We start from the raw sequence: 57,671 nt of genomic DNA on the forward strand, positions 1-57,671 counted from the left end.
AATGAGAGCAGGTGCAAGCTTCCGCATCAGGACGTAGATTGGAAAGTTCCATGGAACGATGCAGGCTACGACACCGAGAGGCTCTTTATAAATTAAAATGCGTTCATTGCTTGAGTCGGCATCCACAATAGTGCCTTCAATTCTGCGGGCCCATTGGGAATGGTATTCAGCAAGGCCTGCAGCGCCTGCCACTTCGCCTTTTGCAGCAGAAAGCGGCTTGCCCATCTCCTGAGAGATCGCCCGGCCGATTTTTTCCTGATTTTCTTCTTCATTTAATAGAGCTGCGAGCTTTTGAACATATTGGCTCCGTTCAACGGAAGGCAGCTTCTTCCAGTCTTTATAAGCTGCTGCAGCTGCATCCACAGCGTTTTCTACATCTTTTTCCGTACAGGAAGGGAACTCGGCAAATACTTCGTCAGATGCCGGGGTTCTCGCTTCCATCGTTTCGCCGTTTGAACTGTCAACAAATTGTCCATCTATAAATGCTTGATATGTTTTCATCGGGAACCGTCCTCCTTTAGCTTTCTTTTTCGCCAACGTAGAAGTAATTGATTTCGTATTTTTTCAGCGCTTCTTCATCAAGGTCAAAGCCGAGTCCAGGCTTGCCGGAAGCTCTGAGATAGCCTTCGCTGTCAATATTGAGCATCGTTTCAGGCGTTTGAACATAATCGCGGCGCTCAATGGACCATGCCGGCGGATCGTATGGGAATTCAATAAACGGACTGTTGCTGACGCCAAGAACGATATGAAGGTTGGCGATTACTCCAATGCCGTTTGTCCAAGTATGCGGGCTGTATACACTGCCGTTGGCCTGCACGTAATCCGCAATTTTTTTGCCGTATGTGATGCCTCCGCAAAGAGCGACGTCAGGCTGATACACATCAAGCGCTCCTTTATTGGACAGGTCGCGGAATTCGTGGAAACGGCGGTTCATTTCTCCGCCTGCGATTCGGACCTTCGTCATTTGGCGAAGCCTTGCCATGTTTTTTGCATCATCATGCGGAAGCGGCTCTTCCAGCCAGAAAACGTTGTACTGTTCAAGCTCTTTTGCGACATTGGCAGCCGTTTTTAAATCCCATGTCCGCTCTGTGTCCCAGGGCATTTTCCATCCTTGATTGGCATCAACCATGATTTCCATCTTGTCTCCGATAGCTTTTCGGACTTCTTCAACAACAGCTATATCATCTTTCGGATTGCTGTGATGAAAGCGGATTTTCATCGCTTTAAATCCTTTTTCGGCAAGGCCAAGTGCGCGCTCTGCCCGTTCTTCCTTAGTGACAAGCTCTCCTGTTGAGGCATAGGCAAGCACTTTGTCCTGCTTCGCTCCAAGGAGCTTGTACACCGGCTGGCCTGATGCTTTTCCAATAATGTCCCAAAGAGCGAGATCAAGCGGCCAAGGGCGTCCGTAGTGAAAATCGATATTGTCCAGCACTTTGGCATGCCTTTCTACATCAAAAGGATCCTGTCCGATAAACAAGTGCTCATGTCCTTCAAAGCCTGTCATCAAATCTCCGGAACCGACTCCTGTGATGCCTTCATCTGTGTGGACGTAAACAAGCGTTGAAGCGAACTGCTTCCGGGGAGCGGGATCCCAGGCTGCTTTAAATGGGGGGTCCAGCGGGAGCAAATATTGTTTGATCTCAATTCCTGTTATTTTCATAGTAATTCCTCCGTATGCAAGTTATTGAACAGCTTCTTTTACAGCCGGCGTTTGTTCAGCAGCTGTTTTTCTATTCATTTTTATAAATACCAGGCTAAGGATGAAACCGATAAACGCGATGCCGCCAAGAAAGGCAAAGATATAAAGATAGCCTGTTCTGCCGGGATGGGCATCAAGGAAATTTCCGAAAAGCATTGGAACAAAAACATCCGGAATATAGCCGATGCAGGAAGCAAAGCCTGTAACAGCACCAGTCAGATGCATGGGAACCTCTGCTTCATCCACTGCGGCAAAATAGATTCCCCTGATCGCGAAAATGATCGTGACCAGCAAAAGCATTGTGATTAAGACTGCGATTAGATAGGCAGGGCTATCCGGCAGCAATAGCAGGATGACAAGCAATGCCGAAAGGAGAAGAAATCCCCATTTCATGACTCTTGTAACAGAGCCTGCTTTGTCTGAAATAAACCCGCCGATCGGACCGCCGGCCATCTGAAGCACATAGGTTCTGACGATCGCCAGTATGCCGGCCAAAGCGGCACTCATACCATATATGCTTTGCATGTACGGTGTGAAATATGTGATTCCGGCATAGGCTGTGTACGCACAGAAAATCATCAATGCAATCAGCCACACCTTTGGCCTCGTCAGGATTTTTTGGACATCTTTGATGACAGACTCGTTTGACCTCTTAAAAGGTGTTTTTCTCAGCAGCAGCCAGGATACAGGGGCCATTGCAAGACAGCCAATTGAGTAAAAGAGAATAACAGCTGTCAGCCCTGCTGCCTCGTGTACAGCAAGTCCGAACATCCAGAGAGCAAGCGCCCCGATAATGGTTGAGCTGATTCCGCGGAAGCTTTCAAGGAAGCCGTAAAGCCTTCCCTGTTCCTCAGAGGCGCCAAGAGAGCGGACCACTTTCAGCAAAGCAGACCAAAACGTCAGAATGCTCGATATTCCCCAGAAGATGTGAACGAGCAGTGTTCCGGTAAAGCCGGGGAAAGTGGCAAAATACAGCCCTGACAGCCCTGTTAACAGAAAAGAGACGAACAGCAAATACTTCGGATTGAACCGATCCGCGACCCAGCCTCCGGGAAAATAGCAGATCATCGCTGTAATGCCGTACGCGCTCATCGTGAGGCCGAAATTCGTATTATTCAGGTGGAGTGCTTCCCTCATCGGTTCATAGTAGATTTGCCGCAAATAAGGAAGCATCAAAACAAAGGTGGTCCCAAGCGAAAGCGTGAACAAAGTAAACCATTTTTTCAAAAACTTTACCCCCTCACTAAAACATAGAATATACTTAATTTCAAATAATACGAAAATGCCAAAAATATTATTAAGCGCTTACAAATAAGTGTTAAAATAATGATAAGGCTTACATGACCTTATCTTGTGTTTTATTTTAAAACGGTTAAGGTAAAATAGACATACATGAATGAATCTTATATATATACTTTATTTCAATAAAGGAGTTTTTCTATGAAGCTGTTTGACCGGGTTGTGATCCATCAGCATACCTATTGGGACCATCTTGGAAAATTCTTGCTTGAGCAGGATACCTATCCTTATTGGAGTGTCTTTTGCATTGAAAGCGGAGAGCTTGCATATGAAGTGCTGAATGAAAAAGGAACGTGCCAAAAGGGGGATTTGGTTTTTTGCCCGCCCGGCATCCCGATGAAACGGCAAGCCCTTTCTGTGCTGAATTTTCATTTTTTCCAGTTTGAGCTTCCGCAGGAAGAACATCTTGAAGCAGGAAAGGTGTCGCTGAAGGATTTGGAAAGGGTTATGTCTGATTATTTGTATTTAAAGAGGTATGCATTTGAACAGAATGAGGAATCCAAAAAGATTAAAGAGCATCTTCTTCTCGATTTGTTTCATCTGTATGCCATAGAAGGCGAGCGGGCGTTTTTTGAATTGGAATCGATGCGCCATCAGGACCAGCTCATTAATAAAGCAGTGCTTTATATAAGAAAGCATGCCTTTCAGCAGATTCAGCTGAATGAATTAGCAGAGTCGCTGAGCCTGAGCTCTGTGCAGTTTACGAGAAGGTTCACACGGAGCATCGGAATGGCTCCGAGCGACTATTTAACATCAATCAGAATCCGGCAGGCCAGGCAGCAGCTGCTTGAGACAGATAAAACAATCGATGTCATTGCGAAAGAATGCGGATTCAACAACGGATTTTATCTAAGCAGAGTTTTTAAAAAGCGGATGAAAATGTCTCCTGCCCACTATCGCAAAACCCATTGGATTTAACCATTGCAGAGAAGGGAATAGTTTCTAAAAGAAAGCGGAGGGATTTTCATGCTTGATCAAGTGGATTTGTCTTTAAAAATAGAAGATGACAAGGAGTACTCCAAAAAGCTGAAAAAACTGCAGCTGCGTCTTCTTGGACTGCAAAGAGCGCTGCTGGATCACAAAATCGGCTGTGTTTTTGTTTTCGAAGGCTGGGATGCAGGCGGTAAGGGCGGAGCAATCAAAAGAGTCACTGAAAGCCTTGATCCCAGAGGCTTTGAGGTTCATCCGACTGCCGCTCCGACCGGTGAAGAAAAAGCGCATCATTACCTGCACCGCTTTTGGGTAAACATCCCAAAATACGGGAAAATCGGGCTGTTTGACCGCTCATGGTATGGAAGGGTGCTTGTGGAAAGAGTAGAAAATTTCGCATCTGAAAAAGAATGGAAAAGAGCGTATGAAGAAATCAGCAGCTTTGAAAAGATTCTCGCGCAGGAAAACTATATTGTCGAGAAATTCTGGTTTCATATTTCGAAGGAAGAGCAGCTGAAACGGTTTAAAGAGAGGGAAAAGGATCCTCTTAAAAAGTGGAAAATCACGGATGAAGACTGGCGCAACAGGGAAAAGTGGGACCAATACAAAGAGGCTGTAGAGGATATGATACAGCATACGGATCACAAAAGAGCCCCTTGGAACATCATTGAGGGCGAGGATAAAAAGTATGCCAGAGTTAAAACGCTCCATTTAATCGTAAAGTCGATTGAAAACAAGTTTGAGAAAAAAGGAATTGATTTGGACTCTTACTTTAACTAAATAACATCCAGATTATGCCGGATGCAAGTTCGCCAGAGCGGCTATCTGAAAAAATAGAAGCCTTGACAGAAGCTTTTAGGAAAAGCTTCTGTCTTTTTTAGGTTAATGCTAGCGATAAAATGTGCTGCTCCCCAAGCGGCCCCATTTTGATTTTCCCCTCATCAATAAAGCCGGCTTTTAAATACAGCTGATAAGCTCTGATATTCCTTTTGTTTACGCCAAGGACAATTGCTGTGCACTCCGGAAAATGAGCAGCCATAAACGAAGGCAATAGCAGCAGCCCCTTTTTGGCATACCCTTTTCCCTGATGCTGATAGTTGACCGAAAAAGCGGCGAGAAGCATGGAAAAAGGATTGCTGGAGTAGTCAAAAATCCGTGCGCTTGATTCTAATAAAAAAAATCCAACAGGCATTTCTCCTGCAGTCAGAACAACTGGTGTTTTGCTCTGATCTTTTCTGGAATTTTCCAGCATATCAGAGGGCATACCGGTGAACTGAGCCTGGTCATCCGGGAGCAGGAAGCTTGAAAGCTCTTCTTCAAATTCAGGCTTATAAAAGGATAATGCGATTTGCAGTCCGGCGGTTCCTTCCACTTTAAACCCTCCTTGCAGGATTTTCTATGCTTTTTGCTTCTCTGTTCAGCAGCGTGCTGAACAGAGGCTTATAACAAAGACATTATACTTGATAGCATAACTCTATGTCCTGTATTATTCCATTTTAGAGATGTTTTGTAAGCGCATTAGAGGCATTGCCGGGGACAAAACAGCCTTGCATTAAAGCATTTGGCGATAACAGGCCGTTGAAATGGCAAAAGCAGGGTATAATTTTTTTATTGGTTATTTTAAAGAGGAATGATGATTTTGAACACCTGTTGATCTACGTTCCAGGCGGGAGACTCCTGCGGGAGTGCAAGTGACGGGAGACCCCGCAAGAGCGCAGCGATGAGGAGGCTCCCGCACTGCCCGCGGAAAGCGGACGCCTGAAACGGAAATCAACAGCCTAATTTACCAGAGCCTTTTTACTTAAAGCCTGAATGCGAAGCAAATATCCGTACTTAAAAAATACCCGTCTAAGGAGCAAGGAAGACATGATCCAATTTCAAAATGACTTTGTTACCGTATTTCAAAGTGCTTTATATCAAACTACTTCGACGGTTATTAAAACTTCTGACCTTGTGCTGGTTGCTGATCCATGCTGGCTTCCTTCAGAGATAAAAGAAATACAGGATCACGTAAAGGATATTCAGGATGATCTGCCGGTCTATCTTTTATTCACGCATGGCGACTTTGATCATATTATCGGATGCAAAGCATTTCCCGGAGCAAAAATAATCGGAAGCCGGGGATTTGCCGACCATCCTGAAAAGCAAAAAAAGCTTGAGATGATCATTTCCTTTGATCAAAACCATTACATAAGAAGAGATTATCCGATTGTATTTCCTGAAGCGGATATTATTGCCGAAAAAGATGGCCAGACATTGACAGAAGGCAGCACAACGCTCCATTTTTATTTGGCTCCAGGCCATTCAAAGGATGGACTGATAACGGTTGTGGAACCAATGGGAATCTGGATTGCAGGTGATTACCTGTCTGATTTCGAGCTGCCGTTTATTTACGACAGTACGCAGTCATATATTGAGACCATTGCAAAGGCTAGGAAGCTGATGGATGTGCATCATATGAATCTATTAATCCCTGGACACGGTCATCCCACTTCATTAATGGAAGAGGCCGAAACAAGAATCAAAATGGCAGAGGAATATTTAGAAGCGCTTGTTCAGGCAGTTGCACAAGAAGATGAAAGGCTTTTAGAAGTTCTGGAAAACAGAATGGCTTTCCCGTCTTCTTTTACAAAACACTGCCACGAGACGAATGTTGAAATCACAAAGAAAGAAGTGAAAAAAGGAATCTTTGCTTGATGGGGCCGGCTGCCGGTCCTTTTTTTATTGCTGTCAATAGCGATACATCCATATCGCCTCCCGATACGATGTTCTGTAAAAAGGTGTTTGCAGTATTCATATGGATAGGGAGGCGGAAAACAGGGTAAGGTCTAATAAACAGGAATTTTCATCATTAGACAAATTTCCTGGGAAATTTGAAGAAATGAAGTGAATAAGGAGGAACTCCATCATGAAACAGCCAGCTTTAATAAGAGGCTTCCTGGCAATCGGGTTTATTACGATGATTGTCTGTTCGATTATTTCCTCGCAGACAGGACAGATTGATTCTGAGCCAAAACAGGCTGAACCTCTTTTTACCCCGCATCCTTTTGCTTTTTCCATATGGTTTTTAATTTACTTAGGCTTATTCTTGCTCATTATCCGTTCATTTTCCAAACAGAAAAAGAATGATAAGGACGCAACAGATGGAATCGGAGGGTGGCTCGCCCTGGCCATGATTTTTTCAGGAGTATCAATTGTGATCCCGGAGCAAGCATCAATCTTCTTTATCGCCGGAGCACTTTTGATGCTGATGGGTGCTTATACGAGAATGAAGAATGAACATGAGCCGTCTCTTTATGTTACATGGCCGGTTTCCATGTTTATCGCCTGGATTTCAGTTGCGACGATCGTGGATGCTTTTGTGGTGATGAGGAGCATTGGGGCAGAGAGCCTATTAGGTCTAAATGAAGGAGGATGGACCTTTATTATGCTTGCTGTGTCCATTCTGCTCGCTACTCTTTTTATGCATAAACAAAATGACCTGATTTTCGGCGGAGTGTTTGTCTGGGCCTATATTATGCTGATCTTTGAGCACCCATCCGTCTGGATTGTGACTGTGCCATCAGCAGTTGGAGTGGTTGCCGTTCTGATTACGGCAGCAGCCGTTATACGAAGAAGGAGAGCAAACAGCGTTTACTCTCCTGCATGAATTCTTGCAAAGGCGCGCACTTTTTCCATAAAAGCTGCGGCTGCATTAGCTGTTCCGGCCTGCTTTCTTTTTACAAAGGAAAATGGCCGGATCTGCTGATAGTCTTTCATTTGAATAGCCTTCAATTCTCCTGCTTCCAGCTCTTTTTTAACCGTCAGGCCAGATAGCTGGGAAATGCCGAGACCAGAAATAACCGCTGCTTTTACCCCTTGAGTGCTGCTGAAGGTAAAGCTTTTGGAAACAGCCAAACCAAGCTGCTTTATCAGCTCATCGCTGTATGTTCGGGTTCCTGAACCATGCTCCCGAAAAATCCAGGTTTGGTTTTGAAGCGCTTCCTGATCTGCGGTCCTTGTCTGTGAAAGAGGATGCTTCGCGGGCACAACCAAAATCAGCTGGTCCTCCATAAACGGTTCAATGTTCAGATCCTTTTCGCTTGCATGGCCTTCAATCAGTCCGATATCAAAGAGATTTGTCTGAACCCCTTTTTTGACCTCATCTGTATTGGAAATCGTCACTTCTATATCGACCTTCGGATATTGCCTCGCATAGTCTGCGAGAATTTCCGGCAGCAAGTATTCTCCGATTGTAAAGCTTGACCCGATATGAAGCGCCCCTGTTACTGTATGAGACAGCTCATCCATTTCCTGCCTTGCGATCTCATATTCCCTGAGAATCTGCTTGGCATGTTTATAGAGAATTTCCCCTGAACGGGTCAGTCTCACCATCTTGGATGAACGCTCCACAAGCTTCACTCCAAATTCCTTTTCAAGACTGCGGATTTTCATGCTGACAGCAGGCTGTGATAAATGAAGCAGCTCAGCCGCTTTTGAAAAATGACGCTGTTCTGCGACTGCTACAAACACGGAAAATGAATCAAGAATACTGGTCCCTCCTCTCAAGATAAGAATTTTTTATTTTAAGTATACCAAACATCGTTGCAGCTTATTTTTGGTAAAGAAAAAGTGCAATAAAAGTTAATTGCTTTATCTAATTTGGCTGTTGATTTCCGCTGCAGGCGTCCGCTTTCCGCGGGGCGGGCGGTGAGCCTCCTCTGCGCTTAAGCGCATGCGGGGTCTCACCTGTCCCGCTGCTCCCGCAGGAGTCTCCCGCCTGCCGCTCCAATCAACAGGTGTATTAAATCAGCATTCTTTTTTAACATAGCCAAGTTAATAAAAGGCCGGTTTTAAACTGCCGGAGAGCAGATCGCTGATATATTCTGAAGGGTCGCCGATATCCAGAGAAAAGTGCTCGATATAAAGCAGCGATCCGCCGATATCCGTTACCAATCAGCCGATATCAGCTCGCCATCCGCTGATATCAAACCACCATCCGCCGATATAGGCAGGCTATTTTATTGGAAAGCGTTGATAATAATGAAATGAGTGGCTTTAAATAAAAGAACCAGCCCAAAAAACCGGCTGTTAGTTAGTAAGAAGCCGGTTTTAAACTGCCGGGGAGCAGGTCGCCGATATAATCTGAAGTTCGCCGATATCCAGAGGAAAGTGCTCGATATAAAGGAGTAATCCGCCGATATCCGGCACCAATCCGCCGATATCCAATCGCAATCCGCTGATATCTGCCCGCCATCCGCCGATATAGGCAGGCTATTTGTTGTACAGCGGCGATATTAATGAAATGAGCGGCTTTAAATAAAAGAACCAGCCCAAAAAACCGGCTCTTAGTTAATAAGAAGCCGGTTTTAAACTGCCTAAGAGCAGCGCGCCGATATAAGGTGAAGTTCGCTGATATTCAGAGGAAAGTGCCCGATATAAAGGAGCAATCCGCCGATATCCAATCGTCATCCGCCGATATCCCCCTATTTCTTAAACCTTTCATGGATGTTATTCCGCTTATACGTCCCAGCTTCACTGAATTCATACAGTTCAAGGGATAAAGCGAGGTACCTATTGGCAAAAAGTTCTTCGAAGTGCTCGCTTATGACGGCAAACAGTTCATCACAGACAGTTTTTTTATCAGCTTCCGATCGTCCGGCGCCTAATTTCAAAGTTGAGTGCACAAAAGCATCATCTTCCTGGCCGTCTGCTATTCTGTAATCCTTTAGTTCAATGGCCCGCGAGCGGATGCCGCCGACAGGGAACAGCGGGGATTTTGAGATGAGAACCCCGTTTATCTTTTCTAAAAGGTGCGGGATGTCCGCTTCCTTTTTGATATTGCCTGTGTACTCAACAATGATGTGCGGCATAGTTTATCCCTCCCTGACAACCGTGCTGACGAGCCTGCCGATGCCTTCAATTTCTGTAACAACTTCCGCTCCAACAGGAGTATCAACAGAGCCTTTCGGCGTTCCCGTTAGGATCATATCGCCTTTATTTAAAGTCATGAAGCTGCTCAAATATTGTATTAGAGCCGGGATGTCAAAAATCATGTCCTTCGTTGAGCCTTCCTGTGTCAGCTCACCGTTTACATAAGTCCTCAAAACAAGGTTCATGGGATCTGGAATGTCTTCCGCCGGAACGAGCCAAGGCCCGACAGGTGTGGAGGCGTCCCTGTTTTTTACAATAAGGTTCGGCCTGTAGTAGTTTTCCAGAAGATCCCGGAAAGCATAGTCGTTGGCTACGGTATAGCCCAGTACATAATCATACGCCTCTTCGCGCGGAATGTTTTTGCCCTGCTTGCCGATGACGACTGCAAGCTCGCATTCGTAATGCATATAAGTGACCCCTTCAGGCCTTGGTGTTTTACCAAGGTGTCCTGTAAAAGTGCTGCGTCCTTTCAGAAAAACGAGAGGTTCAGAAGGAGCCTGAAAATCGAGCTCTTTTGCATGGTCAGCGTAGTTCAGACCAAGGGCAAAAACAGTCCCGGGTTCAACAGGGGGGAGCCAGATAACCTCGTCTTCTTTGACTGCCGAACCATCCTCAAGCAGCAGCAGGCCGTTTTTTTCTGCTGCTGCAATAACTTTTCCATTGTACTGCACACGTGCCGTCTTCATAGCCTTCCCTCCTTTAGCGAAACAGTCTCAGGAACAAATGCATGCTCCAGAGAGCCAATGCCTTCAATTTCAATTCTGACCCTGTCATGGATCCCTGCAAGAGGCGGGTTTTCCGCAATACCTGCCAAAAGCACATCTCCTTCAGAAAGGGTCATGAACCGGCTGACATCTGACAGCAGCACAGAGACCGGCCGGATTAGGTCAGATGTTTTGTTCGTCTGCCGCAGCTCCTCATTTACAAAAACCGAGATTCTTAAGTCGTCTGGATCCTCCAGAGACGGCACGATCCATGGACCGATTGGACAGAATCCGTCTCTTGCTTTCTCTTTTACTGCCGGCCTGAAGAAGCTTGAGTGGGGAAGGCTGATATCACTGGCGATGGTATAGCCAGCGATAAAGGCGGCAGCCTCCTCAGGCTTTATATTTTTTGCATCTTTCCCGATTACAATAGCAAGCGCTGCACCGATTTGAAGCTTCTCGGCGTCCTTTGGAAAAGGAACAAAAGCTTCAGGACCAGCAAGCGTATTCCGCGGTTTTATGTATAGTACAGGCGATTCCGGCGGTTTTTTGTACGGCGGCTGATAAAGCTTGTCTGCCAATGCTTCAAGCTCGCCTTTAAAGTTTAATAGAGTGCCGTAGACAGTACCTTGAACGGGCGCCCCGATGTCAAAGAGGGATACTTCTTTTCCTTTATAAAATAGTTTGTGATCAATGGCCCCGGCTTCGGTCAGTGTTCCTCTTATTCTAGCTAAAACCTTTTTCATGCTTAGCCTCCTTAAAAATCAAACGTTTGTTTAAACTTTGAGAGATAGCGTGTTTTGAAAGATGTCAATCAGGCGGCGGGCGCCTTTAGATAAGTAGCGGTCCTTCAGCCAGATGAGAGCAGATTCTGAGATGAGAGGTTCTCCTTCGATTTCAAGAGCAGCCATGTGGGTCATTTGCAGCGACTGGAGAGTGGATTTTGGAACGATGGTGGCTCCGACTCCATTGGCGGCAAGGGAGAGGAGCATAGATGGATCAGGGCATTCGCACACAATTTCAGGAGAAAGCCCGCGTTTTTTAAATTCATTCATAATTAGTTCAAACTGGCCCGCACCGTTAATTCTATGGAGCAGAAGGAGCGGAAAGCGTGCCATCTCTTCTAAGGTAATGGATGGACCAGGAGCATGATGCCATTCCTTTGGGAGGACAAAAACGTAAGGCTCAGCAGGCAGCATCAGCATGGAATATTCTTCACCTGGAAGCGGAAGCCGGACAATGCCGATTTCGATTTCCCTTTGCTTTAAAAGCTCGCTGATGGCAAAGGTATCGCCTTCTCTGAGCTTGAAGGATGTGAAAGGATAGGCTTCGCGAAAAATCCGGATTTTTTCTGCAAGCTGGGCAAAGCAGGATTTATTAGCCCCGGCAGATAAAACGCCTTTCACGCCTTCAGCAGTTTCTTTCACTTCTTCCGCAGCATCAGCCGCCTGTGCGAGAAGATCCTTTGCCCTTTTATAAAGGATACGGCCTGGCCCTGTCAATTCAAGTGAACGGCCGTTCCGTTCAAACAGCTTGACGCCGAATTCTTCCTCAAGCTGCCTCAGCTGCTGGCTCAAAGGGGGCTGTGCCATATGCAGCTTTTTGGCAGCTCTTGTAATCTGGCCTTCTTCCACGATGGTGCAGAAGTAATGCAGCTGTTTCATCTCCATCGGCAATGCCCCTTCTATACGTTTTTTGTATGGAAAACCAATGAAATACATATTTTTCATATAGGATACCACATGGTACAGTCTTTTTGAAAGGGCTTTCATTAGAGCGGGGAGTGAAAAATAATGAATTCATATCAAGAAGCAAAACAAAGATTGAGAGGCTCCATTGCCCCTGTTGTGACACCGTTTTATGAAGATGAAAGTATTGACTATGATTCTTTCAAAGCATTGATCAATTGGCATATTGAGAGCGGAACACACGGCATTTCTGTTACGGGAACAACAGGTGAGCCGAGCTCGCTTACGGCAGATGAGCGGGTTCAATTAATGGAAGCAGCGCATCAGGCGGTGAAGGGAAGAGTCCCCTTTGTGACGGGGACAGGTTCTGTCAATCATCAGGAAACCCTGTATTTAACAAAAAAAGCGCAGGAAATTGGAGCAGATGCGGCGATGGTCATCGTGCCTTACTATAACAAGCCATCACAGCATGCTCTTTACAAGCATTTCAAGGCTGTTGCGGATTCTGTGGATCTTCCGGTGATCATTTATAACATTCCGGGAAGAACGGGCGTCAACCTTCACGTTAAAACACTCGCGCGGATTAAGGAAGACTGCCCGAACGTCATCGGCATTAAGGAGTCAAACAAAGATTTCGAGCATGTGAATAGGGTGCTGTTAACGTGCGGCCGCGACTTTCTTCTTTACTCCGGAATTGAGCTTTTATGCTATCCGATGCTGGCAATAGGCGGAGCTGGGCATATTAGCGCCACAGCTAATATCCTGCCTGACAAAGTGGCGCAGATTTATGATGCCTGGGTGGAAAAAGATTTAGATACCGCCCTGAATCTGCATTATGAACTGATGGAGCTGAATGATGTTCTTTTTAAGGATACAAATCCTGCTCCCTTGAAAGCAGCACTCGGCATGATGGGCAAAATTAAGCCTGTGCTCAGGCTGCCGATGGATCTGCCATCAGCGGAGCTGCAAAAAGAAGTGAGAGAGGTACTAAGCAAATACGTCGCATTGTCAGATACAGTGGCGCCTTAAAGGGGAGGGAACACGATGGCTTTAAAGGTTTCTGAAAAACTGATCAGTGAAGTTACCGCAAATGTGGAAGATATACAGCTTTATATAAACGGAGAATTTTTTCCTGCTGAAAGCGGCGCAGCCTTTGACAACATCAACCCTTATACAAATGAAAAGATTAATAGGACGGCTGAAGGGCGAGCGGAAGATATCAAAAAAGCAGTGGCTGCTGCAAAGGCAGCTTTTGAGAACGGACCATGGGGCTCCATGAAAATTTCTGAGCGAATGAAGTATATCAACCGCATTGCTGATGTGATTGATGAGGAAATTGAAAAAATCGCGATACTGGAAGCTTATGATACAGGCCTTCCCGTCAGCCAGACGAGAAACATGACGGCAAGATCGGCTGAAAACTTTCGCTTTTACGCGCGCATGGTAGAAGCAAGACTTCACGGGGATGCGTACCAATCAGACAGCGAATTTTTAAATTACACGATCCATAAGCCCCTCGGTCCTGTCGGGCTTATCACTCCATGGAATGCGCCATTTATGCTTGAAACGTGGAAGGTGGCTCCTGCACTGGCAACAGGGAATACGGTCGTGCTGAAGCCGGCTGAGCTTTCACCGGTGAGCGCCAATATTTTGGCTCAGGTTATCGATAAAGCAGGGCTGCCAGATGGTGTGTTCAATGTGGTGCACGGATACGGAGAAACAGCCGGCGCAGCACTCGTGGCCCATCCTGATGTAAAAGCGATTTCGTTTACAGGAGAAACGTCAACAGGCTCACTTATTATTAAAAATGCTGCTGACAGCCTGAAAAAGACCTCAATGGAGCTTGGCGGCAAATCACCGCTCATTATCTTTGATGACGCAGACTTTGAGAGGGCGCTGGATGCAGCCGTCTGGGGAATCTTTTCCTTCAACGGTGAGCGCTGTACAGCGAACTCCCGCGTCCTTGTGCATAAAAGCATAAAGGATGCTTTTACAAAAGCGTTAAAAAAGCGGATTGATCATATTAAAATCGGCGACCCGATGGATCCGTCAACAGAGCTCGGCCCTCTCATTGAGAAGGAACACTGCAACAAGGTGAATTCCTATATCGAGCTTGCCGGAGAAGAAGGGTGCGAGGTTTACCAGGGAAAAGTGCCGGAAGACATAAAAGCGGGAAATTTCGTGCCGCCGACTGTTTTTCTGAATGCGGATAACAGCATGAGGGTCTGTCAGGAAGAGATTTTTGGGCCTGTACTTTCCATTATTGAATTTGAAAAGGAAGAAGAGGCAATTCAGGCAGCCAATGACGTGAAGTACGGGCTTGCCGGCTATGTATGGACAAACGATCTGAAGCGGGGCCACAGGGTTGCGCAGGCTGTTGAGGCAGGAATGATCTGGATTAACTCGCAGAATGTGCGCGATTTAAAAATTCCGTTTGGCGGCATGAAAGCAAGCGGCATCGGAAGAGAAGGCGGGCATTATGCCTTTGATTTTTATACAGAGCCGAAGGTCATTCATGTGGCGCTCGGAAATCACCACATCCCGCAATTTGGAAAGGGGGAATAACCATGCCCGCAAAAACAGGCCAGGAATATATCAGCCGCTTAAAGGCGGCGAACAACAATATATACATTCACGGCGAAAGAGTGAAGGACGTAACAGAGCACTCCGCATTTAAGGGAGTGATCAAGTCAATGGCAAGACTGTACGATCTGCAGCATGAAAAGGCTGATAAAATGCTTTACACGTCACCGCTGACAGGGAATCCGGCAGGAATGACCTTCCTGCAGCCGAAAACGATTGATGATCTGATCAAAAGGCGTGAAGCAACACAGGAATGGGCGATGACATCAGGCGGCATGATGGGGCGCTCGCCGGACTATTTGAACGCAGAGGTTATGGCAATGGGCGCTTCCTCAAGTTTTTTTGAAGAAGCCGGACAGCAATTTGCTGATAATGTGAAAAATTACTATGAATATGCCCGCGAAAATGACATCAGCCTTACCCATACTTTAATACATCCGCAGGTTAACAGAGCAAAGGCTCAGTTTGAGCAGAAGGATGCGAACGTGGCGCTTCACCTTGTGGAGAAAAACGAGAAAGGCATCATTGTAGACGGGATAAGGCTTTTAGCCACACAGGGGGGAATTACAGACGAAATACTCGTATTCCCGTCAACGGTGAAACAGGCAGGCGAACTGGATGATCCTTACTCTCTTGCCTTCGCCATCCCTAACAACACAGAAGGACTGAAATTCATTTCGCGCGAAAGCTTTGACACTGGCCGGAATGAATGGGACCACCCGCTTTCCTCCCGCTTCGAAGAAGGAGATGCCATCGTTTCTTTTGAAAATGTTTTTGTGCCATGGGACCGCGTCTTTGTGTGCGGCAATTCCTCCATCTGCAACAGAACGTTTCGCGAAACAAATGCTGTTGTGCACATGGCGCATCAAGTCGTTGCGAAAAACGTGATCAAAACAGAATTCCTGCTGGGGATTGCGCTTTCTGTGATGGATGCAATCGGCATTGATGGTTTTCAGCATGTAAAAGACAAGGGCACTGAAATCATGCTGACGCTTGAAGCGATGAAATCCCATCTTTACAGAGCGGAACATAATGCTAAGCCTGATCAATGGGGCACAATGACACCCGACTATGCGGCGCTTGATGCGGCAAGAAACTGGTTTCCAAGGATTTATCCAAGCCTGACTGAAATCATCCGGGTGCTCGGGGCATCAGGATTAATGGGCATTCCAACGCAGGCAGACTTTGAAAATGATGAAATCGGCCAGCTGATCCATCGCGGCCTGCAAGGGAAAAATTTGGAGGGCTATGAGCGGGTGCAGCTGTTCCGCCTTGCCTGGGATGTGACAATGAGTGCCTTCGGAAGCAGGCAGACTCATTATGAATACTACTTTTTCGGCGATCCCGTCCGCATGGGGATGACGTACTTTGATCAATACGAGAAAGAGATATTCAAAGACAGAATCAAAGACTTCCTCGGCCGCTCAGGATCAACAAAGCCGCTGTCCACGTCAGTATAAGGGGGGGAAAACAGGGTGAACTTTAACATTCTCCGGGCGGCAAGGGCCGTCCTGCATGTAACAGACCTTGACGCTTCACGCGAGTTTTATGTAAAGGGTCTCGGCTTTGCGGTGACAGAGTCAGACAGCAGCCATCTTTATTTGAGAGGGCTTGAAGAACACTGTCATCACAGCCTGCTGCTGAAAAAAGCCCAGCAGCCATTTGTCGAAGCGATCAGCTACAAAGTATCAGAGGATGCAGATCTTGATAAACTGCAGGCTCTGTTCGAACAAAAGGGCATGAAAACAAAATGGCTTGCAGAAGGCGAGCAGCACGCTCTCGGCCGCGCCCTTCGCGTACAGGACAGCAACGGCATGCCGCTTGAATTTTATGCAAAAATGGACCGGGCAGAAAGACTGCTGCAGCGTTATGACCTTTACCAGGGAGCAAAGGTTCAGCGCATCGACCACTTCAACTGCATGGTCACAGATGTGGAGAAAGCCTATCAATTTTACATCGGTGAGCTCGGATTCAGGTGCTCTGAATACACGGCAGCTGAAGATGACCGCATCTGGGCAGCATGGCTGTTCCGAAAGCCCGGTGTTCATGATACAGCTTTTATGAACGGACCAGGACCGCGCCTTCACCATGTCGCTTTCTGGCTGAGCGACCCAATGGCCTTGATCCAGGGCTGCGATGTGCTGGCTTCACTCGGCTACAGCGCAAGTATCGAAAGAGGACCTGGAAGGCACGGCCTCTCCAATGCCTTCTTCCTTTATTTAAGAGATCCGGACGGTCACCGGATTGAGCTGTACAACGGCGACTACCTCACAATCGATCCTGATTTTGAACCGATCAGATGGGATATCAATGACAAGCGGCGGCAGACATTCTGGGGCGCCGAAGCTCCGGACTGCTGGTTCGCTGAAGCCTCAACAGTGCTTGACGTGCATACTGGACGGCCGCTTCAGCTCGGCGAACCGTCTTTGAAGCAGCACAAACCGACATTTATAACGTGAGCAGTGAAGGACCTCTTTTTGGGGTCTTTTTTTGTTTTAGCTTTGTTAAAATTGGCTGTTGATTTCCGTTGCAGGCGTCCGCTTTCCGCGGGCAGTGCGGGAGCCTCCTCGTCGTTTCACTCCTGCGGGGTCTCACGTCACTTGCACTCCCGCAGGAGTCTCCCACCTGCCACTCCAATCAACAGGTGCGTAAAAATCAACCTTCTTCTTTAACACAGCTTTTGTTTTAGAAATGGCTGTATGAGTGAATTTGCGGCTGACTCTTTTGAAATATCCGGCTGGTGAATATAAGAGCTGTTTTGGTGAATATAACTGCTGGATTGGCGAATATGTTTGCTCGGGTTGGATAATATGTGTGCTGGTTCGGCGAATATGGAACGTGGCCATCTGCGAAAAAGGTTTTTTAAAGGAGCAGAAAGCGGTTTTGCAGACTCATAGTTGAGCATGCTCCTCTTTATAACCCGCTTCTCCCCCTCAAAAGCCGGCATTTCATAAAATAAAAGCCTATCCCGTCCAAATCAATTACCAATAATCCCCCAAACATTTTCCTTGAAGTTTCCCTCGCAGTCTGTATAATTTAGTAATTGTGATAGTAAACTTTAAGTTTCGTTAAAACAAACTTTCGTTACTGGAAGTTTAGTTATTTTAAACAAGATAGAAGGCTGACATATGCAGATTGGCAAAAAAATTAAAAACCTTCGGGTGCAGAAGGGGCTGACCCAGGAGGAGCTTGGTGAGCGTACAGATCTTAGCAAAGGGTATATCTCCCAGCTTGAGCGGGATTTAAGTTCACCGTCTCTTGAGACCTTTTTCAGTATTTTGGAAGTGCTTGGCTGCAAGCCGAATGATTTCTTCAATGATGAGGAACGGCTGCAGAAAGTGGTTTATACAGAGGATGACCAGAGAGAATATGAGGATGAGGAAAAAGGGTACAAAGTAGAGTGGCTTGTACCTGAATCCAATGAAAAGGAAATGGAACCGGTAAAAATTACTTTGCAGGAGGGCGGCGAGTATAAGCTTTTTGAACCTTCGCTTTCGGAGACATTCGGCTATGTATTGAAGGGCCGGATTTGCCTGAAGCTTGGAAAGCAGTATTACCGTGCCAAAGCGGGCGAATCCATTTATTTTCAGGCAAGTGAGGAACACCAGCTATTTAATGATGGCGATGGAACGGCGGAGCTGCTTCTGATCGCTACAGATTCTTATTTATAGGAGGCCGCCATGACAGAACAGACGATCATCCGCTTTGAGGATGTAACCATGACATTTGACAGCAGCACAGCTGTCCTCGACAAAGTAAGCTTCGAAATTGAGCGGGGGAAATTTTACACCCTTCTTGGCCCTTCAGGCTGCGGAAAAACGACGATTCTCAGATTGATTGCCGGATTTACGGAGCCTTCAGAAGGCAGCATTTATTTTAACGGAAAAGTGATTAATAAAATTCCAGCGAATAAACGCCAGGTGAATACAGTATTTCAGGATTATGCGCTTTTCCCGCACCTTGATGTTTACGAAAACGTAGCTTTTGGACTGCGAATTAAACGATTGAAGAACAATGATGTAGAAGCAAAAGTAAAAGAAGCCCTTCGATTTGTTAACCTTGAAGGCTATGAGCACAGAAAAATCAGTGAGATGTCAGGCGGTCAGAGGCAGCGGGTTGCGATTGCAAGAGCGATTGTGAACGAACCTGAGGTTATTCTTCTTGATGAGCCGCTGTCTGCCCTTGATTTAAAGCTCAGAACAGAGATGCAGTATGAGCTTCGCGAACTGCAGCGCCGTCTTGGCATTACGTTTATTTTCGTCACGCATGACCAGGAAGAAGCACTTGCGATGTCTGATGAAATTTTTGTACTAAACAAAGGCCGAATTGAACAGAGCGGAACGCCGACAGACATTTACGATGAACCGATTAACCGTTTTGTGGCTGATTTTATCGGCGAGTCAAACATTGCACCGGGAAAAATGATCCGCGATTTCCAGGTGGAATTTGCCGGCCAGCAGTTTGAGTGCGTGGACAGGGGCTTAAACCCGAATGAATCGATTGAAGTGGTGATCCGTCCGGAGGATTTGGAAATTACCCGCAAGGAGCAGGGGAAGCTGCACGTGAAAGTGGATTCCCAGCTGTTCAGAGGGGTGCATTACGAAATTTGCTGCTATGACGAAGCTGGCAATGAGTGGCTTGTTCATTCAACGAAAAAAGCGGTTGTCGGCGACGAGATTGGATTAAGTTTTGATCCGGAAGCCATCCATGTTATGCGCTTTAATGAATCAGAAGAAGAGTTTGATAAGCGCCTGGAAGCATACAGTGAGGCCGGAAATGCAAAATAGAGCGATACGAAACGTCTACTTTGCTCCTTATTTGCTCTGGATACTGCTATTTGTCGCGGCCCCGATCGCTCTTATTGTCTATTATTCATTGTTTGATATTGAAGGGCATTTTACCTTTCAAAACTATGCCAGCTTTTTCACACCTGTTTACTTAAGAATGACAATCAGTTCCTTTTGGTATGCTTTTCTGATTACGCTGTTTTCCCTGCTTGTTGCTTATCCGACAGCTTACTTACTGACAAAAACGAAGCATAAACAGCTGTGGATTCTGCTGATTATTTTGCCAACATGGATCAACCTGCTGCTGAAAACATATGCTTTTCTCGGCATTTTCGGGACATACGGACCGGCAAACGCTGTGCTAGAGATGGTTGGAATCGGCCAGCAGCAGATTCTTTTCACAGATTTCAGCTTTGTTTTTGTTTCAGTGTATATTTTTATCCCATTTATGATTCTGCCGATCTTTAACGCACTGGAGGAAATGAATCCGTCCTTGACAGCCGCGGCAAGAGATCTTGGCGCCTCTTCCTGGATGACGTTCCGGAGAGTGGTGTTTCCGCTTACGCTTGATGGAGTAAAAGCGGGCTGCCAGGCAGTATTTATCCCGTCACTTTCCCTGTTCATGATTACGCGCCTTATTGCCGGAAACCGGGTTATTTCGCTTGGTACAGCAATAGAACAGCATTTTCTTGTCACACAGGATTGGGGCATGGGGGCCACCATCGCGGTATTTTTAATCATCGCCATGGCTATTATTATGATTCTGACAGGGAACAGGAAGTGAGGGCTGAAAAATGAAAAAGAAAAAAGTTGGCTCAACCCTTTACCTCGTGCTCGTTTTTGCGATTTTGTATCTGCCGATTTTTTATTTGATGTATTACTCGTTCAACAGCGGCGGAGATATGCATGATTTTGAAGGGTTTACCCTTGAATGGTATAAAGAAGTGTTTCAGGATACCCGCCTGATGATTATTGTCTTAAATACACTGGTCATCGCCCTGCTTTCCTCTGCAATTGCAACGATTCTTGGAGTGATGGGGGCCATTGCTATTAACAATATGAAAAAGCGCCAGACGAAAAATACGTTTCTCAGTCTGAATAACGTGCTGATTGTAAGTCCCGATGTCATTATCGGTGCTTCTTTCCTGATCTTGTTTACGATTGCCGGTGTTAAGCTTGGCTTTATTTCCGTGCTCTTGTCTCATGTGGCCTTCAGTATTCCGATTGTTGTGCTGATGGTGCTGCCGAAGCTGCAGGAAATGAGCCCGACGTTGATAGACGCTGCAAGGGACCTAGGTGCAAGCCGGTTTGAAGTGCTGTCAAAAGTCGTGCTGCCGTTTATTACACCAGGCATCTTCGCTGGATTTTTCATGGCCTTGACGTACTCGCTTGACGATTTTGCGGTTACGTTCTTTGTGACTGGAAACGGTTTTTCCACTTTATCCGTTGAAATTTATTCAAGAGCGCGTCAGGGGATCTCCCTGCCGATCAATGCTTTGTCAACGCTGATTTTTCTTGTCACCATCATCCTTGTGGTTGGCTACTACTTCCTGAATCAGCGGAATAAACGGCCGAAAAGCGTGGTGGCTGTGAAATGAAGCAGCTTGTCCGTGCTTTTCTTGCCATTGTAGTAATCGCTCTTCTTTTGCAGTACGTCATTTCCGAAATGAATTCTTCTGAAGGCTATTCAGGCGGAAATACGCTGACCATTTACAACTGGGGCGATTACATTGATCCTGAACTGATTACTAAATTTGAGAAGGAGTCAGGAATAAAGGTCATCTATCAAACCTTTGACTCCAATGAAGCAATGATGACAAAAATCGCTCAGGGGGGAACCACCTTTGATGTTGCTGTACCTTCTGAATATGCCATCAGCAAAATGAAGGAAGAGCATTTGCTGAAGCCGATTGATCAGTCAAAGCTTCCGAATTTGAAATATATTAATCACCGGTTCCTGAATTTATCCTTTGATCCCAGCAACAAATATTCCATTCCCTATTTCTGGGGAACGGTCGGGATTGTTTATAATCCAGACATGCTTCACGGCAAAAAGATTACCTCATGGAATGATCTATGGGGCAAAGATTTGAAAAATCAAATCCTGCTGGCTGACGGAGCAAGGGAAGTAATGGGAATGGGTCTGAACAGCCTTCACTATTCCCTGAATGATACAAAAGAGGCCCATTTGCAGCAGGCGAAGCAGAAGCTTGATAAGCTTACCCCGAATGTGAAAGCAATCGTCGGCGATGAAATCAAAATGCTGCTTGCCAATGAAGAAGCAGCAGTCGGTGTCGTCTGGTCCGGTGATGCCTCTGAAATTATGGGCGAGAATGATAAGCTGGATTATGTCGTCCCTGAGGAAGGCTCAAATCTTTGGTTCGATAACATGGTTATTCCGAAAACAGCGAATAATGTGGAAGGTGCCCACAAGTTCATCAACTTTATGCTGGATCCGAAAAATGCGGCTCAAAATGCTGAGTATGTCGGGTACTCCACGCCGAACGAAAAGGCGCTGAACTATTTGCCGAAGGAAATCGCAGAAGACAAGCGATTCTATCCTGATCCTGATGTAACGGATAAACTGGAGGTTTACCAGAACCTTGGGAAAAGAATGCTTGCTCATTACAACGAACTGTTCCTGGAGTTTAAAATGCATAAAAAATAAGAATGCGGCGAAACGGGAAATCCGTTTCGCCGTATTTTTTTGCCAAAAATCTAGATAGTCTTATTCTCCCTTTTTTAGGGTTACGAGGCGTTTGGAGGAAGAAAGAGGGTATAAGCAATACGGTATGCAAGCGCTAACATTATAAGGAGGAATATTGATGAAAAAATGGTTTCAGTGGCTTCTGATTGCTGTCCTCATGTTACTTCTGCCTTCTGTCCCTCTTACTGCCGCTGCTCCTGCCAAGAATCATTCACTTTCAGCCCAAGCAGAGAAATACCTGTCGCAAATGTCTCCACGTGAAAAAATCGGCCAGATGGTCATGCCGGCAACATTCGATGATGAACGGCAAATGCCAAACAATCAAACTAAAGAAATCATTCAAAAATATAAAGCAGGCTCGGTCATCCTTTTCGGAAAGCGCAGCAAAAAGACAACCGTCCGCTATAATAACCAGCTGCAGGAATGGGCAAAAGGCAAAAATGGAAGCGGCATCCCGCTTTTCATTGGAGCTGATTTCGAATACGGCGCAGCCGATCTTGGACTTGGTGCTGTCCAGCGCTATCCTGATGAATCCACCATGTTTCCCAGGCAAATGGGAACAGGTGCCACAAAAAGCGAAAGAGCTGCACAGAAAGTTTCAAAGATTACCGCAATCGAAGCAAAAGCGCTCGGCGTGAACTGGAATTTCTCACCGCTTGCTGATGTGAACACAAATCCTGAAAATCCAGTGATCGGCGTCAGATCCTTCGGCAGCCACCCTGACCTTGTCTCCAAAATGACAGCGGCACAGGTAAGGACACTTCAAGGAGAAGGAATCATGTCTTCTGCCAAGCATTTTCCCGGACATGGCAATACGGGCACTGATTCGCACACAGGGCTTCCTGAAGTAAAAGACAGCTTAGCAGATCTCGAAAAAACAGCGTTGCCCCCATTTAAGTCTGCTATAAAAAGCGGTGTTAGCTCTATCATGACAGCGCATGTGATCGTGGACGCGATCGATCCGAAGCTGCCTGCCACTCTTTCTCCTAAAGTTCTGAATGGCTTTTTAAGAGATAAGCTTCATTTTAAAGGGATTATCATTACTGATGCGATGAACATGGGTGCAATTAAAAATAATTACGGAGCAGGAGAAGCTGCCGTCATGGCGGTGAAAGCTGGAGCCGATATGATTATGGCAACAGGCACCTATGAAGAACAAGTGGAAACCTTTCAATCTCTTTACGATGCCTACCTTGACGGAGAAATACCAAACAAGCGGCTCGACAGCAGTGTGAAACGAATTTTAATAAAAAAGCTGGAGTACAAACTTTTTCAGCAAAAGCCCGCTTCAGTCAGCAAGGCACTAAAAACCGTCGGCAGCAAGCAGCATATGAAGATAGCGAAAAGCATTGCAGCTCAATCGATTACACTTTTGAAAGATAATTCCGTTCTGCCTTTAAAGAAAAATGCAGGAAAGAAGACGATGATTGCGAGTGTGGTACAGGCAGATACGATGGCAAATGAAGTGAAAAGAGTTTCCAATGACAAGGTGATGCAGTGGCAGTCAGAATCACAGGAGCCCACCTCTGAAGAAATTCAGAAAGCTGCAGCCATTGCGAAGGATGCTGACCGCATCATCGTCGGCACTCATTCCAAAGGGCAGCTGCCAAAGGCTCAGGCCCAGCTGGTGGAAGCCCTGAAAAAGACGGGGAAACCGGTGATTGCCGTTTCGCTCGGTCTCCCGTATGACATCAAAGATTATGAGAAAAGCGCTGACGCTTATCTCGCTTCCTATGCTCTCGACAAATGGCTCGAAGGAAACATGAATTCCATTGAAGCGGCCGTCGATGTCATCTACGGCAAACAGCCCGGCGGCACACTGCCTGTGGATATACCCGGCAGCTATCCGTATGGAGCAGGCATGAAATACTAAATGAGAGAACCTCCCGAAGTTTTGGGAGGTTTTTATTTGTTATAGAAGAATGTTGGTTTTTATGCACCTGCAGATTGGAGCGGCAGACGGGAAGCCCAACGCCTGCGAACTGAAATCAACAGAAAAATGAACAGTGCCGTATTGAAAATGCGCCGTTTAAAAGTATTTTAAAAATAAACAAGTATACTAATAAGAAGGTCTATATATAGGAGAGAATGGTATGCGGATATTGATTGTAGAGGACGACAAGCCGCTGTTGGAAGGAATTGCGGCACTTCTGATGGAGGAAAACTATCAGGTTGATTTTTCGCTTTCAGGCGATGAAGGCTATTTTATGGCTTCACATGCTATTTATGACGCCATTGTGCTGGATATCATGCTCCCTGAAATGAACGGCGTTGAGATCGTCAAAGAGCTGCGGAACAATCAGGTGAATACCCCTGTTCTATTTCTGACAGCAAAAGACAGTATAGATGACAGGGTAAAGGGGCTTGATGCCGGAGCCAACGATTATTTAATCAAGCCGTTTGCCGCACCGGAGCTTCTTGCCCGCCTGCGTGTGCTTCTCAGGCAAAATGAACAGCAGGACAAAGGTTTTCTCTCTTACGGTCCGATCCGGCTGAAAGAGGATGGCACAGAAGCCTTTGCAGGCGAGCAGCCGCTCCATTTAACAGTAAAAGAAATGCAGCTGCTGGAATATTTTTTAAGAAACAAAGAGCAGATTCTTATAAGGGATCAGATTTTTAACAGATTATGGGGATTTTCCTCGGAAGCGGGCGTCGGAGTTGTGGATGTATATGTTCATCATCTCCGCAAGAAGCTTGCAAAATGCCAATGTGATCAATATTTAAAAACCATCAGGGGAGTCGGCTTCATGCTGAAGGGTGATACAGAGAATGTTTAAAAAGACCCGCCTTCATCTTGTGCTATGGAACGCGCTGATCTTCTTTCTTGTGCTTCTCGCTTTTGGAATAGCGATGTACTTTTATATGGATCGGGTGCTTCTCAGGGAGACGGATCAAAAGCTTTTAGGGATCGCGGAGCAAATGAACAGGGAAGGATTCAAAGGGATCAGGGGAGAGCATGCGCACGAGCGGGAGATTGACCGCGGCAAAGTAGCTTATCTTTTTTGGAAGAAGGATAAATTTGTCGGCATGTTTCCTGAAAAGGCCCTGTTTACATCAGACTTGGATGATTTAACACCAGGCGGCAAAGAACCTGAGACAAGGACCGTTGAGGGAGAGACGTACAGGACGCTGACTGTCAGCGCACCGCCTGGCATACAGGGTGATTTCGATAAGGACGAAGATGATATAGCAGATAAAGTCATGCTTGTCCTGAGCATCGATGCTGAAACAAATGCCCTTGATGAGCTGCTGAAGCTGATATTGAGCGGCATTGCCGTCTCTCTGGCCGTTTCTTTAACAGCCGGTTCTTTTTTAGCGTGGCTCTCTTTAAAACCGATTCAAAAATCATGGGAAAAGCAGGCGCAGTTCGCCCAGGATGCTTCCCATGAACTTAGAACACCGCTTGCTGTTCTTCAGACACAGCTTGAGCTGCTGTTCCGGAAGCCGGGGCACACAATTGAAGAGGAAAGCGAAGGAATTTATAAAAGCTTGAACGAAGTGAAGCGGATGAACAAGCTTGTCGGCGATCTTTTAACTCTTTCAAGGGCAGATTCGAACGAGCGGCTGATTGAAAAAAAGAGCTTTGATATCGGAGAACTCGTATCTTTTGTAGCCGAACAGTTTCAGCCGATTGCGGAGCTGAAGGAAATCACCCTGAAGTGCACCGCAGAACCTCTGCATTTCACAGGCGACAAGGACAGGCTTCATCAGCTGCTGTTAATCTTACTGGATAACGCAGTGAAATACACAGGGGAAAAGGGGCAGGTTGCTATTTCCTGCAAAAAGGAAGCACATGCTGTTCAAATTGAAGTGAAGGACAGCGGCATCGGCATACCGGAAGGCGATCTGCCGAAAATCTTTGACCGCTTTTACCGCAGCGACAAAAGCAGGACAAGGAAAGAAGGCGGCACAGGCCTTGGCTTGTCGATCGCAGAATGGATTGTAAAAGCTCATAAAGGGGACATTAAAGCAGTCAGCACCGTTGGAAAAGGAACAGCCTTCATTGTCAGGCTTCCAATAGGAAAGCAAAGCAGCACGCTGTAGGCATGCTGCTTTTTTGTTTTTAGATTTGGTTATATTAAGAAAACGAGAAGCTCGTATCTAATCAGTCACAGTCAAAGGTGTTTGATCCAAAAAAGTTAGGGTAATGTTATTTAGTTATGAGAAAGAAGGAGGAAAAAGAAAATTGAATGATGTGAAAGATTTGGACAGTGCCCCGCTGAATAAATTTCATTTTAAAATAACGGCGCTGACCTTTGGAGCGAATTTTTCAGACGGCTACAGCCTCGGCGCCATAGGAACAGCGCTTGCCTTAATCGGCCCTCAGATGAATCTAGGTTCATCGTGGATGGGTCTGCTCGGAAGCTCAGCGCTTATTGGGATTTTTCTCGGCTCTATCCTGCTGGGACGTCTTGGGGATGCCATTGGCAGGCAGAAATTATATTTATATGATTTTTTACTTTTAGCTATTGCTTCAGCTCTTCAATTTTTCGTACAGGGCCCTGTTGAACTTTTCATCCTGCGGCTGATTATCGGATTTTGCATTGGAGCTGACTATGCGATCGGGCCTGCGCTCGTATCTGAGTTTGTACCCAAAAAACACCGCGGCAGCCTGCTCGGAACATTAACCGTTATGTGGACAGTCGGATATGTTGCTGCTTATTTTGCAGGAACATTGCTTGCCCAGGCTGGACCTGATTCCTGGCGCTGGCTTCTTGCAAGCAGCACACTGCCGGCGATTCTCGTCCTGATTCTCAGAATCGGCACGCCTGAATCCCCTAGATGGCTGATGTCCAAGGGAAGGATTGAAGAAGCAAAGGCCATTATTCATAAATATATCGGGGCAAATGTGAGTATTCATGAAGTCAAAAAAGAGAGCAGGACACTTGGTTTCATGGATCTTTTTCGCAAAAAGTACGCTGTCCGCACTGCTTTTGCGGCACTGTTTTATATTTGCAACGTGCTGCCTTATTTTGCAATCTATACCTTTCTCCCGCTTATCCTGGAACAGATGAAAATAAAAGATGAGTTTCTCGGAAATGTTCTTCTTAATGGCTTTCTTCTCCTTGGAGGAATAGCAGGGCTTTGGTTCCTGCATAAAATGACGCGGCGAAAATTCACAATCGGATCCTTTGTGATTCTTGCAGCCAGTTTGTCTTTGCTCGGCATATGGCCAAACGGTCCTTTTCTTTACATGATGCCGTTCTTTCTGCTCTTTACCTTTGTCATGTCAGGTTTCTCAAATATTACCCAGGTGTACCCGGCAGAGCTTTTTCCAACAGAAATCAGAGGTTCCGGCATCGGCCTTGCCAATGGCTTAAGCAGAATTGGAGCAGCCATTGGGACGTTTTTTCTTCCGGTCAGCATGGAATCAATTGGACTCGGGCCCTCAATGCTTTGGCTTGCAGGCGTATTATTAATCGGTGCGGTCGTTTCGATTGCCTGGGCACCTGAAACCGGAGATGTTTCTTTGGATGATGCAGCCAAGGATGCAGAGGGGAAGAGGCTTGGACACGGGAGTCCGCAGGAAGGATAATAAGGAATAAAATTAAAACCCCCAGCAGGCTTAAAAAGTTTGCTGGGGGTTTTTGTTTGCCATAGCTCATCGCGATTCTTTTGGCGGCTGGCATACATCACATTTCCGCTGGTTTTTGTTTTTGAATTTAGTAAATGTTTTTTCAAAGGTATTGCCGCAGGCACATTGAAATTGCAGCTTTTGAGAAAAACCATGGTATTCCGTTGAAAGGAGTTTACTATCTGAATTTTTTTCAACAAATTCTCTGATTTCACTGATTGTCCATCTTTTGTTCATCTGTTCCACCTCCATATGCGGAGGCTTTCATGGCTTCCGTATATTGATCCGTATATTATAACATGAACGGCTGCTCTATTAAATGGAAGGAGGGAAACTAAGAGTCCATCTGCATTATGCTATTTTCAGCTTTTTTCCTGTAAAAAAAGCTTTCCATGCATTTGCCGCAAGCAGTCCTATTAATAAATAAGACAAACCGCCAAAAAGGAAATATACAGCACAGCTTACAAGAGCGGCAATGATCCCGAACCACACCTGATCCTTGTATTTTGCCGGCGATGTCGGCGGGTCGGTTACCATGAAAAAGGCCAGAAACAAAGCAGAGTTAATGAAAGGATTGCGCAGGGCATCTGATACAGCACCAGTCCCCATGAAAGCCATGATGAGCATGATAAGGCAATACGTTCCCATAAAAGAGAGCACCTGCGGGAATTTATTGACCTTGCTTGTGACCAAAAAGCCTGCAATCAAAAGAATTGCCGCAAACCATACGGGAAGAAGCGAAAGGCTTCCCCACCAGCTTTGACCGCTTGAAAACAGAAGCAGAACCGCAAGCAGTCCGAAGGCAGCCGGATTGAACAGCGGCTTTTTCCTTACTCTAAACAGGTGCTTGGACAGGATCGCTGCAGCAGATGCCGCTGCAGGAACGTATGCCGGTTCAGCCGGATTAAGAACGAGGGCGATGATCAGGCCTGTTAAGATCGCGCCATCTGGCAGCCGAAGTTTTTTCTTTAATCTGAAGGACAAAATACTGTCCAGCACCGCAGCCGTTAAAACGGCAATCCCGGTGCTTTTAATACCTTCCATTCCTCCTGCATGCAGGCTTCCGGCTGCTCCTAAAATAAAGAGAATAGCCAGCACATACCCTTTTGGGGTTCTAAAGAACTTCTGGAGGGGGTGCGGTGCGGCCCGGTCCTCGATTCTTTCATATCGGCCTGCTCTTGTTTGATGTGTATTCATCCTAATACTTCCTCCATTCCTTTTGAAAACGCAGTGTGAAAAGAAGGCTCGATGAGCATCCCCTGCAGGCCTGCTCTTTCCAGCAAAGCTTTTCCATTGTCAGGGCCGAGGATAAATGCTGCAGCTGAAAAAGCGTCAGCCATCATGGCAAACGGCGCGAGGACCGTGCAGCTGACGAGACTGCCAGCGGATTTTTTCAGTGATGGGTGCATTAAGTGATGCTCAGCAGCATTCACAGGACTTCTGCGTGCATAGCTGCCTGAAGTGCAAATGGCCTTATTCGAAAGCTCAATCGTGCCGGCAAGCTTATCCTTTTCAGCAGGATCCTGAATGCCGACCTTCCACTTTTCACCATGTTCATTTAAACCCCCGGCGTAAATATCGCCGCCCGCATTTATTAAAAATCCTTCAAATTTGTTCAGCTCCATCGCTGCAAGGTCAATCGCAAGCCCTTTTGCTACAGCGCCCAAATCAAGAATCAATGGTTTTTTCAGCAGAATCGTCCGCGCCGCTTCATCCAGTTCAATATCTGTATAAGCACCATCCTTTTCGGCCAAATCACTATGCTGCCTTTTTCTCGTTAAGTAGTGCCGGTTAAATCCATAGTCTTCCATCAGCCCGCCGATAGCAGGATCAAAAGCGCCGTTTGTTTCTTTTGCTACGGCAAGAGCGAACCTGACTGCCTCAAACAGTGTGTCGCTTGCCGGCTGAGGGGTGCCTGCTTTTTTGATCAGCTGCATCACTTCGCTGTCAGAGGAAAAGCGGCTGCAAACCTGCTCAACATGCCTAAAGGCGAGAAAAGCCCGCTGTACAGCTTGAGAGGCACTTCTTATATTGGAATCCCGCAAGACTACTTGAATGGTGACGGTCGTATCCATATAGATCGAGGCTTTTGTAAAGACTTCCTGTTTGTTGACTGCCTGCATTTTTAGAAAACCTCCTTTTACGCCTGCTCTGCCTGTGCCAGAGCTTCGTCAACTGCTGCTTCAAAGGCTTCAGCGCTCAGAGTGGCACCGCTGACAGCACTGACATGCGAGCTTTGGTTTTGAACAACTTCCTCCGGAAAGCTCTGAATGTATGAGTCTGAGTAATGAGTATCACAATTTGTAATGTCTACCTTGCTGATTTTTCCGCCTTTAATCTTCACGGACACTTCAACGCTGCCAATATGATTGGAACCCTGACCTGAGTAGGTTCCGTCTTTGTAGCTTGCCTGGGTACTACTCTGATTGGAGCTGCTTGAGGAGCTTGAATCCTGTCCAGAGCTGTTATCAGCTGTGCCGCCGTGAAAGGTGTAGCTGTCAGAGCCTGAGTCATCATTGGATTCATCTGAGTCCTGCTGCCAATCCCTGTTCTCATCTCCGTCATTATCAAAATCATCATTGCCGTGATGATGATGGCCGCGATCGAATGAAGGGTTTTCCACAACAGGTGCAGGTGCCTGAGTTTCTGCAGCAGGCTGCCCTGAAGCCTCCTTCTGCTCCGGCTGTTTGCCCTCAGCCTGAAGCGGCTGGGTTAGCGTATATCCGCTTATATAAATTGCTCCTACTGCTGCTGAGCACAATGCAATCATTTTGTTTCCCATCTTTGCCATGAACGGTTCCTCCAATTTCTTAGGATAACCCTACTGTATAGGAGGATTTTTAAAAAACTTTTAAAAACAGGCTTCGTTAAATTTGGCTGTTGATTTCCGTTTCAGGCGTCCGCTTTCCGCGGGGCGGGCGGTGAGCTTCCTCGGCGCCTTAGCGCCTGCTAAGATCTCACCTGTCCCGCTGCTCCCGCAGGAGTCTCCCGCCTGGAACGTAGATCAACAGGAGCGTGAAAATCATTATTCTTCTTTAACGGAGGCAAAATAAAAAACTGCCGTCAATAATGAGGCAGCCTTTAAAAAGAACCCATATAATCCTGATCAATCTTCCGTTTCAGCTTCCAGGCAAATGATCCTTTGAGCCCAATCGATCCGCGCATAAGAAAACCTTCTCTGTCGCCTATGGACAGAATCGACAGATATCTTTTTTGAGGTGAGAAGGGCTTCAGTGTTCGTCCATCTGCATATCTTCTGAAGTTTTCCCAGAGAATTTCGCCTTGCCTGATCGCATACAGGCCGTTTTTAGGAAGAGAGGGATACTCCGTGAGGGTCACACAGTCTCCTGCGCCAAAAACCCCTTGCCGTTGAACAGATTCCAGAAAAGAATCCACCAGCAGAAACCCGTTTCTGTCAGTCATTAGAAAGGATTTCGCCAATACCGGATGCGCGCTGGGACCGCCAAGGAAGAGCAGGCTGGAAAAGGGAATCTCCTTCCCTGAGGAAGTAATGAGAGAATGCGGCTGAATTTGTTCTGCTTTTTCGGAAAGAAGCCTGATACCTTTCCTGCGGGAAATGCTTTTCAATTTGCCGTTGAATTTTTCCGATATGTATGGTTCGGGGCCTACAAGGACGACAGGCGTTTTTCTGCTGTTTTTTTTCCGCCACGCCTGTACGGAAAGAGCGAGCTCTAGGCCTGCTGCGCCGCTTCCAGCAATAACAGGCGCCTCGCTTTCTCTAAAATCCATGATTGAATCAGTGAAATGAAAATTAGGCTTAATCGGCAAAGCTTCTTTTTCCTGCTCGCTTGACCCAATATCAAAAGAAAGCAAATCATAGGAGAGCACAGACCCGTCACGGCAGAAAACCTGCTTTTTCACAGAATCTGCAGAAAACACCTCTGTTTGAAGAAAGGTTATTCCCGCCCGCTCCGCTGTTTTTTTCAGATCCACACGGATCTCTTCATCAGAGTAAATGCCTTCTGCAAAGCCTGAATACATCCCGGAATAGTATTGATGCCGGGAAGGGGAAATAAGCGTGATCTGCAATTTTGGAAGGGAAGGCAGCTGCTTCAGAGAGAGCCCGAATAAATGAGCATGTCCGCCTCCCGCTAGAATAAGATGCTGCATATGAAACTCCTTTTAAGAGAACGTCTATTTTTTTAATCGATGAAGGCGGTGAAAAGGACAAGCAGCTGAAGCAGATTGGTCGTCGTTTAAAAAATACTGCTTCCATTCAAAATTATCATCATTTCCGTATTGGTTCAAATCTGGGTGAGCAGGGACAGCATCATAGTTTTCGAGCCTGTTCCGAATGTTCTCCTTTACCCGGCTGGCAAAAGCCGGCTTGGCGTTAAAGACATCCAGCACCCATCTTGGGGTAATGGCGAGCATCAAATAAGGGAAGCTTCTGCTTTTTCTGCTGGTGTGGGCCGGCGTTCCGCAATAAACAAAATACTGTTCCCCGCAAAAGCAATATTCCCATGCGCTGTCCATAGGGTTCTCTGGAATATGTCCAGGCCACTCCATTTCATCATACTTTCCTGTCTCTGAAAGAATGAACCAGAAAAGCTCTTCATATTCTTTTACGGAATATGAACCCTGCACCTCTGCCGGGGTTTGAAAAAAGAAAATGAGGGACGTATAGCTGCCGAAATCCTTCGCTTTTTCTCCAAAAGCTTTTAGTGCCTTTGCAAGGGACTGGCTGCCTTCCTCTCGCCGTGGATCACCGCCGAATGCATACCGGAGCTGGCCGGATTTGAACCCTTTTACCGCAGGAATGCAGGGGAACGGATCTGCAGTGCTGGACAATTTTTCAGCAAACAGCCTGTAGGCATCCTGTTTCCAGCCAGCAGCTTCTTTGAGCAGCTGCTGATCATATAATTGAGACATCAGGGCATCCCTCCTCTATAATCAGCATATAAAGAGAAGGAAAATAGGTGACTGTCCCTTGTTTGGATTAAAATCCCAGTTATATTTCAATTGTTAAAATATGTGTTTTACTTGCAGAGATTCTTGTTTATTGGGCAAAGTTCTGTAAAGATAGATTTCAGTGAGAAATAATCACTGACTGCAGGTAGAAAATACTGGTATAATGTAGAATAGAACAAAATTCAATAGGTGGGATAATGGAATGGCGAAGAAAAAAAGCGAAGCAGGTTCATGGATTAAATCCATTTTGCTTGCACTGGTTATTGTGTTTATAATCAGGCAATTTTTATTTGTACCGACAGTTGTGGAAGGTGTTTCCATGATGCCGACGCTTCAGGATGGCAACCGTGTAATCGTCAGCAAAATCGGTGATCTGCACAGGTTTGACGAAATTGTCTTCCACGCGCCAGATGCTCCGAAAGATTATGTTAAAAGAATCATCGGTTTGCCCGGGGACTCTATCGAAATGAAAAATGACAAGCTTTATATCAACGGGAAAGCAGTACAGGAGCCTTATTTGGATGACAGCCGCAAACAGCTTCAGCCCGGAGAGCTCTTGACAGAAGACTTCACACTTGATGAGCTGACAAACAAGAAAGTGGTGCCAGAAGGCTACCTTTTCGTAATGGGTGACAACCGCCCGAACAGCCACGACAGCCGTGCAATCGGCTTTATCAAAAAAGACTCAGTAGTAGGAAAAGTCCAAGCCCGCATTTGGCCGCTGAATGAACTTGGCTCAACAAAGGGCTTCTAATAGGAAAAAGTGAGCAGCTGCCTTGAGGCGGCTGCTTTTATTATTTCGTGAGGTTTGGTCCCGCATATAAAGCTCAGATTCCGCATGCTATAAGAGAATTCCACATGTAAACCTTGTAACCTGCACGTTTGAAAGGGAACCTGCAGATAAAAATCTGAAACCCGCAAATAAAATTCCAAAACCTGCAAATAAAATCTCAAAAGCCGCATATAAAAGTCTCAAACCCGCACGTATTTCGCCTCAGAAGCCTGATTTTTTGCTCAAAAATGCGTTGTAAGAGTAAAACGCTTAAAAAATGAACGAAATCTTATAAAACTTTGTTGAAAAGGCGCAAAACAAGAGGATAATTCATAATTTTGAACTCTGCTAGATTCACCAAGCGGCCCTTTATTTTCACGAAAGGCCGGTTACAAAGAGCAGCCTGTATGTAGGCGAGTCTATGAACAAAAAAAGCACCTGCACAATTGTGCAGATGCAATGCGATAGGGGAATACGTTACCATCATTGCCTGATCCCAGCAAATTCATACCTATCCGCAGTAATATTTTTTCCAAATTTCATAGGAGTCATCGCAATCCTTCCAGTGGTGGCTTTTGCACCAGGCAGACCACCAGGAAGTCCAGTCAAAGAAGTTCCACCAGTTTTTTAAGTCTTTTTCGTTTTTAGGCGGAGGGGTTTTTGTTTTTACATCAATTTTTAGCCACTTGAACAGCTCATCTAAAAAGGAGAATGTCAAAACAGGACCGCTTTTCGCCTGGTAGCTGGTAACAGAGGCTGCTTGGGCATGTGCCGGAGAAGCAGAAAGAATGATGCCTATTGCAAGTGCCATAGAAAGAATAATGGCTCCCTTTTTCATTTTTTCACCTCCTATTTACTTTATATAGAACATAAACGTTCACTATTAAGAATTTTAAACCAGAGTTTGCGAAGTGTAAATATTTTCCTCTTATTTTGTCTGGCAATTAATCGGCTGTCCGGGCCCCTGCCTGTTCACGCTGCTGCTTGCCTGCATAAGATAAAAGGCATGGCAAATCTGGTGAGAACGGAGGTGCAGCATGGCATTCGGATTTTTCGGAATCGGCAGACCGGGTATCGGCCCTGGTTTTCGTTTAAGAAGGAGAGGACTGCGCAGACCAATTGCAGGTCCAGGATTTCGCAGAGGCTATTTCCGCCCCTATTAAATAAAAAAGCGCAGCCGTCAGGCATGCGCTTTTCTTATGTTTAAAAAACTCTTTTTTGTGATACTAAGTAAATAGGCTTCTTTTCTTACTTTTCACTTATGCCGAATGGACGAATCTAAGGACTGACAAAATCAACTTCATGCGGGGTGCGCAATTATGCTGGGTATTTTAAAACGGAGCTTCTCAAAGCCGAAGGGGTTTTTCGGCAGTGTTGCCGGACATATCATGGCGCTTGAGAACAGAACGATTAATAAATGGACGATCAGCAGGCTGAAGATAAAGCCTGGCGATTGTGTGCTGGAGGTCGGTTTTGGGCCTGGGTATGGAATGGAGCACATTTTGAAAAATTATCCCGCAGTGAAGCTGGATGGTTTAGATGCATCAGAGACCATGAAGGAGCAGGCAGAGAAGCGTCTGCAAAAGTACGTGGAAGAGGGTACAGTGAAATTCATGGTTTGTGATGTGGAAAGAGCAGAGCTTGAACACAGCCATTATCATAAGATTTTATCAGTAAACAACTATACGATTTGGAAAAATCCCCAAAATGGTCTCAAGCGTCTTTGCGAAGCGCTGAAGCCCGGCGGCCGAATGGCCATTACAATGCAGCCGCGGGAAGAAGGAGCAAGCCCTGAAAGGACAAGAGAATTCGGCAGATTAATTGAAGGGGACATGAGAACATGCGGATTTCAAAATATTACGGTGAAATATAAGAAAGTCCACCCCGAACTGACAGTTTGCGTTACAGCCGATAAACCTAAGTAAACAGCCTGAGCAGGGCTGTTTTTTAGTTGTGTTTTCCCCAGGGCTAAACGAGCGGCCTCCGCTTTTCTAAATTGTCCAGCTCCAGCCGCTAGCCCCTCGAGGTCATAAGCCGCTCATCCAGGGAAAGGTAAGACCACCTTTCCCCGGCTGAGCGTCTTATGCTTGTCGGGGCTGAACGAGCGGCTTGCGCTTTTCTGGAGCATTGGCACCTAATGAAAAGGTTTGTATTCAGCAGGCGATGGGAAAAGTTCCATAAATAGGAATTGGAGGGGAAAGCCATGAACACGTTTAACGAGTCTGCGATTGCATCCTATATTACCTCTATGGCGGAAAAGAACTGCAAACAGCTTGATGATCAATCACTTTCTGATCTAGATAAGGGAAAGCTCCTTGGGAAGATGGAGGCATATAATGACTTTCTTGACCGGTTCGGATTTGAGAGGGTGGAATGCAGCAATATTCCGCTTGATCAAAAGTAAGGATAAGGCGGTGAAAGCATGAAGACCCAGGTTCTCGTGATAGGAGGCGGCGTCGGAGGGCTGACCGTGGCTTTAAAGCTTGCGAGGTGCGGTGTTGAGGTGTGTGTGATTGAAATGCTGAAAGGCAGTGCGTCCATGTATAAGGGGGAGCTGCTGCAGCCGAAAAGCATTCAGATTCTGCAGGAGCTGGGGCTCAGAAAGCATGTGGAAGCATCCGGCCATCGAATCAATGAAATCGAAGTGGTTGAAAAACGGGAAAAACAAAACCAGTTTACAACCATCGGCTGCTCTTCGATGAATTACAACATTCTCAACAGCCCTTACGATTATGCCATTATGGTGCCGCATGAAAAGTTAAAAAGCATTCTCTTGGATGAAGCAAAGAAATACAGCTCATTTACGTATATACAGCCTGGAAGATTTAAAGGATTTAAAGGAAAAAAAGCGATTGTGGCGATGGAGAAGGAAGAGGTGGAAGTGGAAGCAGAGGTGTTTGTCGGAGCAGAAGGCAGAAAATCAAAAACCAGGGAAGCGATGGATATTAAGCTGAAGGAACATAAATATGATCATCATTTTTTAACGGTTTCTTTTCCAAGGCCTCCCGATCTGACTGAGGGAAAAATGATTGCCACTCCGCATACCTTTCTTGGGCTTTTTCCATTGCCGGGGAATATGGTCAGAACTGTGTACCTGATTCCGAGCGGAAGCTACAAAGACATGAAGGAAAAAGGGATAGAGCATTTTTATAAAGCCTATTCAGAGCTTTGCCCTGAGCTGAGTGAATATGTAACGCATATAAAAAGCTGGCGCGAAATTCAGCTGATGATTCCGGTGCATTTTAATGCTGGGCAATATGTGAAGGACAATGTGGTGATTATGGGAGATGCCGCGCACAGCGTCCATCCTATGGCAGGCGAAGGGATGAATCTGGCGATACAGGATGGGGATGTTCTCGGTGAACTGCTCTGCTGGATGAACAGCGAGCACGGCAATTTATCGTGCTTGAAATGGTATGAGAAGGTGAGAAAGCCGAGAGTCAGCAAGGTTCTTCAGCTGAGCCACCTCTCCGCTTTAGCCTATTCAAAGCCGTTCCGCTACTTTCCGAACGTAAGAAAGCGCGCGATCCATCAAATGACATCTGATGAAAAGCTCCATACGAAGCAGATGCTGAATGTTTCAGGTCTCGGCTTCTGGAGGGAATCACTTTTGGACAGGTTCGTTCAAATGGGAATTTTGCCTGCAAGGCATTATGGAAGCCTTCAGTATGAAGGCCATATATTCAATGAAAAAACGGACTATCCTTGGGAGGAAGGAGGGAGCCTGCAATGATCATCAGCGAGTATGTAAGGGTGCTGAAGGCAAGGGGATGGATGAAGCGGAACATGCCTTTCTTGTACAGCTGGCATGCCTATGTCGGCTATGAGCTTGATTTGTATGAAGCATTCCGGAAGCCGAAAACGGTGGAGGAAGCAGCAAAGGAGCTTTCGCTGAAGGAGGATCTGCTTGAACGCTGGGTTGATGTCGGACTTGCGATTCATTATTTAAAAAGAACTTCGAAAGAGCAGTTTAAAACGGCCAGAAGCTTTATGCTCCCTTCCAGCAAAAAGGATCCAAGGTCCACAGGTGTTCTGCTGAAGGAAATGATGGAGCTTCATATCCCGACATTGCTCAGCTATCCAAAGCTTATGCAGACAAAATCCAAGGTTAAACAAACGTTTGATCATCAACAGCATGGTCCTGTTGTAGCCGAAACCTCTGCGCTTCTTGAACAAGTGGCCTACCCTAAAATTGCGGGGCTGATTAAGAAAAACAGCATGAAGAAAATTATTGACGCCGGCTGCGGACACGGAGGCTATTTGAAGAGACTGTCTGAAGTTTTTCCAGATCTGCAAATGACAGGCATTGAACTGAACGATCAGGTGGCAAAAGAAGCCGGCAGCCGCTGCACAAGCTGCAGCAATATTAAGGTAGAATGTGCAGACGCTCTGAGCTATCAGCCGCAGGAAAAAGCGGATTGCGTGATGATCAACAACCTGCTCCACTATCTTTCCCCTGAAACAAGAATCGCTTTATTCCGGCAAATGGCTCTCTGGCTGACAGAGGGAGGAATGATTTCCGTCATAACACCGATTCAGCATTCCCGGCATGGAAAGCAATTTTCAAGTGTGTTTAACAGCTTTTTTGCCGCCTTCGAAAATCTTTATCCTGTACCGGATGAGGAGGAATTAAAGATTATTGCTGACAGTGCCGGTATGACTATTACAGACTTCAGGCCTGTCGTGAAGGAAGGCGGCTGGTACTTCCTGACGATGGAAAGGATCGGAGATTAATTTCAGAATTTTCAATTCTTTTTCTTTTTGCGGTAAATTTTTATTAGAATAAACATGATCAAAACGGCAAAAAAGGCAATGACGGCAAGAATAGCTGTTGTATTAAAGCCTTTTAAAGAAATGTTTATATAAGCAATCGCTGCCGTAAGAAGGAGAACCAGGATATACATCGCATTTTCCATCTTTCTCAAAAAGAATCCCTCCAAACAAAAGACGGAATGCTTATCGCTTCCGCCTTTTTTTCTATGTTCTGTTTTGTTGGACCAGTTTATTCGCCTTTTGCTTTAATGGTCACATCAATGTTGCCGCGTGTAGCTTTGCTGTATGGACATACTTGGTGAGCGGCCTCTGCCAGCTCTTGAGCGGTCTCCTGATCCACACCTCTTAAATTTACATCAAGTTCAACAGCAAGCTTGAAGCCGCCATCTTCTTCATCTTTGCCGATTGAGACGTTGGCTGTTACAGAGCTTTCCTGAACGTCCGCTTTTTTCTGCTGAATGACAAGCTCCAGTGCACTTCCGAAGCAGGCAGAATATCCAGCAGCAAACAGCTGCTCAGGGTTTGTGCCTTCCTCGCCTTTGCCGCCCATTCCTTTCGGTTTCACAAGGGAAAATTCTAAAAAGCCATCAGAAGATTTTACTTGGCCTTCACGGCCGCCTGTTGCAGTAGCAGTTCCGGTATACATTGGGTTCATAATAAATTTGCCTCCTTGGAATGTTTTATGAAATCAGCTGCGCCAGCTGTGTTTCCGTTTTTAAACGTTCACGTACTTTCCATGCTTCGGGATCACTTCACTCCGGAAGTGATTTTTCATATGCTGAAGTTCCTGGTGCAGCTGTTCGCCGTAAAACGGCCTTCCGTGACCTGTAATGGCTGTTTCAGGATCTAAAGCAGCAAGCTTTTCCACTGAATCCTCTGCATGCGCCCAATCTGTCGTAAAATAGGCCGGCGGTCCGTGCAGCTCCTTCTTCTGAGTTGCAACGGCCAGAAAGGATTCCTGCTTCACAGTTGTAAAAGCGTCTCCCGCTATAAGGACTTTATCCGTTTTTCTGAAAAAAGAAACATGTCCAGCTGTATGCCCTGGTGTATACACCCATTCCCAATCAGGGAGGAACGGAACGGAAAAGTCTTTCGGAAGCGGCTGGACTCTGTTTCCAAGATCAATTCCTTTTTTCGGATAAAGAGGGGATAAAAGAGACATCATTCCTTTTCCAACTGCAGGATCGGGGCTGCTGTAATTTTCTTTGCCCGTCAGATAAGGCATTTCGGTTTCATGGGCATAAACAGGAACGTCCCACGTTTCGGCGAGCTTGCGCAAGGCACCGACATGATCGAAATGGCCATGTGTCATGATAATGGCTTTAGGGCTGGTTCCGAAAAGTTCATTGGCAGTTTTGATAATGGAAGAGGAGCAGTCCCCGACACCTGCATCTACTAGCACCCAGTCTTTTTCATTTCCTGAGGAGACAAAAATCACATTGGCCATAATGGTTCTAAGATAATGAACGCCATCTGCCACATTAAACTGCGTCATTTTCTTCCCAGCTCCTTCAGTTTAATTTTTTAAGAGGTGTATCAGCAGGCCCTTCCACAACTTCCCCGTCAACAGAAAAGCGTGATCCGTGGCAAGGGCAGTCCCAGGTTCTGTCACCGCTGTTCCACGCAACCTCGCAGCCCATGTGGGTGCAGGTGGCATCAACAGCTGTGATCTGTCCATTTTCATCCTTGTAAACGGCTGCTTTTTGGCCGTTGTAATGAACAAGCGCTCCTTCATCAGGATGAAGCTCTTCCATTTTTTTATCAGCAGGGCTGAGCTTTCCGCCGATCAAATGTCCTGCCACATTCGTATTTTCCGCTACAAGTGTTTTCAAGCCGGGATCTGCTTTAAAGCGGGAAGGGGTAAACAAGTCTGCATATTTATTTTCTTTGCCGATTACATAATCTCTTGCCATCACGGCAGCAGCTGTACCGAAGGCCATCCCCCATTTTCTGAAGCCGGTTGCAACAAATACATTAGGGTAGTCCTCTGTTAAATGTCCGATATAAGGAAGCGTATCAACGGAAAAAAGATCCTGCGCCGACCACCGGTAAAGAGTTTCCTTTAGGTCCAGATCAGTCTGTCCAAAGGTTCTGAGCGCCTCATAATGCTTCATCGTATCCTTGCTTTGCCCTGTTTTATGGCCTTCGCCGCCGATTAAGATCAGTTCTTCGCCGTTCATCGGGGTATAGCGGATCGAGCGGGATGGACTGTCAGCACTTAAGTACATGCCGCCTGCATACGGCTTTGAAATTTTGCCTGCCACCACATAGGAACGCTCTGGATGCAGCCGCGCAAAATACATGCCTTTGCCGTCCATAAAAGGAAAGTGAGAGCACGAAACAGCATGCCTGCACGTGACAGTATGGCCGTCGAGTGTTTTCACCTTGGCAGGTGAACCTTTCTCCGCATCGTTCACACGTGTATGCTCATAAATTTGAACGCCCATCGCCTGAAGCTCTTTCACAAGAGGGATCAAGTATTTAACAGGGTTGAACTGCGCCTGGTTTTTCATCACAACGCCGCTGTGGATTTTCAGGCCGATTGGAAGCTGATCCACATAGCCGCCTGGAATGCCGAGTGTTTCATAAGCTCTGGCTTCCTTTTCAATTTTTTCGGCGTTTTTTTCCTCCGTCACATAAATGTAAGCATCCTGTTCGGAAAAATCGCAGTCTATGGAATGCTCCGAAATCAGATTTTTCATAAGCTGCAGTGCTTCATCATTGGCATCGTAATAGGCGCGGGCTTTTTCTTCTCCAAAATGATGGATCAGTTCATCGTAAATTACGTCATGCTGGGCGGTAATTTTAGCTGTGGTATGGCCTGTTGTGCCATTTACAAGAAGATCTGCTTCCAGCAGGGCAACGGAGAGCCCTTCTTTCGCCAGCAGATAGGCAGCGGTAATCCCGGTAATTCCCCCGCCGACAACAGCTGCATCCACTTCAATGTCAGCTGAAAGGGCAGGAAAGGACGGCAGCTTGCCGCTTTCTCTCCAATAGGGTTCTGGGCGGTGAGGCAAATGCGTATGATCTGTCACAAACGTTCCTCCTTTAAAAATCTCTCTTTGGTAACTTTTCCAATTGAAAGGAATACATGTATGAAAAATTCCCTTTAAACCATTGGGCCAAACTGGGGATTGAGAAGGGATGTGCGCGATGAAAGTGAAAAAAAAAGAGCCGGCTATTTAACAGCCGGCTCACATTCTCTTACCAGTTTTCCTTTAAAAAATCCTCCCGGCCTGACTCCACTCGTTCTGCCTTGTACTTTGCCGGGTTTTTCTTATAGAAATTCTGATGGTATTCTTCTGCTTCATAAAAGGGTTCTGCCTTTTGAATAGGTGTTACAATCGGCTTTCTGAACCTGCCGCTTGCTGCAAGCTCCGCCTTGGAGGCTTCCGCCTGCGCTTTTTGCTCTTCTGTATGATAGAAGATGGCTGTCCGGTAGGAGTCGCCGCGGTCAATGAACTGTCCGCCGGCATCTGTTGGATCGATTTGCTGCCAGTACAGCTCCAATAGCTTCCCGTACGGGAAAATCTCCGGATCAAAGCGGATTTGCACCGCTTCTGCGTGTCCTGTTCCGCCTGCTTTGACGTCTTCATATGTCGGGTTTTCTTTCTGTCCGCCTGTATAACCGGATACAATCCCGTGAATACCAGGCAATTCATCAAATGGTTTGACCATGCACCAAAAGCAGCCTCCTGCAAAGGTGGCAATGGCTTCGTTATTGCTGCTCATCTATGACTACCCCCAAGTTGTTTTCTTCTTTCCTCTACGATCGGCATGACCTGCTCTGAAAACCGCTCCATCTCTTCCAGCTGAGGAGAAAATTGAAGCAGCAGAAGATCAAGCCCTGCCTTTTCATAAGCAAGGATTTTATCAGCAATCTGCACAGGCGTCCCGACCAACCCCGGACGCAGGCCTCTATTGGAAACAGAGTAATCCTGAAGCTGCAGCTGCTGTTCAAGCTGAGACTTTGTGGTGAAATCCTTAAAGCCCGCATAGGCAGAGGATTCCTTCACGTCTGTAATTCTGGCGAGCTCAAGGGCTGCTTCTTCTTCTGTGTCCCGGCAGATCACATACGCTGCCATGCCGAATGACTGAAATGGCTCCTTATTGATTGTGCTGCGGAGATGTTTCATACCGGCAATTTTTTCGGAGATTTCGCGAAGCGTGCCCCCGTGCATCACGTAAGCATCGCAATATTTGGCAATTGTTTCTTTGCCGCGCGGGCTTTCACCGCCTGCATACAGGACAGGATTCGGTCTTTGCACAGGCTTTGGATGAAGGGAAGTGTTTTCAAGCTCGTAATACTTTCCTTTAAAGCTTGCCTCTTCTTCTTTCCAGAGCGTCTTTAATACTTGAATAAATTCCTCAGTTCTGTCATACCGCTCATCATGCTCTGTAAAGATGCCGCCATACTGTCTTGCTTCTTCCTCCCACCAGGCAGAAACGACGTTCAGCGTCAGGCGGCCCCTGCTGATTTGGTCTATATTGGCGATTGTTTTCGCTGCAATGGCCGGGTTATGAAATCCTGGCCGGATCGCGGTCATAATTTCCATTTTCTCCGTGACTGCAGCAAGGGCTGCGGCTGTTGACCAAGCTTCAAGGGAGTCATGCTCAGGCCCTTTAATATCATTCAGGAACAGCTCCGCAATCAGCGTTGTGCTGTAACCCCATTCTTCCGCAGATTGCATCACTTTTTTCGCGTAGTCAAATGTGGCTGGCATCTTTTCATTCTCTGCATTGCGAAGCCAGCCCCCGAACAATGGAAGCCAAAAACCATATTTCATTTGATCTGCTCCTCTCTAGCACGGGCATACATAGCCGCTTTGGTATTGATTTTTCAGCAGTCTGACAGAAGGCGTGGGGTCATCTTCATCATAAACGGCATCAATCAGGTTACCGGAAGGCATTTTCCCAGATACGAAGTGAGTGAGCTCCTCATCAGTCAAATGCCCATGAACGTGATTCGGCCTTTCCTGTTTTAAACTCATGTAATCCTGATAGTAAACCCATTTGGCATAGTCCTTTACAGGATGCTCCTGTCCGATAGGAAGTCCAAGTGCATCGCGGTACGCCAAAAGAGGAAGGTTGACACCTGCAAAAACAGGAAGCCCGATCCATTTCCATACTCTTGTATTCACGTCCAGCAGCTTGTAGGAACCGTCCCGCTTATCATAAATAAACTCAATTTCTGAAATGCCGTAATATCCTGCTGCATTTAAAATTTTCGCTGCATCTGCCACAAATTCATCAACCGGTGACGACTCTACAAGGCACCCTGTTCCGAAGCTCTGCGGATATTGCTCAAGCTTTCTCCCTGTAAAATAGCCTTTTACTTCACCTGTGGTGTCCACATACGTGCATAGGGAATAAAAATCAGACAGTGCTTCCCCGACAATCTCCTGAACGACAACAGGGTGGGGGGCAGCGGCTGCAATCGCATCTGCCAGCTCTTCGCGGCTTTCTGCCGTAATGGCTTTCTTTTGAAAAGCTTCATAAAAGCTTCGCTGTTCAATGGGCTTCACGATGCACGGGTACGGTATATCATCAGGTATAGAGCCGTCTTTGTCCCAGTCATTCGGGTACCATGTAGCAGGAATCGGAATGCTCAGTTCAGCTGCTCTTTTATACAATTTTTCTTTATTCAAAAGGGATTCAACTGCTTCCCATTCGGCAAATGGAAATTCATAATGGGCTTCAAGCTGTTCTCTGTGCCTTGAGACAGCAAGGACCCACTCATCATTGCACGGGTAAAGTACACCTTTTTGCGGAAGCCTTTTGCCAATCTCAAGAAGCAGTTCGATAAACGCCGCTTCTTCTGTAAAAGGATTTGGGCACAGGACGCTGGCAAATGCATATTTTGAATGGAGGCCGACTGCTCTCCCGTCCCGGTCCAAGGCAATAACAGGAACGCCTGCTTTGCCAAGCGATCTGGCAATGGCAAGCCCTGTAATATGAGCATTAAAAACGACTGCCGGCGCCTTGTCCTTTGGAAGATCCTTCAGCTCAAGCCATAATTCATTTCCTTGTATAAATAAATCGTTCACTGCTGCTTTCTCCCTTCTATGAACACAAAAAAACTCTCTTCTTGAGGAAGAAGAGAGTTGACGGCTGAATGTAAATGCTCTCCTCTTATCTCTCAAACAACTAAGTTTGCAGGAATTGGCACGGTGTCATTGCGATCCGTTGCCGAGGTTTCACAGGGCCTTGTCCCTCCACCTCTCTCGATAAGAGTGCTATGAAATTAAGGATTAGTGTAAAAGTTTTTTCAATTTTTGTCAATCAGGAAACAGCCAGTTTTTCTTGAAGAAATTCCTGTACCTGCTCCGGAGTTTTGGCATTAGCACTGTGAAGGTGGCCGAGTTTTTCACCGTTTTTGAATATCAGAATGCTTGGGATGCCCATGACCTGATGCTGCTCTGCGATCTCAGGAAGCTCGTCCTTATTCAGCTCATACCACTTATAAGCTTTGTATTCTTCAAGAATATCTCCGATAAAAAGGTTCATCCGCGTGCAATCAGGGCACCAGTCAGCGAAAAACTTAACCAGCACTTCCTGCTCGCTTTGGATAATCTGTTGAAACTGTTCAGCTGTTGTAATTTTTTCCATCTTGCAACCTCCTTGGATTCTGTTTTCTATTCTAAACGAAATAGGCTCCCGCCGTACAGGCAGAGAACTTAAATTTGAGAGAGGTGCCGAATGGTATGTATACGGTATGCTGTGGGGTATTAAAATCTTTTCTATAACATTCCTCTATCCATGCGTGCCAGAAGTGATAAAATAGATTAGATGAATTTTTCTTAGGGGGAAACCACATGAAAACCAAACTTGGCCTGATTTACGGCGGCAAGTCAGCAGAGCATAATGTATCCTTGCAGACAGCACTGGCCGTCATCAATGCTTTGGATACTGATAAATTCGATATTCACCCGATATATATAACAGAAAAAGGAGAATGGCTCCGCGGCGCTCAGCTTGAAGGAAGAGTTTCAGATGTTTCTGTTCTGAAACTATCCGGCGGAGGAGCTTCTGTTTCTCCAATGGAGCTGAACGGTGCGCTGTTTCCTGCTAAACAGGAAAGCAGTGAAGCAGTTGACGTGATCTTCCCGCTTCTGCACGGACCAAACGGCGAAGACGGCACTGTGCAGGGAATGCTTGAATTGCTGAACATTCCATACGTAGGGAACGGCGTGCTCGCATCTGCGGGCGGCATGGATAAAGTTGTGATGAAGCAGCTGTTTGCCCAGGCGGGTCTTGCACAGGCAAATTATGTGTGGTTCATCCGCAATGACTGGCGTAATGATGAGGAAGCAGCCTACCGGGAAGTTGAAAAAGAGCTTGGCTATCCTTGTTTCGTAAAACCGGCGAACCTTGGTTCAAGCGTCGGCATCAGCAAATGCAAAAACCGCGAAGAGCTGGCTGCTGCCTTCTCGTCTGCTTTTGAATATGACCGTAAAATTATCATTGAAGAAGCGATTGCAGGCCGGGAAATTGAAATCGGCGTGATCGGCAATGATGAGCCAGAGTGTTCTGTTACAGGAGAAATTGCTCCTAAAGTAGAATTTTACGATTACAAAGCAAAATATGAAGACAGCACAACTGACCTGATTATCCCTGCTGATATCACCCCGGGTGAATATGAGCAAATAAATGAAATGGCCATCAAAGCCTTCAAAGCGATTGATGGATCAGGTCTTGTACGCGCGGACTTCTTTTTAACAAAGGAAGGTAAGGCGCTGATCAACGAGGTTAACACAATGCCTGGCTTTACGCCTTTCAGCATGTTCCCTCTTCTCTGGAAGGAAAGCGGACTGGAATATCCAAAGCTGATTGAGCGCCTTGTGCAGCTTGCACTGGAACGCCACGAAGACAAACAGCAGATTAAACATACGTTTTAAGCAAGAGAGGCACTATTCAGCAGATGGATAGTGTTTCTTCGATTACATATCATTCTATTAAGCAAGGTGGGATCCCGATGATCAAGAGAACATTAATGCAAGTGCAGGAAATGGCAAAGGGACATGGTTTAGCAGCCCGGTACGAAGACACGGTTATCACAGGTGTTTCTACTGATTCCCGAAAAGTGGGAAAAGGCTCGCTTTTCATTCCGTTAAAAGGAGAAAACTTCAACGGACACCTTTATGCCCAAAAAGCGCTTGATGAAGGTGCTGCAGCGGTATTGTGGGGCGAAAGTGAAGAAAATCCTCCGGAAAATGCACCGGTCATTCTTGTAAAGGATACCCTTCACGCACTCCAGCAGCTGGCCAAAAGCTACAAGGAGCAGCTAAGGGTAAAAGCGATCGGCATCACAGGCAGCAACGGAAAAACCACAGCAAAGGATCTGACAGCAGCTGTCCTGTCTACAGGATTCCGCGTGTATAAAACACAAGGCAACTTCAACAACCATATCGGCTTGCCTCTCACCCTTCTCAGCATGCCGGAAACAACGGAAATTGCAGTTCTGGAAATGGGAATGAGCGCTTTTGGCGAAATTGAACTGCTCTCGAAAATAGCGGAACCTGATGCTGCCATCATCACAAACATCGGGGAATCCCATATGGCTGAGCTTGGTTCAAGAGAAGGCATTGCTGATGCCAAAATGGAAATTGTAAAAGGCATGAAGCCTGGAGGCCAGTTTATCTATTTCGGAGATGAACCGCTCTTAAAAGAAAGGACGGAAGCGCTTCGGTTTTCCACCAAGCCTGTGACCTTTGGAAAGAGTGCAGCCAACGGCTACTACCCGACAAACATTGAGCAGACAGACAAAGGCGTCACCTTCAGCGCCCATCCATTCCAGGACGCCCTGTTCATACCTGTACTCGGCGAGCACAACGTATGGAATGCTCTGGCCGCAGCCGCCGCAGGTCAATACTTCGGCCTCACAGAAGACCAGATCAAAGAAGGTCTTGAAGGCCTGCAGATGACTGCCATGCGCCTTGAACTTTCCAAAAGTGAACAAGGATGGTCTGTCATCAACGACGCCTACAATGCAAGCCCTACCTCCATGCTTGCTGCCATCAAACTGATGGAAGACCTGACAGGATATAAGCGGAAAATTGCTGTACTTGGAGACATGCTGGAACTCGGTGAATCAGAGGCAGAATTTCACCGCGGGGTAGGGGAGAAAATCCATTCCGATAAAATTGACTATGTGTTTACGTTCGGAAAATTAGGTGAAGAAATTGCCGCAGGGGCAAAAGCCAATTTTGCCGAAGGAATGGTCAAAAGCTTTACAGACAAATCAGCCCTGATTTCAGAGCTGAAATCACTTGTGCAAAAAGACGACCTGCTTCTTGTGAAAGCCTCAAGGGGCATGAAGCTGGAAGAAGTTGTCGCTGCCCTGGTATAAACTGAAGGCAGAGAGCCGCTACATCTTCTGCTCTTTAACCTTCTTGAATTACGTTATAGGACAAAGTCGATTTTTGATCGCCTGTTGATCTACGTTCCAGGCGGGAGACTCCTGCGGGAGTGCAAGTGACGGGAGACCCCGCAAGAGCGCAGCGATGAGGAGGCTCCCGCACTGCCCGCGGAAAGCGAACGCCTGTAACGGAAATTAACAGCCAAATTTAACAGAGCCAATAATAAAGAAATCATTTTTAATTACGCTTTTTGGGATAAACTAGATAAGGGAAAATTGTTTAAACGGGTAAATACATAACATCTGAATAAAGGATGGTGGAGATCCGTGACAGGCTGTTTATGTATTCATGGATTTACAGGGGGGCCCTATGAAGTGGAGCCTCTTGCACAATACCTTGCAAAAAATTCCGGCTGGGATGTCCGCGTTCCAACGCTTCCAGGCCATGGGGAAACACTGAATTTAAGAGGAATAAAATTTAATCAATGGGTTGAACACGCAGAAGAAGAATTAAAAAATCTGCTTGCTAAAGAAAATGAAGTCTATTTGGTCGGATTTTCGATGGGCGGCATGATCGCCTCCTATCTATCCATAAAGTACCCCGTAAGCAAGCTGGTTCTTTTAAGCGCCGCAGCCTATTACGTCAACCCGAAGCAGATTTTCCGCGATATTCTCGGAATGGCAGGAGATATCCGCCACCGCCGGCTTAAGGAAAATGAGCTGTTCACCCGCTACAAAAAGAAGTTTCAATCAACACCGATCAGTGCTGCTTACGAATTTCGAAAGCTTGTGAAATACGTAAAACCGCACCTTTCAGACATCCGGATTCCTGTCCTGATCATCCAGGGAGAATCAGACGGCATCGTGCCGGTGAAAAGCGCACGCTACCTTTACAGCCATGTCGGATCTTCTGAAAAGAAGCTTTGCTTTCTCCCGCAGTCAAAGCACCTTGTCTGCCTTGATTGTGAATTTGACATTCTGACAGAAGAAGTGGACGCATTTTTAACAGGGTAAATGGATGGAACAATCTCCCTGTGAGAGAAGTCTTATTGTGCATTCTGTGATATAGTGCTATGATTAAATGTAAAGTGTTTACGGGCTTGTTTATGAATTTTCCCTGAAAAGGTTTATTATTTATTGAATATGAGTCTGTGAAGACTAAGCAGATATGATAAAGGAGTATGATACATTGACTACAAAGTTTCAAGATTTAGGTATTAGCGAAAACTTAATGAAGGCTATCAAGAAAATGGGATTTGAGGAAGCTACACCAATCCAGGCGCAAACCATTCCTCTAGGCCTGCAAGGCAAGGACATCATTGGACAGGCACAGACAGGTACAGGAAAAACTGCTGCATTTGGTCTTCCTTTAACGGAGAAAATTGATTCTGACAGCCAATCCATTCAAGGAATTATTATTGCACCAACAAGAGAATTGGCAATCCAGGTATCGGAAGAGCTTTACAAAATTGCCTATTACAAGCGTGCACGCGTTCTTCCTATTTACGGCGGACAGGACATCAACCGTCAAATCAGAGCCCTGAAAAAGAACCCGCACATCATTGTGGGAACGCCAGGCCGTCTGCTTGACCACATCAACCGCAGAACACTTAAGCTTTCCACCGTTCACACAGTTGTACTGGACGAAGCAGATGAAATGCTGAACATGGGCTTCATTGAAGACATCGAAGCCATTCTGTCCAATGTTCCAGAAGAACATCAGACACTTCTTTTCTCTGCTACAATGCCGGACCCAATCCGCCGCATCGCAGAGCGCTTTATGAAGGATCCAGAGCTTGTTAAAGTAAAAGCAAAAGAAGTAACCGTTCCAAACATCCAGCAATTCTACATCGACATTCAGGAGAAAAAGAAATTTGACGTGCTGACTCGTCTTCTTGACAGTCAGTCTCCTGAGCTTGCGATTATCTTTGGCCGCACAAAGCGCCGTGTAGATGAATTGTCTGAAGCCCTGACTCTTCGCGGCTACGCTGCAGAAGGCATTCACGGCGACCTTAGCCAGGCGCGCAGAATGTCTGCACTCCGCAAATTCAAGGACGGCAGCATTGAAGTGCTTGTTGCAACAGACGTTGCAGCCCGCGGACTTGATATTTCAGGTGTCACACACGTTTACAACTTTGACGTGCCTCAAGATCCTGAAAGCTACGTTCACCGTATCGGACGTACTGGCCGTGCAGGCAAAAACGGTATGGCAATGACATTTGTAACGCCAAGAGAAATGGACATCCTGAAAAACATCGAGCGCACAACAAAACGCAAAATGGACCGGATGAAGCCGCCGACTCTTGACGAAGCGCTTGAAAGCCAGCAGACTGTCACACTTGAAAAACTGCGCAGTGCTATGGAAAGCGATAATCTTGCATTCTACACAAAAGCTGCTGAACAGCTTCTGGAAGAATTCGATTCCGAAACCATCATTGCAGCTGCTATCAAGCTGATGACAAAAGAACCAAACCAAGCACCTGTCCGTCTGACAGAAGAAGCTCCAGCTCCATTCAAAAAAGGCGGAGGCGGCTACCGCGGCAAACGCGATGGCGGAAACTACAACCAGCGTTCTGGCAAAAAGACCGGAGGCCACAGCCGTCCTTATGATAAAAACCGTTCTTCTTCACAGCAGCGCCGGAAGAAGCAATATTCTTCCCAGTGATGTGAGTGAGAGTGTTCCCTTTTGAGGGGGGCGCTCTTTTTTTGTTTGATCGGTCTTAATCCCCCTTGGGACAAGGTCAGCAGTGATTGTCCCTTTCAGGACAGGAAGATTGTACAGCAGGGGACAGACCGCAAAGAAAAATGGGGCCAGGGACTCATACACTTCCCACCTTACAGCACCCGATGGACATGCTAAAATAAAGTGAACCAAAAGCAAACCAAGGAGGGAATTCCATGTTTTCAACAGTAAATGAATTCTTAGAAGAATGGAAAATGGAAGCAGGCATCACACAAAAGGTTTTGGAAGCAGTAACTGATGAGTCCTTGAACAAGGAAGTTTCACCTGGCCTTTACAGCATTGGAAGCCTTGCATGGCACCTGGCAGGGTCTGTGTACTATTTTCCTGAAGTTGCAGGCATTAAAGTGGAACATCCTGATATGGAGCAGAAGGGCCAGCCGGACTCTGCGCAGGAAATTTTGGACACATACAAAACGATCAGCAGCAATTTGATGGGAGCACTGCCTGAACAAGTTTCAGATGAGCAGCTTAGCGAAGAGAAGGACTTTTTCGGCATGAATATGAAAACGGCCGATATTTTGCGTCTTTTGATTCAGCATCAGGCGCACCATCGCGGCCAATTATCAACCCTTATGAGACAGAATGGTTTGAAGGTGCCAGGCATCTATGGCCCAAGCAAGGAAGAATGGGAAGCTATGCAGTCTCAGCAATAATCGAGTAAAAGCCTGGAAGCCAAATTGGCTTCTGGGCCTTTTTTTATCCTGATGCTCACAAAAATACCTAATAGCAAATTTTCAAAAAACTAGTTGCAATCGTTTCCAATCAGGAGTATGATAAGTTCCAGAAACGTTTCCGAAACGTTTTGGAGGATTTTGAAAATGACAACAATCAAAGATATTGCAAAGGCAGCAGGAGTGTCTGTCACTACGGTTTCAAGGGCTCTTAACGGTTATTCGGATGTGAATGAGAAGACCCGCAAGCGAATTGTTGAGGTTGCGAAGGAAATGGAATACAGTCCGAACATCCTGGCCAGGGGTCTTGTGATGAATAAGTCAAAGACAATCGGGCTGCTTGTTTCAGGCTTCAGTAAAGAGAGCATTAAGGATAATTTTACGTTTGAGGTGCTTTCCGGGATCAACCAGTTTGCGGCAGGAACGGATTATGATCTTGTGCTGTTTAATACGAATTCCATTAAGCAGCGGGAGAAAACCTATGCACAGCTGTGCCGGGAACGGCGGGTTGATGGGGCGATTATGCAGGGAATCAAGACAGATGACCCTTATTTGCAGGAAGTTGTCGACAGCAATATTCCTTGTGTATTGGTGGATATTCCAATTCAGACGGAGAATGTTGGGTTTGTGACAACAGATAACGTTCTTGGAGCTTCTAAAGCAGCTCAGTACTTAATTGATTTAGGTCACGAGCGCATTGCGATGGTGAACGGTCATAATTATGCCTATGTCAGCCAGGAGCGTCTTGAAGGATTTAAGAAGACACTGGAGGCAGCCAATCTTCCGTACAGAGAAGAATGGACAGTGAATGGGTACTTTACGGAAGCGGACGCAGAAAGCGCAGCGTATGCACTGCTTAAGAAAAATAAAGAGATAACTGCGATTTTTTGCGCCAGTGATTTGATGGCGCTCGGGGTGATTAAAGCTGCGGCAAGGCTTGGGATTTCTGTTCCTGAAGAGCTTTCCGTTATCGGCTACGATGATATTCTTCTTTCATCTTATGTAACGCCAAGTCTTACAACAGTTTCTCAGAATAAGCAAATGCTCGGTTATTCAGCAGCAGAGCTTTTAATCAGTATGCTTGAGGATGAAAAACCGTCCAGCCATATCATTCTTGAAACAGAACTTAAAATTCGGCAATCAACTGCAGCTTATAAAGACCACAGTTAGTGGTTTTTTCACAACAGAAAATCCGAAACGTTTCGGAAAAGCTTTCCATTTTTCCAAAACGTTTCGGATCCCAACAGGAGGACGACAATGGAATACCGCGTTATTAAGGAAAATGATTTGTTTTTACTTTCAGAAGAGAACGGGAGCATTCCTCAAGATCATCCGTACGGTCTTGGACTGTATACGAAGGACACTAGATATTTAAGCAAGCTGGAGCTCGGAATCAATGGCCGGGAACCAATTTTATTGCATTCTGACGGTTTAGAAAATCATGTTTCCAGAATTCTGATGACAAATCCGCATATGGAAAACGGAGATGAGCTTGAGCTTTGGCGGGAATCTGTTGAGATCGAACGCAAGCGGTTTATTTGTGAAGATGTGCTCTATGAAACCATCAGTCTGAAAAACTATTATCCTAAGCCTGTAAAGTTTTCAATCAATCTTCAGCTTGATGCCGATTTTGCAGACATGTTCATTGTCAGGGGCTTTATGAATGGAAAAATCGGGAGAAAGCTTCCGAATCAGAGTACGGATGAGGCACTTCTTTTCAGATATAAGGGAGCAGATGATATTCAGAGATCCACTAAAGTAACGTGGAGCAGAAAGCCTGATGCTCAAAATGAAAACGGTTTATTATCCTTTGATTTTGAGCTGGAGCATTTGCAGACAGATTCTGTAACAGTGATGATCCAGCCGCTTGAAGGGGAAGGCACTCATAAGGAGCCGATTTCGCCGAACGCCGCCCTTGAGAAGCTGACACAGTCTTACGGAGAGTGGACAGACAGCACAGCAAAGGCTGAGACGGATTACATACCGCTTCAAAGACTAATTGACAGGGGAATAGGCGATCTGCGGGTCTTGTTAACAGACATTGGCCACGGAAAGTTTCCTGTTGCAGGATTGCCATGGTTCGGAGTTCCGTTTGGCCGCGACAGCCTGATTGCAGCTCTGCAGATGCTTGCCTTCAATCCTGAAGTTGCGAAGGGCACGCTGAAAACAATGGCAAGCACGCAGGGGACAGAGGTCAACCCTTGGCGAGATGAACAGCCGGGGAAAATCATGCATGAACTGCGGTTTGGCGAGCTTGCGAACACGGATCAGATTCCGTTTACGCCCTATTACGGCACCATTGATGCCACACCGCTTTTCCTCGTGCTGCTGACACAGTATGTGAAGTGGACAGGAGATACAGAGATTTTCAAGGAGCTTGAAGGCAATGTAACAGCTGCCCTGAACTGGATTGATCAGTACGGCGACCGGGACGGCGATCTTTTTGTGGAATACCATCAGGAGTCTGAAAAAGGAATTGCTAACCAGGGATGGAAAGATTCCGGCGATTCCGTGGTGCACAGAAACGGGGAGTACGCCCATACTCCGATTGCGCTGGCAGAGGTGCAGGGCTATGTTTACCAGGCTAAAACAGGGATTGCTGAAATCTATGATTTCTTAGGAAAATCGGAAGCGGCTGAAACTTTGAGAAGCCAGGCGCAAAGATTGAAGGAGAAATTTGATAGAGCCTTCTGGATGGAGGAGCAGCAGTTTTACGCCATCGCGCTTGATGGAAACAAACAGCAGGTTGGCACACTTACTTCAAACCCCGGGCATGTTCTTTTTTCAGAAATGCTTGATGCGGAAAAAGCGAAAGCAGTAACAGAAGAGCTTGTTTCTGACAGAATGTTCTCAGGCTACGGCATCAGGACGATGGGCGCGGGGGAAGCAGGCTACAACCCGATGAGCTATCATGACGGCAGCATCTGGCCGCATGATAACAGCATGATTCTCCTCGGAATGAGCAAGCTTCATCAGCATGAGGCAGCAAAAAAGGTAATGGACGGCCTCATCCAGGCAGCGGCTTATTTTGAGTACGACCGCCTGCCAGAGCTGTTCTGCGGCTATCCGTCCTCACTTGGAAAGGCTGTAAAGTATCCGGTTGCCTGCTCTCCGCAAGCATGGGCAGCAGGAACGCCGCTGGTTTTTGTTCAGTCTCTCCTCGGATTGTTCCCGGACAGCCTAAAAAAAGAAATCACCTTGTCTCCTGTTCTGCTTGAAGGCATGAACTACTTGAAGGTGGAGGATATCAAGGCTGGAAATGGAACGTTCAGCGTTGAGGTGAAAAGAGTAAACGGCGAGGCGAAATTCGAAGTTTTGGAAAATACAACAGGGTTTGAAATCCGTTAGGGGAAAAGGGAGTTCTCTTCCTTACTATAAAAATAATAAATAAGGGGCTGTGTTTCAATGAATGCAAAAAAATGGCTTGCTGGTTTTGGTATTTCCGCAATGCTGCTCGGAACGGCGCTAACCGGCTGTTCTAACAGCGGCAAAGATGCTTCTGCACCTGCTAAAGGGGAAAAAGTGCAGATTACGCTTGCTGGCTGGGGATCTTCACCTGAAGAAACAAAACTGCTGGATGAGATTTTAAAAGACTTTGAATCATCCCATCCGAACATAGATGTAAAAAGAGAAACCATTGCTGACCAATATATGGACGTTATCAAAACAAGGCTAATTGGCGGCCAGGGACCGGATGTTTTTTATCTGGATGCATTTGAAGCTCCGGGTCTTATCCAAACTGGTGTTGTCGAGCCGCTCGACAGCTATATTAAGAAGGATTTTGATGTAGCTGATTTTGAAAAGCCAATGATCAAAGCATTCCAGAAGGACGGCAAGACATACGGTTTTCCGAAAGGCTACTCTACTCTTGCTATGTTCTATAACAAAAAAATGTTCAAAGATGCTGGGGTAGAAGTGCCGAAAACTTGGGAAGAGTTCCAGGCGGCTGCTAAAAAGCTGACAAAAGGAAAAGAAGTTTACGGATTCGGAGCTTCTCCTGAGCTTGCACGTCTTTACAATATCGGAGAGTCAAAAGGCGGAAAAGTTGCAACAGATAACAAAGCGACATTTGCTGACCCTAAAGTAGTTGCAGGCCTTCAGCCAGTTGTAGATATGCACAATAAAGACAAATCTGCAGCTGAACCGAAGGAAACAGGTGCCACATGGACTGGTGAAATGTTTGGCCAGGGCAAGGCTGCCATGGTGTTTGAAGGGAACTGGGCAATTCCTTATCTGAAATCTACCTTCCCGGATATTGACTATGGAACAGCTGAGCTTCCGACAATTGACGGCAAGAAAAGCACGATGGCTTATACCGTTTCTTACGTAATGAACGCAAGCTCTCAAAAGAAAGAAGCTTCTTGGGAACTGATCTCTTACCTGACTGGTAAAGAAGGAATGAAAAAGTGGACATCAAAAGGCTTTGAGCTTCCAACAAGAAAATCTGTTGCAACTGAGCTTGGCTATGATAAAGATGAACTTCGCGGACCGCTTGTAAAAGGTGCCCCATATGCGACAGTGTGGGCAGATGATACAAACCTTCCAATCATCTTTAATAACTTCAACAATCAGTTCATCAGTGCGTTCCTTGGTGAAAAACCGCTGGATCAGGCTCTAAAACAGGCACAGGATGCTGCAAATAAAGAAATCGACAACCAAAAGTAAAAATAGGAGGGCAGAAAAAGGAGAGAGATTCTCCTTTTTCTCCGCCTATTTTCGTCTTTGAGGTAAGGATTCAGTCATTCAGCCTCTTTACTTCAAAGAGGGGAATGGGATGGGACATCAGGAGGAACCTGGGGTGCAAAGAGCCCAGAGCTTAAGAAGCGAGGAGTGGATTTCATGAAGAACGGCGGTTTTTCAAAAGCGAAAGCAAGGGAAGCGGGTCAGGGTTATTTATTTATGACGCCGACTTTGCTCGTTATGCTTGTTTTTATTGCAGGGCCGATTATTTACGCCATTTATTTAGCTTTTCATAAGGTGCAGCTGCTTGGGGTAGGAAGCTCACAGTTTGTGGGGTTTGATAACTTTTCCAAAATCCTCAATGATGACAGGGCGAGGATTGCTCTATGGAATACGTTTAAGTACGTCATTATCGTAGTGCCTGCTCAGACCATCCTCGCGATGGTGCTTGCGGCTACGTTAAACGCAGGCATTAAGGGGCAAAAGTTTTTCAGAATCATCTACTTTTTGCCGACCCTAACGTCATCAGCTGTACTGACGCTGATTTTTATGTGGATGTACAATCAAAACGGGCTGATTAACAAGTTTTTGCAAATTTTCGGGATTCAGGGATACAACTGGATTGGTGATCCATCAATCGCACTGAACGCGATTATGATCATGAATATCTGGTCAACAGCTCCGTTTTATATGGTCATTTACCTTGCTGCTCTGCAGGATATTCCTGATTCTCTTTATGAAGCAGCAGAGCTTGACGGTGCGAATGTATTTAAAAAGTTCTGGTATGTAACGGTACCGCACCTCAGACCTGTAACATCCTTTGTTATCGTCATGGGCTTGATCGGAACCTTCCAGCTTTTCGACCAGTCATACATTTTCTCCGGCGGATCAGGCGGGCCGAACAACTCAACCTTAACCGTTGTGCTCTTAATCTATCAATATGCCTTTAAGACACTTGGAACAATGGGCTACGCAGCTGCATTAGCTTTTGCACTGGCCATCGTTATTCTTGCTGCCACATTGCTTCAGAGAAAATTCTCAAAAGAAGAATCACTTTACTAGGAGGGACAGAGAATGAAACGTTTTGGCTTAGGCAAAGTTTTGCTGTACTTACTGCTGACCATTTATGCGGTTATCACCCTGATCCCATTCCTGTGGGCGCTCGGTTCATCTTTTAAGACGCTTAGCGAGATTGCGAGCGGTGCGATTAACTTTTTTCCGAAAAACTTTACATTTGATAACTACAAGCAAATCTTCCTGGAGCAGAAGCTGTTCCCGCGCTGGTTTTTCAACAGTGTGTTTATAGCCGTTGTGGGGACGATCCTGAATTTATTGTTTAACAGTATGGCCGGTTATGCGCTTGCCCGTTTGAGCTTTCCTGGGAAAAAGCCGCTCTTTATCGCCATCCTTGCGGTTCTCATGATTCCGTCTCAGATTACGCTTATTCCGAACTACTTGATCCTGAAAGAATTCGGCTGGCTGAACACCTATCAGGGGATGATTGTTCCGGCTATGATCAACGCAACCTTCATCTTCATGATGAGGCAGTTCTTCATCAACTTTCCGAAAGAACTGGAAGAAGCAGCAGCCATTGACGGACTCACCCGCTTTGGCGTGTTCTTCAAAATTGTTCTGCCGCTCGCAAGGCCAGCCCTTGCTGCACAGGCAATTTTCGTTTTTATGGGCTTCTGGAACGACTTTATGAGACCGCTGATTCTCATGTCCGATCCAAGCATGTTTACCCTGCCGCTCGGACTGAACACATTCAAAGGCCAGTATATTTCCTATTGGAACTATATCATGGCCGCTTCCATGGTGTTCACGCTTCCAGTGCTGCTGATTTATGCCTTCTTTAAC

At 46.2% G+C, this 57,671-nt stretch carries 56 protein-coding genes and 1 riboswitch (2 of these 57 cut by a window edge); of the genes, 32 read left to right on the forward strand and 24 right to left on the reverse strand.

Going from position 1 to position 57,671, the window contains the following annotated elements; all coding sequences use genetic code 11:
* The 3 genes in view from aldA to LRR81_RS17535 are tightly spaced (at most 21 nt apart) and all read right to left on the reverse strand, a layout consistent with a single transcriptional unit that may run on beyond the window.
* Positions 1 to 501: the beginning of an aldehyde dehydrogenase gene (gene aldA / locus LRR81_RS17525; protein WP_231790695.1), read on the reverse strand. It extends 939 nt beyond the left edge of the window; only the first 501 of its 1,440 coding nucleotides appear in the window; its start codon is at positions 499 to 501; its stop codon lies off the left edge, out of view.
* Between the two features lie 16 nt (positions 502 to 517).
* Complete coding sequence (locus tag LRR81_RS17530; RefSeq protein WP_231790696.1) at positions 518 to 1,660, reverse strand: mandelate racemase/muconate lactonizing enzyme family protein; 1,143 nt, start codon at positions 1,658 to 1,660, stop codon at positions 518 to 520.
* 21 nt (positions 1,661 to 1,681) lie between these two features.
* Positions 1,682 to 2,926 (reverse strand): MFS transporter, encoded by a 1,245-nt coding sequence (locus tag LRR81_RS17535; protein ID WP_231790697.1) that lies wholly within the window; start codon positions 2,924 to 2,926, stop codon positions 1,682 to 1,684.
* A 213-nt stretch (positions 2,927 to 3,139) separates the two neighbouring features.
* Between LRR81_RS17535 and LRR81_RS17540 the strand changes: the two genes are divergently transcribed.
* Positions 3,140 to 3,916: a helix-turn-helix domain-containing protein gene (locus LRR81_RS17540; RefSeq protein WP_231790698.1), complete on the forward strand. Its 777-nt coding sequence runs from the start codon at positions 3,140 to 3,142 to the stop codon at positions 3,914 to 3,916.
* 48 nt (positions 3,917 to 3,964) lie between these two features.
* A complete protein-coding gene (locus LRR81_RS17545; RefSeq protein ID WP_231790699.1) occupies positions 3,965 to 4,708 on the forward strand; it encodes a UDP-galactose-lipid carrier transferase in 744 nt (247 codons plus the stop codon).
* A 97-nt stretch (positions 4,709 to 4,805) separates the two neighbouring features.
* Here the strand turns inward: LRR81_RS17545 and LRR81_RS17550 are convergent, their stop codons facing one another.
* Entirely contained in the window at positions 4,806 to 5,300 is a 495-nt protein-coding gene (locus tag LRR81_RS17550) for a GNAT family N-acetyltransferase (RefSeq protein WP_231790700.1), read from the reverse strand.
* A 494-nt stretch (positions 5,301 to 5,794) separates the two neighbouring features.
* Between LRR81_RS17550 and LRR81_RS17555 the strand changes: the two genes are divergently transcribed.
* Together LRR81_RS17555 and LRR81_RS17560 are read left to right on the forward strand one after the other, a co-directional pair.
* Positions 5,795 to 6,625, forward strand: a complete 831-nt coding sequence (locus LRR81_RS17555; RefSeq protein ID WP_231790701.1) for an MBL fold metallo-hydrolase — start codon at positions 5,795 to 5,797, stop codon at positions 6,623 to 6,625.
* A gap of 211 nt (positions 6,626 to 6,836) precedes the next feature.
* Positions 6,837 to 7,577 carry a hypothetical protein gene (locus tag LRR81_RS17560; RefSeq protein WP_231790702.1) on the forward strand — a complete coding sequence of 247 codons (741 nt, stop codon included), beginning with the start codon at positions 6,837 to 6,839 and terminating at the stop codon, positions 7,575 to 7,577.
* Here the strand turns inward: LRR81_RS17560 and LRR81_RS17565 are convergent.
* The 5 genes from LRR81_RS17565 to LRR81_RS17585 form a co-directional block, all read right to left on the reverse strand.
* Positions 7,562 to 8,440 (reverse strand): LysR family transcriptional regulator, encoded by an 879-nt coding sequence (locus LRR81_RS17565; protein ID WP_231790703.1) that lies wholly within the window; start codon positions 8,438 to 8,440, stop codon positions 7,562 to 7,564. The genes LRR81_RS17560 and LRR81_RS17565 overlap by 16 nt on opposite strands.
* Positions 8,441 to 9,393: 953 nt before the next feature.
* Positions 9,394 to 9,780: a 5-carboxymethyl-2-hydroxymuconate Delta-isomerase gene (locus LRR81_RS17570; RefSeq protein WP_231790704.1), complete on the reverse strand. Its 387-nt coding sequence runs from the start codon at positions 9,778 to 9,780 to the stop codon at positions 9,394 to 9,396.
* 3 nt (positions 9,781 to 9,783) lie between these two features.
* Positions 9,784 to 10,527 carry a fumarylacetoacetate hydrolase family protein gene (locus LRR81_RS17575; RefSeq protein ID WP_231790705.1) on the reverse strand — a complete coding sequence of 248 codons (744 nt, stop codon included), beginning with the start codon at positions 10,525 to 10,527 and terminating at the stop codon, positions 9,784 to 9,786.
* Positions 10,524 to 11,291 carry a fumarylacetoacetate hydrolase family protein gene (locus LRR81_RS17580; protein ID WP_231790706.1) on the reverse strand — a complete coding sequence of 256 codons (768 nt, stop codon included), beginning with the start codon at positions 11,289 to 11,291 and terminating at the stop codon, positions 10,524 to 10,526. The genes LRR81_RS17575 and LRR81_RS17580 overlap by 4 nt, the downstream gene beginning before the upstream one ends.
* Positions 11,292 to 11,321: 30 nt before the next feature.
* Complete coding sequence (locus LRR81_RS17585; RefSeq protein WP_231790707.1) at positions 11,322 to 12,215, reverse strand: LysR family transcriptional regulator; 894 nt, start codon at positions 12,213 to 12,215, stop codon at positions 11,322 to 11,324.
* Between the two features lie 123 nt (positions 12,216 to 12,338).
* On the opposite strand from LRR81_RS17585, the gene hpaI reads away from it, so the two are divergent.
* From hpaI to LRR81_RS17650, 13 genes are all read left to right on the forward strand, one after another.
* A complete protein-coding gene (hpaI, locus tag LRR81_RS17590; protein ID WP_231790708.1) occupies positions 12,339 to 13,262 on the forward strand; it encodes a 2,4-dihydroxyhept-2-ene-1,7-dioic acid aldolase in 924 nt (307 codons plus the stop codon).
* Positions 13,263 to 13,277: 15 nt separating this feature from the next.
* Positions 13,278 to 14,798: a 5-carboxymethyl-2-hydroxymuconate semialdehyde dehydrogenase gene (gene hpaE, locus LRR81_RS17595; protein ID WP_231790709.1), complete on the forward strand. Its 1,521-nt coding sequence runs from the start codon at positions 13,278 to 13,280 to the stop codon at positions 14,796 to 14,798.
* 2 nt (positions 14,799 to 14,800) lie between these two features.
* Positions 14,801 to 16,276, forward strand: coding sequence for a 4-hydroxyphenylacetate 3-monooxygenase, oxygenase component (gene hpaB, locus LRR81_RS17600; protein WP_231790710.1), 1,476 nt, complete (start codon positions 14,801 to 14,803; stop codon positions 16,274 to 16,276).
* A 15-nt stretch (positions 16,277 to 16,291) separates the two neighbouring features.
* Complete coding sequence (hpaD, locus tag LRR81_RS17605; RefSeq protein ID WP_231790711.1) at positions 16,292 to 17,275, forward strand: 3,4-dihydroxyphenylacetate 2,3-dioxygenase; 984 nt, start codon at positions 16,292 to 16,294, stop codon at positions 17,273 to 17,275.
* Between the two features lie 669 nt (positions 17,276 to 17,944).
* Positions 17,945 to 18,487 (forward strand): helix-turn-helix domain-containing protein, encoded by a 543-nt coding sequence (locus tag LRR81_RS17610; RefSeq protein ID WP_231790712.1) that lies wholly within the window; start codon positions 17,945 to 17,947, stop codon positions 18,485 to 18,487.
* Between the two features lie 9 nt (positions 18,488 to 18,496).
* On the forward strand, positions 18,497 to 19,603 hold the full coding sequence (locus LRR81_RS17615; RefSeq protein ID WP_231790713.1) for an ABC transporter ATP-binding protein: 1,107 nt from the start codon (positions 18,497 to 18,499) through the stop codon (positions 19,601 to 19,603).
* A complete protein-coding gene (locus LRR81_RS17620; protein ID WP_231790714.1) occupies positions 19,593 to 20,387 on the forward strand; it encodes an ABC transporter permease in 795 nt (264 codons plus the stop codon). The genes LRR81_RS17615 and LRR81_RS17620 overlap by 11 nt, the downstream gene beginning before the upstream one ends.
* A 10-nt stretch (positions 20,388 to 20,397) precedes the next feature.
* Complete coding sequence (locus tag LRR81_RS17625) at positions 20,398 to 21,201, forward strand: ABC transporter permease (protein WP_231790715.1); 804 nt, start codon at positions 20,398 to 20,400, stop codon at positions 21,199 to 21,201.
* Positions 21,198 to 22,271 (forward strand): ABC transporter substrate-binding protein, encoded by a 1,074-nt coding sequence (locus tag LRR81_RS17630; protein WP_231790716.1) that lies wholly within the window; start codon positions 21,198 to 21,200, stop codon positions 22,269 to 22,271. The genes LRR81_RS17625 and LRR81_RS17630 overlap by 4 nt, the downstream gene beginning before the upstream one ends.
* A 157-nt stretch (positions 22,272 to 22,428) precedes the next feature.
* Positions 22,429 to 24,183, forward strand: a complete 1,755-nt coding sequence (locus LRR81_RS17635) for a glycoside hydrolase family 3 protein (protein ID WP_231790717.1) — start codon at positions 22,429 to 22,431, stop codon at positions 24,181 to 24,183.
* 220 nt (positions 24,184 to 24,403) lie between these two features.
* Positions 24,404 to 25,087, forward strand: a complete 684-nt coding sequence (locus tag LRR81_RS17640; RefSeq protein ID WP_231790718.1) for a response regulator transcription factor — start codon at positions 24,404 to 24,406, stop codon at positions 25,085 to 25,087.
* On the forward strand, positions 25,080 to 26,354 hold the full coding sequence (locus LRR81_RS17645; protein WP_231790719.1) for a sensor histidine kinase: 1,275 nt from the start codon (positions 25,080 to 25,082) through the stop codon (positions 26,352 to 26,354). The genes LRR81_RS17640 and LRR81_RS17645 overlap by 8 nt, the downstream gene beginning before the upstream one ends.
* 151 nt (positions 26,355 to 26,505) lie before the next feature.
* Positions 26,506 to 27,846, forward strand: coding sequence for an MFS transporter (locus tag LRR81_RS17650; RefSeq protein WP_231790750.1), 1,341 nt, complete (start codon positions 26,506 to 26,508; stop codon positions 27,844 to 27,846).
* A 66-nt stretch (positions 27,847 to 27,912) separates the two neighbouring features.
* Here the strand turns inward: LRR81_RS17650 and LRR81_RS17655 are convergent, their stop codons facing one another.
* From LRR81_RS17655 to LRR81_RS17680, 6 genes are all read right to left on the reverse strand, one after another.
* Positions 27,913 to 28,122: a hypothetical protein gene (locus tag LRR81_RS17655; RefSeq protein WP_231790720.1), complete on the reverse strand. Its 210-nt coding sequence runs from the start codon at positions 28,120 to 28,122 to the stop codon at positions 27,913 to 27,915.
* Between the two features lie 114 nt (positions 28,123 to 28,236).
* Positions 28,237 to 29,082 carry an RnfABCDGE type electron transport complex subunit D gene (locus LRR81_RS17660; RefSeq protein WP_231790721.1) on the reverse strand — a complete coding sequence of 282 codons (846 nt, stop codon included), beginning with the start codon at positions 29,080 to 29,082 and terminating at the stop codon, positions 28,237 to 28,239.
* A complete protein-coding gene (locus tag LRR81_RS17665) occupies positions 29,079 to 30,008 on the reverse strand; it encodes an FAD:protein FMN transferase (protein ID WP_231790722.1) in 930 nt (309 codons plus the stop codon). Before LRR81_RS17665 ends, LRR81_RS17660 begins: the two co-directional genes overlap by 4 nt.
* Positions 30,009 to 30,025: 17 nt before the next feature.
* Positions 30,026 to 30,676, reverse strand: a complete 651-nt coding sequence (locus LRR81_RS17670; RefSeq protein WP_231790723.1) for an FMN-binding protein — start codon at positions 30,674 to 30,676, stop codon at positions 30,026 to 30,028.
* 290 nt (positions 30,677 to 30,966) lie between these two features.
* Complete coding sequence (locus tag LRR81_RS17675) at positions 30,967 to 32,016, reverse strand: FAD-dependent oxidoreductase (protein ID WP_231790724.1); 1,050 nt, start codon at positions 32,014 to 32,016, stop codon at positions 30,967 to 30,969.
* Positions 32,017 to 32,040: 24 nt separating this feature from the next.
* Positions 32,041 to 32,778, reverse strand: a complete 738-nt coding sequence (locus tag LRR81_RS17680) for a YqcI/YcgG family protein (protein ID WP_231790725.1) — start codon at positions 32,776 to 32,778, stop codon at positions 32,041 to 32,043.
* A 241-nt stretch (positions 32,779 to 33,019) separates the two neighbouring features.
* On the opposite strand from LRR81_RS17680, the gene lepB reads away from it, so the two are divergent.
* Positions 33,020 to 33,571, forward strand: a complete 552-nt coding sequence (gene lepB, locus LRR81_RS17685; RefSeq protein ID WP_231790726.1) for a signal peptidase I — start codon at positions 33,020 to 33,022, stop codon at positions 33,569 to 33,571.
* Positions 33,572 to 34,100: 529 nt separating this feature from the next.
* On the opposite strand, the gene LRR81_RS17690 is transcribed toward lepB, so the two are convergent.
* Entirely contained in the window at positions 34,101 to 34,427 is a 327-nt protein-coding gene (locus tag LRR81_RS17690) for a hypothetical protein (protein ID WP_231790727.1), read from the reverse strand.
* 481 nt (positions 34,428 to 34,908) lie between these two features.
* Between LRR81_RS17690 and LRR81_RS17695 the strand changes: the two genes are divergently transcribed.
* The 4 genes from LRR81_RS17695 (at position 34,909) to LRR81_RS17710 (ending at position 38,323) form a co-directional block, all read left to right on the forward strand.
* Positions 34,909 to 35,514 (forward strand): class I SAM-dependent methyltransferase, encoded by a 606-nt coding sequence (locus tag LRR81_RS17695; protein ID WP_231790728.1) that lies wholly within the window; start codon positions 34,909 to 34,911, stop codon positions 35,512 to 35,514.
* Positions 35,515 to 35,792: 278 nt separating this feature from the next.
* On the forward strand, positions 35,793 to 35,993 hold the full coding sequence (locus LRR81_RS17700; protein WP_231790729.1) for a hypothetical protein: 201 nt from the start codon (positions 35,793 to 35,795) through the stop codon (positions 35,991 to 35,993).
* 18 nt (positions 35,994 to 36,011) lie between these two features.
* Positions 36,012 to 37,322, forward strand: a complete 1,311-nt coding sequence (locus LRR81_RS17705) for an FAD-dependent monooxygenase (protein ID WP_231790730.1) — start codon at positions 36,012 to 36,014, stop codon at positions 37,320 to 37,322.
* Positions 37,319 to 38,323: a class I SAM-dependent methyltransferase gene (locus tag LRR81_RS17710; RefSeq protein WP_231790731.1), complete on the forward strand. Its 1,005-nt coding sequence runs from the start codon at positions 37,319 to 37,321 to the stop codon at positions 38,321 to 38,323. Before LRR81_RS17705 ends, LRR81_RS17710 begins: the two co-directional genes overlap by 4 nt.
* Positions 38,324 to 38,334: 11 nt before the next feature.
* Here LRR81_RS17710 and LRR81_RS17715 read toward each other — a convergent pair whose 3' ends face one another.
* The 8 genes from LRR81_RS17715 to LRR81_RS17750 all read right to left on the reverse strand — a co-directional run bounded on the left by LRR81_RS17715 (position 38,335) and on the right by LRR81_RS17750 (position 44,971).
* Complete coding sequence (locus LRR81_RS17715; protein WP_231790732.1) at positions 38,335 to 38,514, reverse strand: hypothetical protein; 180 nt, start codon at positions 38,512 to 38,514, stop codon at positions 38,335 to 38,337.
* 77 nt (positions 38,515 to 38,591) lie between these two features.
* Complete coding sequence (locus LRR81_RS17720; protein WP_231790733.1) at positions 38,592 to 39,017, reverse strand: organic hydroperoxide resistance protein; 426 nt, start codon at positions 39,015 to 39,017, stop codon at positions 38,592 to 38,594.
* A gap of 60 nt (positions 39,018 to 39,077) precedes the next feature.
* Positions 39,078 to 39,857, reverse strand: a complete 780-nt coding sequence (locus LRR81_RS17725) for an MBL fold metallo-hydrolase (RefSeq protein WP_231790734.1) — start codon at positions 39,855 to 39,857, stop codon at positions 39,078 to 39,080.
* Between the two features lie 16 nt (positions 39,858 to 39,873).
* Positions 39,874 to 41,397, reverse strand: a complete 1,524-nt coding sequence (locus tag LRR81_RS17730) for an FAD-dependent oxidoreductase (RefSeq protein WP_231790735.1) — start codon at positions 41,395 to 41,397, stop codon at positions 39,874 to 39,876.
* Between the two features lie 169 nt (positions 41,398 to 41,566).
* On the reverse strand, positions 41,567 to 42,094 hold the full coding sequence (msrA, locus tag LRR81_RS17735) for a peptide-methionine (S)-S-oxide reductase MsrA (protein ID WP_231790736.1): 528 nt from the start codon (positions 42,092 to 42,094) through the stop codon (positions 41,567 to 41,569).
* Positions 42,091 to 43,149 (reverse strand): LLM class flavin-dependent oxidoreductase, encoded by a 1,059-nt coding sequence (locus LRR81_RS17740; protein ID WP_231790737.1) that lies wholly within the window; start codon positions 43,147 to 43,149, stop codon positions 42,091 to 42,093. The genes msrA and LRR81_RS17740 overlap by 4 nt, the downstream gene beginning before the upstream one ends.
* 15 nt (positions 43,150 to 43,164) lie before the next feature.
* Positions 43,165 to 44,409, reverse strand: coding sequence for a carboxylate--amine ligase (locus tag LRR81_RS17745; protein ID WP_231790738.1), 1,245 nt, complete (start codon positions 44,407 to 44,409; stop codon positions 43,165 to 43,167).
* An 82-nt stretch (positions 44,410 to 44,491) separates the two neighbouring features.
* Positions 44,492 to 44,596, reverse strand: a riboswitch (SAM riboswitch).
* 48 nt (positions 44,597 to 44,644) lie between these two features.
* On the reverse strand, positions 44,645 to 44,971 hold the full coding sequence (locus tag LRR81_RS17750) for a thioredoxin family protein (protein ID WP_231790739.1): 327 nt from the start codon (positions 44,969 to 44,971) through the stop codon (positions 44,645 to 44,647).
* 206 nt (positions 44,972 to 45,177) lie between these two features.
* On the opposite strand from LRR81_RS17750, the gene LRR81_RS17755 reads away from it, so the two are divergent.
* From LRR81_RS17755 to LRR81_RS17800, 10 genes are all read left to right on the forward strand, one after another.
* Complete coding sequence (locus LRR81_RS17755; RefSeq protein WP_231790740.1) at positions 45,178 to 46,260, forward strand: D-alanine--D-alanine ligase; 1,083 nt, start codon at positions 45,178 to 45,180, stop codon at positions 46,258 to 46,260.
* A gap of 77 nt (positions 46,261 to 46,337) precedes the next feature.
* Complete coding sequence (locus LRR81_RS17760; protein ID WP_231790741.1) at positions 46,338 to 47,711, forward strand: UDP-N-acetylmuramoyl-tripeptide--D-alanyl-D-alanine ligase; 1,374 nt, start codon at positions 46,338 to 46,340, stop codon at positions 47,709 to 47,711.
* 336 nt (positions 47,712 to 48,047) lie between these two features.
* Positions 48,048 to 48,734: an alpha/beta hydrolase gene (locus tag LRR81_RS17765; RefSeq protein ID WP_231790742.1), complete on the forward strand. Its 687-nt coding sequence runs from the start codon at positions 48,048 to 48,050 to the stop codon at positions 48,732 to 48,734.
* Positions 48,735 to 48,909: 175 nt separating this feature from the next.
* The gene (locus LRR81_RS17770; protein WP_269448720.1) at positions 48,910 to 50,385 is read left to right on the forward strand and encodes a DEAD/DEAH box helicase; all 1,476 of its coding nucleotides are present in this window, start codon (positions 48,910 to 48,912) and stop codon (positions 50,383 to 50,385) included.
* 233 nt (positions 50,386 to 50,618) lie between these two features.
* Positions 50,619 to 51,116, forward strand: a complete 498-nt coding sequence (locus tag LRR81_RS17775) for a DinB family protein (protein ID WP_231790744.1) — start codon at positions 50,619 to 50,621, stop codon at positions 51,114 to 51,116.
* Between the two features lie 165 nt (positions 51,117 to 51,281).
* On the forward strand, positions 51,282 to 52,304 hold the full coding sequence (locus LRR81_RS17780; RefSeq protein ID WP_231790745.1) for a LacI family DNA-binding transcriptional regulator: 1,023 nt from the start codon (positions 51,282 to 51,284) through the stop codon (positions 52,302 to 52,304).
* Between the two features lie 87 nt (positions 52,305 to 52,391).
* Complete coding sequence (locus LRR81_RS17785; RefSeq protein WP_231790746.1) at positions 52,392 to 54,482, forward strand: amylo-alpha-1,6-glucosidase; 2,091 nt, start codon at positions 52,392 to 52,394, stop codon at positions 54,480 to 54,482.
* A 57-nt stretch (positions 54,483 to 54,539) separates the two neighbouring features.
* Positions 54,540 to 55,799, forward strand: coding sequence for an ABC transporter substrate-binding protein (locus LRR81_RS17790; protein ID WP_231790747.1), 1,260 nt, complete (start codon positions 54,540 to 54,542; stop codon positions 55,797 to 55,799).
* Positions 55,800 to 55,973: 174 nt separating this feature from the next.
* The gene (locus tag LRR81_RS17795; protein WP_231790748.1) at positions 55,974 to 56,876 is read left to right on the forward strand and encodes a carbohydrate ABC transporter permease; all 903 of its coding nucleotides are present in this window, start codon (positions 55,974 to 55,976) and stop codon (positions 56,874 to 56,876) included.
* A gap of 12 nt (positions 56,877 to 56,888) precedes the next feature.
* Positions 56,889 to 57,671: the 5' portion of a carbohydrate ABC transporter permease gene (locus LRR81_RS17800; protein ID WP_231790749.1), read on the forward strand. 42 nt of this gene lie beyond the right edge of the window; the window shows 783 of its 825 coding nt (coding positions 1-783); it begins with the start codon at positions 56,889 to 56,891; the stop codon falls past the right edge of the window.

The organism is Metabacillus kandeliae (genome assembly GCF_021166585.1).
Lineage (GTDB): Bacteria > Bacillota > Bacilli > Bacillales > Bacillaceae > Metabacillus_B > Metabacillus_B kandeliae.

Bases quoted from the DNA above. Each gene is read 5' to 3' on its own strand.
- LRR81_RS17530 (WP_231790696.1), bottom strand. From the start codon at position 1,660: ATGAAAATAACAGGAATTGAGATCAAACAATATTTGCTCCCGCTGGAC.
- LRR81_RS17540 (WP_231790698.1), top strand. From the start codon at position 3,140: ATGAAGCTGTTTGACCGGGTTGTGATCCATCAGCATACCTATTGGGAC.
- LRR81_RS17545 (WP_231790699.1), top strand. From the start codon at position 3,965: ATGCTTGATCAAGTGGATTTGTCTTTAAAAATAGAAGATGACAAGGAG.
- LRR81_RS17555 (WP_231790701.1), top strand. From the start codon at position 5,795: ATGATCCAATTTCAAAATGACTTTGTTACCGTATTTCAAAGTGCTTTA.
- LRR81_RS17560 (WP_231790702.1), top strand. From the start codon at position 6,837: ATGAAACAGCCAGCTTTAATAAGAGGCTTCCTGGCAATCGGGTTTATT.
- LRR81_RS17570 (WP_231790704.1), bottom strand. From the start codon at position 9,780: ATGCCGCACATCATTGTTGAGTACACAGGCAATATCAAAAAGGAAGCG.
- LRR81_RS17575 (WP_231790705.1), bottom strand. From the start codon at position 10,527: ATGAAGACGGCACGTGTGCAGTACAATGGAAAAGTTATTGCAGCAGCA.
- LRR81_RS17580 (WP_231790706.1), bottom strand. From the start codon at position 11,291: ATGAAAAAGGTTTTAGCTAGAATAAGAGGAACACTGACCGAAGCCGGG.
- LRR81_RS17585 (WP_231790707.1), bottom strand. From the start codon at position 12,215: ATGGAGATGAAACAGCTGCATTACTTCTGCACCATCGTGGAAGAAGGC.
- hpaI (WP_231790708.1), top strand. From the start codon at position 12,339: ATGAATTCATATCAAGAAGCAAAACAAAGATTGAGAGGCTCCATTGCC.
- hpaE (WP_231790709.1), top strand. From the start codon at position 13,278: ATGGCTTTAAAGGTTTCTGAAAAACTGATCAGTGAAGTTACCGCAAAT.
- hpaB (WP_231790710.1), top strand. From the start codon at position 14,801: ATGCCCGCAAAAACAGGCCAGGAATATATCAGCCGCTTAAAGGCGGCG.
- LRR81_RS17610 (WP_231790712.1), top strand. From the start codon at position 17,945: ATGCAGATTGGCAAAAAAATTAAAAACCTTCGGGTGCAGAAGGGGCTG.
- LRR81_RS17615 (WP_231790713.1), top strand. From the start codon at position 18,497: ATGACAGAACAGACGATCATCCGCTTTGAGGATGTAACCATGACATTT.
- LRR81_RS17620 (WP_231790714.1), top strand. From the start codon at position 19,593: ATGCAAAATAGAGCGATACGAAACGTCTACTTTGCTCCTTATTTGCTC.
- LRR81_RS17625 (WP_231790715.1), top strand. From the start codon at position 20,398: ATGAAAAAGAAAAAAGTTGGCTCAACCCTTTACCTCGTGCTCGTTTTT.
- LRR81_RS17630 (WP_231790716.1), top strand. From the start codon at position 21,198: ATGAAGCAGCTTGTCCGTGCTTTTCTTGCCATTGTAGTAATCGCTCTT.
- LRR81_RS17635 (WP_231790717.1), top strand. From the start codon at position 22,429: ATGAAAAAATGGTTTCAGTGGCTTCTGATTGCTGTCCTCATGTTACTT.
- LRR81_RS17640 (WP_231790718.1), top strand. From the start codon at position 24,404: ATGCGGATATTGATTGTAGAGGACGACAAGCCGCTGTTGGAAGGAATT.
- LRR81_RS17645 (WP_231790719.1), top strand. From the start codon at position 25,080: ATGTTTAAAAAGACCCGCCTTCATCTTGTGCTATGGAACGCGCTGATC.
- LRR81_RS17655 (WP_231790720.1), bottom strand. From the start codon at position 28,122: ATGAACAAAAGATGGACAATCAGTGAAATCAGAGAATTTGTTGAAAAA.
- LRR81_RS17660 (WP_231790721.1), bottom strand. From the start codon at position 29,082: ATGAATACACATCAAACAAGAGCAGGCCGATATGAAAGAATCGAGGAC.
- LRR81_RS17665 (WP_231790722.1), bottom strand. From the start codon at position 30,008: ATGCAGGCAGTCAACAAACAGGAAGTCTTTACAAAAGCCTCGATCTAT.
- LRR81_RS17670 (WP_231790723.1), bottom strand. From the start codon at position 30,676: ATGGCAAAGATGGGAAACAAAATGATTGCATTGTGCTCAGCAGCAGTA.
- LRR81_RS17675 (WP_231790724.1), bottom strand. From the start codon at position 32,016: ATGCAGCATCTTATTCTAGCGGGAGGCGGACATGCTCATTTATTCGGG.
- LRR81_RS17680 (WP_231790725.1), bottom strand. From the start codon at position 32,778: ATGTCTCAATTATATGATCAGCAGCTGCTCAAAGAAGCTGCTGGCTGG.
- lepB (WP_231790726.1), top strand. From the start codon at position 33,020: ATGGCGAAGAAAAAAAGCGAAGCAGGTTCATGGATTAAATCCATTTTG.
- LRR81_RS17690 (WP_231790727.1), bottom strand. From the start codon at position 34,427: ATGAAAAAGGGAGCCATTATTCTTTCTATGGCACTTGCAATAGGCATC.
- LRR81_RS17695 (WP_231790728.1), top strand. From the start codon at position 34,909: ATGCTGGGTATTTTAAAACGGAGCTTCTCAAAGCCGAAGGGGTTTTTC.
- LRR81_RS17700 (WP_231790729.1), top strand. From the start codon at position 35,793: ATGAACACGTTTAACGAGTCTGCGATTGCATCCTATATTACCTCTATG.
- LRR81_RS17705 (WP_231790730.1), top strand. From the start codon at position 36,012: ATGAAGACCCAGGTTCTCGTGATAGGAGGCGGCGTCGGAGGGCTGACC.
- LRR81_RS17710 (WP_231790731.1), top strand. From the start codon at position 37,319: ATGATCATCAGCGAGTATGTAAGGGTGCTGAAGGCAAGGGGATGGATG.
- LRR81_RS17720 (WP_231790733.1), bottom strand. From the start codon at position 39,017: ATGAACCCAATGTATACCGGAACTGCTACTGCAACAGGCGGCCGTGAA.
- LRR81_RS17725 (WP_231790734.1), bottom strand. From the start codon at position 39,857: ATGACGCAGTTTAATGTGGCAGATGGCGTTCATTATCTTAGAACCATT.
- msrA (WP_231790736.1), bottom strand. From the start codon at position 42,094: ATGAGCAGCAATAACGAAGCCATTGCCACCTTTGCAGGAGGCTGCTTT.
- LRR81_RS17740 (WP_231790737.1), bottom strand. From the start codon at position 43,149: ATGAAATATGGTTTTTGGCTTCCATTGTTCGGGGGCTGGCTTCGCAAT.
- LRR81_RS17750 (WP_231790739.1), bottom strand. From the start codon at position 44,971: ATGGAAAAAATTACAACAGCTGAACAGTTTCAACAGATTATCCAAAGC.
- LRR81_RS17755 (WP_231790740.1), top strand. From the start codon at position 45,178: ATGAAAACCAAACTTGGCCTGATTTACGGCGGCAAGTCAGCAGAGCAT.
- LRR81_RS17760 (WP_231790741.1), top strand. From the start codon at position 46,338: ATGATCAAGAGAACATTAATGCAAGTGCAGGAAATGGCAAAGGGACAT.
- LRR81_RS17775 (WP_231790744.1), top strand. From the start codon at position 50,619: ATGTTTTCAACAGTAAATGAATTCTTAGAAGAATGGAAAATGGAAGCA.
- LRR81_RS17780 (WP_231790745.1), top strand. From the start codon at position 51,282: ATGACAACAATCAAAGATATTGCAAAGGCAGCAGGAGTGTCTGTCACT.
- LRR81_RS17785 (WP_231790746.1), top strand. From the start codon at position 52,392: ATGGAATACCGCGTTATTAAGGAAAATGATTTGTTTTTACTTTCAGAA.
- LRR81_RS17790 (WP_231790747.1), top strand. From the start codon at position 54,540: ATGAATGCAAAAAAATGGCTTGCTGGTTTTGGTATTTCCGCAATGCTG.
- LRR81_RS17795 (WP_231790748.1), top strand. From the start codon at position 55,974: ATGAAGAACGGCGGTTTTTCAAAAGCGAAAGCAAGGGAAGCGGGTCAG.